Genomic DNA, 57,671 nt, shown 5'->3' with positions numbered 1-57,671 from the left:
CAGTTACCGGATTGAAAAAAGGTATTTACTACAAAGGGGAGCGTATTGCCTGGGAGACTGAATATTCCGATACTTTACTGATAGTTCTGCTAAAAGCTCATGCACCAGAGAGGTATAAAGACCGTACATCTGCGGAGATCTCTGGTCCAAATGGTACTCCAATACAGCAGGAAGTAGTTACTCGAGTAATTTTTGAAGATTATGGTAGTAGAAAAGACTCTACGATTTAATCGGATTTTCCAACCTGTATTTTCTACTAAAGCCCGCTATATACATATTTGGGGAGGCCGCGCCGCTGGACGCTCCCACTTCGCTACCAGATACTTTCTGCTTCTTATAACCCAGCAACAGTATTTCCGTGGCGCATTCCTGCGAAATGTGTTCGGTGATATCCGGGATTCATTATTTCAGGACTTCAAAGACAGAATTGAAGAAAGTGATTACAACGAGGATGATTTTGTAATCAATGAAACGAAGATGACGATCCTCTACAAACCCACTGGCAATACAATCATCTCCAAAGGATTCAAAAAAACCTCGGGTAATCGCTCTGCAAAACTCAAATCCCTTGCAGGTTTGACACATGTTTTGTGTGAGGAGGCCGACGAAAATGAAGAAAAAGAGGTGAACAAACTGGATGACTCCATCCGTACAGACAAGATCGAAAACATTCAGATAATCTTCCTGTATAATCCGCCCAGACGGAAACACTGGTTAATGAAACGGTACTTCACCCTTGTGGATTCTGGAATTACTGATATAGTTACAGAAAAACCTATTCCCTATTTTTGGGCTGTTCCTATAGCAAACCCTGATGTATTGGCTATTCACTGCACATACAAGGATAACATACAAAATCTGAATCACAAAACAATTGCTAGATATGAAGCATATGGAAATCGCAACAGCCAGTTTTATGATCCAGAAGCATGGTATGTTGACATGTTGGGTCTGGTACCGGAAGGTGCCAGAGGTAGAATATACAGGAACTTTGAGCCTATATCTCTGGAGTTCTTCCGGTCATTGCCTTATCCAAGTATTTATGGAACTGATTTTGGCTATTCAGAGGATCCTAACGCAATCGTTGAAATGAAAATTCACAATAACATGGTATTCTGGCATGAGGTAATATATGAAGCTGGACTAACCAACCCTAAATTGGCTGCTGAAATGGATGTGAAGGGGGTTTCCCGCAAAGCAAAGAACTTTGCTGACAATGCTGAAGGAAAGAGTATACAGGAACTCAGGGATTTAGGCTTCAATGTATTGCCAGCAGATAAAGGACCCGATAGCATATTGTTTGGGATCAAGAAGCTGCAGGGAATGAAAAACTATGCTACAATTACATCTTTGAACCTATGGAACGAACTGGAGGAATATAAATGGATGACTGACAAGGATGGTGAGGTTACCGATACCCCTATTGATAAGTTTAACCACCTGCTGGATGCTGGCAGGTATGCCATTGTCACAGAAAAGCAGTTCCTACGCAGAAGGAAAACCACTATAGCCAATGATAAATCTGACCATGATGATAATCGTTCTCTCTTGGATAGAATAAGTTAATTTACTTATTTTAAGTTATTTGACTTAAAATAAGTATTTTTATAGAAAATTAACCATGGAAAAACCAAACTGCCTGGTGTTGGCAATTGCAGCATTGCAACACGCAAAAGAAGAAGCAACTCAATATCTGAGCGATACACCAGAATATTCTTCACACCGATTTATTATCGATGGTAGAATGACCACATTGATAAATATGCTTTCTACCTCTACAGGTACAACTCCAGTTTCTTCCACTAAAAATGTAGCAGATCTTTTTCCTCCTATCACAAATTTCTTTGGTGATGAAATTGCATTACCTACCGTAATCGTTCCAGAGGACCTAACTCCAAAGGAGTTAGAAGGTGAAAGATTTGTTTCTGCTGTAAATAAACTTTACGCCGAATTTACCACGATTACCCCTGAAGGTATCCTAAACAGTTATGTTCTTCCAGAACATCAACTGATCCTCCGTGGTGTAGCCAAAAAGGCTGGTCTATCTGATTACGAAGAGCGAGAAATCAACCTTTCTTTTGTGGAAGAAATTGGCCAATCAATAATAGCGAAAGAAAAGGCGGTTAAGGATCAGGAAGACATTAACCAGCGGTTAGCAGAAGAAACAGCTAAAGCCAGTAAAGGAAAAGCTGGTAAATAACTATTAACCAATGAGGATAACGATTAATGACAGGGAGGTGATTATCCCTTCTTCACTATCTGAGTTCAGTCTTGGCCAGCGTATTGCTTTCCAGATCGAATATGGTAATTCACTGGATGCAAGGTTGAAAGAGATATTTGAGATACAGGATGAAATCCGCCGTGAACTGGAACTGATGGAATTCAACGCAGAAAAAATGTTTAGCACCTTTGCATTCTTTGCCGGCTGTACTGTTGATTCATTAAAGGAAAGTGATTTTGTTGATGACATTTTCGCTATCTACCAGGCATCCCTCGCTGCTCTATTTCACGAGGAGGATTCAATGGAGTTCCATAATTCATTTGTTTGGAATGGAGCCAACTGGTATTTGCATCCGCCAGAGCTGCACTATGGTAGTAAACTATCATTCGGACAGCTGATTGATAGTAAGCAGGTTGTAGCAGATATTGCAGCCTTCGCTGGTGGTAACTGGGAAGCCTTGCAACGTATTTGTACGATTTATCTACGTAAAGAAGGTGAAGAATATGATGAATCATTCCTTTATGAAAATAGTGATCGACTAAATGAAATGCTAGATCTACCGATGAACATTGCCCTTACTGTCGCTTTTTTTTTGAGCAGTTCAATAAACATTTATCTGAACAGTTCACCGTCTTCTCCCCGTCTAAAATTAAATCCACAGGAAAATACACAGATGCCCATTATGAAAACTGGGGTTGGGTAAACTTCCTGAAGGCCATTGCTAAAACAAAGGTTTTTGATATTCCTGGTAATGGCATGAATAGTATCCAATGTACTCGTCAGGCCCATGCCTATGATGTACTTATCTATGCATCTGAAGAAAAAGGACTGAACGATGCCCAGTATCTTGATTACGAAAACCAAAAAAAATAACATGGAAAAGCAACCTAAAGCAAATCCACACGAAATTTTTGCAACAGCTTTAAAGAATACCAAGTTCCCTGCTGATAATCTTTCTGGGTCATGGTGTCACCATGCACAGATTGCGCTTCGATATGCTTCATTACAATCATTGGGTATCTCTACCACTGATTTGGCAATGCTACACAAAGCAAAGCCAGAAGATCTATCCTATATGCAGGTTGCAGTACTTAATAACAACCTGATACAACGTACACCTGTTGAACTAAATATCAGTATGGATAAGTACATTGAACTGCAACGGTATAGTGAAATGATTTCAACGGAATGGAATCGTCTGGCTGAAGAACTCCGCAACAAGATCACGCAGGAACAAGCCCGGGAAACAGTACTGGACAATATTAAATCCGCACCTGCTGAAGCATGACAGGTTATCCATTCATAGAGGACTTCTTTCGGGCTATTCTGGCCAAATCCCATGCGATACAGGGGCGCTTCCATATTTGTCCGCGTTATGGGGTTGAGATTAATACTGAGCAACTGGATGAAGTCCTTAAAGATGATATCAAACCTGCTGCTGGGTCAAAGTTCCCAATGGCTCTACTGGTGCCCCCACGTTCACAAGGGCAATTCATGCAAAGTGATCACTGGGAACACTATAGGGCTGTTATGTTCTTCCTGAAAAACACTTATACGACTGGTACAGGCCAAGTACAAACTCCGAATAAGTCTACCGGCACCAGTATGCATACCATTCCACAGGATTGGCATGATATGAAACGCGCCGCCATTGGCTTCATTCGTATTCTGGATGAGGTATCAAGAACGAATATGTTACAGGGGAGCATATTCAGGTTGGGAGGCGCTGGGAAGAATGAAAAGATCATCGATCCAGTATCTCTTATTGGCACGGATCGGGTTTCTGGCGTACGTCTTGATTTCCAATTCAGTTTGTTCTCTGGGTGTGAGGTGGAAGATTATAACTTCGAAGATATTGCCAATATAATTATTCCGGTAGCAGACAGCCATCCGGAACATAAACTTTAACTCATGACTTTACAGGAAATCGCAGGTAAAATCCCGGCAGAATACAGAAAGGAGTTACTGGAAATGAACATCATAGCCAACGCTGTTGCTAATAGCAGTAATACTTCAATGCTATACTTATTTAATATCTGGTCGATTCACATTGAACCAGGGTTGCAATTAAGTTGTGGCATATGCCTGGAGCGAATACTTAAAAATTTCAAAGAACTGCTGCCCATCCTGGTAACCATGGAAAAGGCTTCTAACCTATTGAAAACCGTATGAATCTAATCGAGATACAACGAGGTGGCCAGCAGATCATTGAAGCAGCAATAAAGGCTGAAAGCCGATCTCAGGGTCATTACCTTACTGGTTCAATGGAAGCATCATTATCTGGCACTATTGAAAACACTGGTAATGAAAAAATTCTTACTGGTACCGCCAACGGCTACACGATATATGTAAACGGAGGAGTGCCAGCAAAGAAAATACCGTATGCACCAGGATCAGGTGCAAAAACCTCCCAATATATCACAGGCCTGATGAACTACTGGCGACTGCGTGGGCTTTCTGAAGAAGAAGCAAAACGAGCCGCATTTGCAACCGCCAATGTTCATAAAAAACAAGGAATGCCTACAGCCGCAAGTACTGATTACTCTTCCACAGGTGAACGTACTAAGATGATTGAACGGGCATTCGAAAAAAAACAGACAGAGCTGGACAATTGGATGACCAACGGATTTGACCAGATAGTAGAAGAGGAATTTCAAAAAACGAAAAGCGAAACGGTTTAACATGCCAGTAACAGCCATCATAGCACAGCCATCCACCGGCGGACTTAGTGCCGCTTATAGACCGGTGATCTACCGAATAAATGCCATGGCTACTAATGAAATGGATCAAGCGCCAATTGTCTGGTGTGATATATACTTTGGTGGTGTTTATTACAAATCACTTTCATCTACAATTTATTCTGCACCCGGTGAATGGCAATTTGATATCCAGAATGCCGCACAGGAATACCTTCGTGCAGCACTGGCCCCAAATGGTAGTGGCAATATATTCCAATCTGCAAAAAGCTTGACAAAAGTATTTTGTAGATTCCGGGCCTCTGGATATAACCAATCGGGTATTACAATTCCTGAGGGAACTATACCTATACAAGCTACAGGTATGAGCCCAGCCCAACCAGGTACTGGACTACAGTCATATACTTCGTATATTGTTAACAGTGCACTTCTCCATGAGGATAACCAGGATATTCTAACACATCTTACCTTTTCAAAAACTGGGATATGGTCTCCACTGGCATTTCCACTTACACACCGGCCCAGAAAATATAACCTTGCCATACAGGATAGTGATTACTTTCCTATAGTGTATACTGGAACAACGCCGATAAAGTGCATTCAACTCAACTTCAGGTTACAAGGACAGTCAAATTATCAGCAACGAACGAAGTGCTGGCCTTTTCCCTGTCCTCAATTATCGCCGGTGTTACAGGGTATTATGCTAAACCCTGATACTACTCAAACCATAACCATAGGCTGGCAATCATTACCAGTTTATGTATCAGGTGTTAAGGTCCAGTATAGAAAAACAGGATCTTCTACCCCATGGACGGCGGTCACACTTGGAGCGGTGTCTTATTGGGCAGTTACACTTCCCTTGGGAAAATATGATTTCATGGTTTCGGCAACTGGAGATTGTACAGAAGTTGATCCAGGAGTATTAATGAACGTAGGAGAGAATAGAAACCCATGTCAACCCATAACTGGTCTGATTGTGACACGGGTAACTGCTGATACATGGAGAATTACCTGGAATCCTGTTGCTGGCAGTTCAGGTTACATAGTGTCCTATCAAATCAATAATGGACCATCTCAAGAATCTACCGTTACCACCAATTCATATACGTTTGTAGGTGTTCTACCTGGTGATACTTACAAAGCTGTTGTGTACAATCTTTGTAATCCTGGCGCAAGTGATCCATCGGCAGAAGTAACCTTTACAGCTCCACAAAATTTCACTTTTCGCATGGATGCCTTTAAAGGTGCGGTAAGCACTTACTGCACTGAATATAAACTGGGCAGTTCCTTGTTTGCTATTTCCAACACAGCAGGCCGCATTTCTGGCGCTGGCAGTTGGTCAGGAGCAAATCCAGCTTTGTATCGATATGAAGCGACACATAGCCAGCGAGATGCTACGGTCATATCACTACATCTATTCTCCAGTAACAGCCATCAAATAGTAGGTAATTATGAGGTATACGCTGATGGAACCTTCATAGGATCTGCAAACGTGAATACTCCAAACAACAGTTGGTTAAACATCCCCGTGAACCTCTTGGATGTAGGATTGATTGAACTCAAACTAAATTTCTAATCATGGAAATTCAATCCGTATATCATTTGCCTAACGGCCCTAAGAATCTTTCTTCTTTATTTCCTGATGTTGATTTCAATTTGGTAGCTGATTACTACTTACAGGTATATGATGCAGATAATTCTGTAATTGCAACTACTACACTGGCTGTGCCAGAAACAGATTGCGAGTATATCCGAATACACTTTATTAACCGCCTTGGTGCTGTGGATGCTATCAATTTTTCCTTATACTCACAAACGCATGAGACGAAAAGCGATACTTGGCAAAAAACCCTTTCTACACCGTTAATCAAAAAGGACGGCGGTATTCAACGAATCAATATCAATTCAAATGAGTCCTATCAAGCAATAGCAATTGGTTATAGGGAAAGTGATATGGTTTGGCTCAAAGAATTACTCGACACACCAGCGGCCTGGCTTGAATGGACGGGTACACAAGGACAACCCGACGACTATCTTCCTGTAATTATTAAGGACGGCAAGCAGGACACCCGAAAAATGGATGAAAGATACTTCAACGAATTTAGTATTGAGTTTACAATGGCCAATGCCACACAAACTATAAGAACATAATGGCATCAAGTGAATATATATCTGTTATCATTGATGGAAAGCCGATAATGCTTAGTGAAGGCAATAAGGCCGGTATAACTATTTCTTATAAGCTTGAGGATCCGCAGGATTTTACTCGTAAAAAATCTAGTGAGGCGCTGAGTATTACTATCCCTGCTACTCTTGATAATGATCAGGCAAGTAATTCATTTTTCAATCCAGGGATAGATGATCTAACCTCGGGGCAGGTCTTCAAAAACGCTCGGAATGCTGCCATCATTGCCGCAGGCGTCGAATTATTAGTAGGTAAGGCTTTCCTAACTGAAAGTTCACATACAGATAGACCTATTTCCTACGAGTATGATCTCTACGGAAACAATGGAGATTGGATAATACAGCTAAAAGAGACTACACTATTTGACTTACTGCAGCACATAGTCTTCACTTTTACAGAACAGGAAATCAGTGATTCCTGGTTGTTTGATGGCCGCAATGAAAAATTGCCTTATGTCTTTGCGCCAGTTCGTTATCGCCAACCTATGGATTTTTTTGACTCTGACATCACAGACGGAAACTTCAAGGATGCTTATATGACACCGTTATATATGAAACCTTGCATATCCGTATACTGGATTATCTATTGGGCATTTCAATCCATAGGCTATCAAATCGACTCGACGTTTTTCAATACAGATTACTTTCGTCGAATGGTAATGCCATGGACCTGGGGGAATTTCCTTAATGGAGAAGGAAATCAGCAGGATAATTTAAAATTCCTCGCAAAGAGCAGCAGCCGGCCAAAATCACCAATTAGGTACAATGACTTTCTGGATGTGAAAGCAGACAACGACTCTACTGATGGCGGGTTTGATGCAAATGGTGTATATGAATATTTTCCAGCAACTGGTGAAATGCGTTGGACATATCTTAACCAATTTGATTACCAAACAATTGATGCGACTTTTAACCTACAAATTGATTGGGATGTATATATCCCTCCAAATTGTTCGATCTGGGTAAGGGTATATTGGTTCCTTAATGGGCAACAATTACCTGGTGGTGTAATTGATGTTCTGCACCAGTCTACAGGCTCACAATTCGACTTCCTGAAAAGAGACATTTATGAGGAGTATCGAAGTGTTAATGTGCGTCCCGCTGATACAGTATCTGCAAAAATACATGTAGTGGCTACTGGTACAGGTTATGCCTACACGCAAATGGAAGTTTTGCAGTTCACGTTGACAGACATTGCTATCCCATTAGGTGGCACCATCAACTTCAATAATTTTAATGGACTAAAGAATTACAAATTTCTTGACTTCTTTGCCGGTGTAGTAGATACGTTCAACTTAGAACCAGGCACAGATAGTATCATGAAGGTAGTTACTATCGAACCTACTCACCCATGCAAGATCAACGACGACGGTAATTCATTGCCTGGCTACTTTATCGGCGACCACCTGCAGTGGTCTGATAAACAGGATCTATCTAAGCAGTCCATATTTACATTGTTTAGGGATTATGAACGGGAAGTGACCATGAAATTTAAGGATGATAGTAATGACGGTATCCTAAAAGTAGTCCAAGACCGAAATAATAGTGTACTCGCTGCTAGTAAATATGTTCTTCCTGATAGATTTCAAGCAGAGAAAAAAGAGATTCCTAATCGTTTTTTCGCTCCAACTATGCACTGTGACGTGCCTCAATGGCAGAACGTGACTACTCCAGGTATCAAGCCGCAGCTGGTATGTATTGTACCAGAAAACATTTCCAACACCTCCAATGATGAAAGCCAGAATACTTTCCAGCCCAAACTTGCGTACTATAAAGGAATAGTATCCGACGCTGGTGGCTGGCGATATAAAACCGCCGGCGGCATCGTTGACTACCAAACAATACCATATCTCTTTGCTGTCAATTACCAACCTGGCGGAGAGAAGGACCCAATACTTTCATATTGTGATGAACGTATCGGTGATAAGATAGGCCGCGGTTTACTACGGCGGTTCTTTCTTCAGCGCTTTGCCATTATGCGTAATGGACAGTATTATTCTACGTGGTTCAATTTGAATATGAAAGATGTCACCAACTGGTATCACCGAGAACACAAGATTTGCCACGGGCAACGCTATGAGCTGGTGGAGATAACTGACTACAATCCGATTTCAAATGAATCTACCAAATGCAGCCTTCGGAGATGGGTACCTGTAATGCAGGAAGATTATAATGCCGTGTATCCCTCCATGAAAACCACATTGGTAGACAAATTTGACATCAAATACTTTCCTTTAAAATGCCTGGTTTCTGATATTCCGGGCCCAATAACTAATTAATATGGCTGTAGGAATAGTTGAAAAGATATACCAGGTTAAAAGCCGCGGCATTGATGAGCTTATACAACGTCTTCGTGACGTTAATGGTGAATTTGAACGTGTCCGGATATCTAAACAGGCAGCGCTGGATCTTCTTAATACCACCAAGGACGTTGCACAGGCAAAAAAGTTAACCGAGGAGCTACGTAACCTGCGGATTGAAGAAGCGGAACTGCGTGTCGAACGCCAGCGGCTTATGAATGAGGCCAAGGCCCAACAGGCCATCCGTCAGGCAGAAATTACCCAGCGGGAGCAACAAAGAACCTTCGTTAATGAGGAATTACAGAAACAGGCCGAACTCCGCACTGCTCGCGATCAGACAATGCTTCAAATAAAGCAGGAACAATTACAGCGCCAGCAAAGCATAACCCAACTCAAAACGCAAAAAGATGCTTATCTGGCTGCGGCTTCAGGTATCACAGCTGTAAAAAAGGAGGCAAGTGAACTTTATAAAGCTATAGAAGGTGTTAATCCAGGCTCCCCGGTATCATTCAGAGGCAATACGCTACAATATGATGAGGCAATAGCAAAACTAAAACAGTTAATGGCTACGGAGCAAGACTTCCGCAGGCAATTCTCCAAGGATGGGTTATTGGTAGCAGAATATACTTCTGGAATAGTTCAGGCTTTTAAAAGCATGGGATTGGATGACCTTATCGGTGGCCAAATAACAAAAGCCAATGGCCGCTTGCAATTGCTAAATTCTGAATTTAATACCTTAAAAACAGAGCTTTCTGAAATTCGCGTCACTGGTCAGGGCAGCCTTGATACGATTGAAAAAAAGTTAGTTGAGAACCGGCAGGAGGCGTTGCAACTGCAACAACAGGTAGGTCAGCTGCAGAAGGAATTCCGGGGGATGGGCGATATCGGTAATCAAATCACTACTGGGATTGCCCAAGGCTTTAAAGAGATGAAAGGTCAACTTGCGCAGTTTGTCATTGGGTATTTCGGCTTTCAAGCTGTTCTTTCTGGAGGACAAAAGCTTATTCAACAAAACTATGAGCTTTCAGATAGTATTGCCAGGATCAAAATATATACTAAGTCTACCACCAGTGATGTTAATGACCTTGTTGATAGCTTAAAAAAGCTTGATACTCGTACCTCCCTATCCGGATTGGTAGATGTAGCAACCATTGTGGCAAAGAAAGGGGTAGCACGGGAAGAAATTGTAGGTGTCACTCAGGCTTTAGACCAGTTGTTTGTTGTACTGGGTAAGGAAGTCGGTGATCCACATGAAGCTGTTTCCAGCCTGGTGAAGCTGGTAAATGTTTATAGTCATGATCAGCATGTCACAGCAAATAACATCTCTGATATTGGTGCTGCAATTGCCAAACTTACATCTTCCGGGGTAGCGACAGGTAGATTCCTGATAGATTTTAGTGAGCGAATGGCAGGTATCCGCGGTATTACTGGCCTTACCATTGATAAGGTCCTTGGCCTGGGTGCTGCTTTGGAAGAACTTGGGCAGCGTAGTGAAGTATCTGCGACAGCATTATCACAACTGGTAGTAAAGCTCTTCACTGATAGCGATAAGTATGCAAAGATCGCTGGTAAGTCTGTTGATGAATTCAATAAACTCTTACGTGATTCACCAATAGATGCCTTTGTGATGGTGGCTGAGAAATTGAAAGGCAATGCCGGTGAAATGGAAAAGTTTTTCGAAGGAGTATCTGACCTTCATGTCAAAGGTGGTAGGATAATAGGAGTTCTTGGTGATATCGCTGGTAATGCGGATTATGCCCGCAAACGACTCGCGGATGCATCCAAGGCCATGGGCGACCAGGCAGCCCTGGCCTCTGCCTTTAAAGAGAAAAACGAAACTTTTGCTGCAACACTTGATAAGATTGCAAAAAAGTTTGAGGTACTTGGATCGAACAGAGCTGTTCAGGCTACGTTACTTGGAATCGCATCCGTCATCACCTTCTTTCTTGGTAATCTACCAACACTTATTACACTATTAGGACTATGGGCCACAGGTTGGGCAATACTTAACAAAGAGGTTGTTATATCTCGTGCACAACTGCTACTGCTTAATGCGCAAATATTTGCAGGTCGCGTCGCATTGGCAGCATTAACTATCCTTCAGAATGCTTATGCAGTGAGTGTTGGCCTATTAACTGGGGCTTACCGTGGAGCTACCATCGCCGCCACCTTATTCAATTCCGTCATTCGTATTACACCGTTGGGAATTATCCTAACGGCTTTGGGATTGCTTGCTGGAGCACTTGCAGTATTTGCCGCTACTACAACAGGTACAACTGAAGCGCTGAAGGCTCATGCAGCACAACTGCGAGTTAATGGAGAAATAACCGCTGCAGCCAAAGCACAAACCGAAGGTATTACCAATAGAATAGCGGTACTCACAAAGGTAGTGCGAGACAATACCGCTAGTCTTGGAAGTCGCCAGCAGGCATTGAAAGATTTGATTGCTATTGCACCTGAATACCTTGGTAAGTTAACCTTGGAAAATATCAAAACATCAGAAGGTAAAGCAATCCTGGACGGTTATATCCAATCTCTCAGGAAAAAAGCAGAGTTACAGGCAGGTGAATCTATAGCTAATAAGGCTATAGAAGAACGTACGCAATTAGAAAAAACGCTGTATGATTTAGAAGTGAAGCGCAGCCAGGGTAAAACCGGCAAAAGAGATTTATCGGATGCTGAGGCGTCATACCTTCCAACCAGCAGGAAAATACCGTTTGGTGCTGCTGTAGGCAGCATATTCGGAAATAGCACTGTCGATGCTGCCATCGCAGGAGTAAAAGACGCTATCGCAGAAAAAAATAAGGAAATCGATGCGGCTAATAAGTTTTTGGAGGATAAGTATTCCAAGCTTACAAATACTGTAAACAAAGGTGAAAAGAAAAGACGTGAGATAAGGACACCACAAACCTTGAAAGATGAAATCGCATCATTAGATAATGAGATTTCAATTACCGAATTAGGTACCGACAAACTTAAACAGCTTGTTCATAAGCGAGAAGCTTTACAGAAGGAATACAATGACGCACTGGACAAAACCAAAGAAAAAGAATATCGTGGTGCAAAGCTGTCTGGTGCCGACAGAGATGTTCTTCGTGAAATAGATGCCTCCCGAGATCAGTTACTGGCAGCGGAAAAGCTCAAATTCACTAAGGGAGAAGAACAGGAAGAGGATTATCTACGTACAATTCTGAAAATCAACCAGGATGCAATTGATAAAAAGCTAAAGGCTATATCAACAGGCAACGCTGCTGAAAAACAGAAAACCGCCGAGCTTCAACTGCAAAGAATTACAGACGAAAGAGAGACAAATGAAAAGATCTTCCAGTTACGAGAAGCTGCATTAAAAAATGAATTTGAACAGACAAAGAAAAAAGCTGAATCCCAATTACGATCAGTAAATGATAATCCTTTATCCACAGAAGGTCAACGCGCTCAGGCTAAACTGGAAGCTGATAAAACAATACTATCAGCACAGGAGACCTTTAATGATTCCATGGATAAACTGGAACAGGAGCTTTCCATCGATTCTAAGAAAACAGCCGAGGATCGCGGCATAGCACTCCAACAGATCCAACTGGATATAAATAAGGACCAACTGGCAAATGAAAAAGCTGCCATTGCTGATCTGCACGCCACCGCAGAAAAAGGTATTGCTGAATATAAGGCCAATTTAGCGAAAATTAGAACTGACATTCTCAGTGATCCGTCTCTTTCCTTCAGCCAAAAAACCAAGCTGGTAAACAAGATTGATAAAACAGAAAATGTTGGTATTCTGGCCAGAGAAGTAGCTGATTTGAAAACACAGCTACCTATCTATCAAAAACTTCTGACCGAGAAAAAAATTACGGAAACAGAGTATTACCAGTTTCTTGAAAAAATACATGAGAAACAGGCTGCGCTATATAATGCCCAGGAAGATGCAGCTGCTATCAACATTAAGAGTACTACCGATTTGTTGAAAGATGGTCTAATGCAAGGTTTGGGAATTTCTTCCGAATATGCTGGCATTGTTGGTAAAGCATTGGCGGAAAGCATGAATCTTGCGCAAGATGCCATGAACGGCTATTTTGATGCAGAACGCGCCAGGATAGAGGAAAGCAAACAATTACTACTGGATCGGCTTGAGATCGAGAAAAATCAGGCGAAAGCCAGAGCCCAAACTGTAGCACAGCAACAGCGTATAGATGACGCATATGCATTAAAAAAGAAACAAGCAGAGCAAAAAGCAGGTGAGGAACTGAAAAAATCAAAGAAGTCTGAAGCCAAAATTGCGCTTGCTACTGAGTTGGCAAACATCTGGGCTACGGCTTATCAGCTGGGGCCAATTGCGGGCCCGATTGCGGGGGCAGCTTTTTCTTTACTTGCATTAGGTAGGTATGCCTTACGCCTCCGCGAAATTGATAGCACCAAATTTGAATTCGGTGGTCGTGCTGGTGATGTACCAACTCGTGGTGGTCGTTTTGGTGGCAATGACCATAGCAGAGGAGGTACACCATTTTGGTTCCGTGGTAGAGCATATGAAAGTGAAGTCAATGAGCTGGCTGTTATTCGTACAAAGAATGCTCCTACCGGCAGATTTACCATATCAGGAAGCCAGGATCAAATTGCATCAGCTTTAAATCAAATTGGGGGTGGCGTTTCATTTGCTCCCGGTGCTGCTGTATCTACATTTGCTTATGGTGGTAATTTAGGAGCATCTTTATCAGCTCCGTCGTTTGCCCCATTAAGTTCAGCGGTTACCGTTCACCACTACTCAGACAACACTGAAATGATTAAAATATTACAAGAACAAGCGAAAGCTATTCAAGCAGTCAATGGTCGTATTGATCGGTTACAGGTTGTCCAGGATCCACGTACTGTAAAGCATGCACAGGATAAAATTGTTAAACAAGAAACACCTGGAACATTATGACTGAACTAGATAAAAAGCTACAAGAGTACGCTTTAATGAACTGGCCATACTTTGTTCAGCTCATTGGTGAAGAAGCAGTACTAAAAGCAAAAACCTGCTTACTGAGACAGAATAATGCCAGCTATACGGCCATTGCAATTAAATTAGGTATTACGGAGAAGCAGGCACGTCTTCGTTGTGACAAATGTGAAGAAAAATAACCCTGCCCTTTTTAGGCAGGGAAACATGTCCTTGGTGACGTTTTCACATCGATTTAAATGCAGCTTTACATCAGAAATAAAGCTGCATGAAGTTCCATATCCTCAATCACTATTCCGCTAAAAACAACGCTAATTCACTTGATATCCACATTGATGGTGAAATTGTTGATGCTCAAACGCAGCAAATATTTGAAAAATGGTTTGGTGATGAGACTTCTGTTTCATTTCGCTCTTTTCGTAATCAGATAGAATCCTCCGGTGCAAGCATTATAAATGTTTACATCAACTCTCCTGGTGGTATGGTAACTGATGCCATGGCCATGCATGACTATCTTAAAGATCTACAATCTAAAGGAAAAACAGTGAACACCTATGGCCGGGGTATAATCGCCTCTGCATCTACTTATGTTCTCATGGCTTCAAATAAACCAGAAATGAGTAAAAACTCCTGGTTCATGATTCATAATGTAAGTGGTTTCGCTTATGGAGATGTCAACCAAATGGAGCAGCAAACAGCCATTATACGCCAGTTCAATGACCAGGTACGAGATTTCTATGCTGACGCAACCGGTATAAGGAAAGAGGACATCACCAAAATGATGAATGCCGAAACCTGGTTAACAGCTGAAGAAGCCAAAGACAAAGGTTTCATTTCATCCATATCAGGAGATGCTGTCTTCAATAAAGCCATTCCCCAAAATCTATGGCCTTATAACAATATGGCTCCGCTAACAGCTTATAACAATGCGGTTAAAGAGCCACCAATACCGCAACCTTCCGTACAAGAATTTATACTTAACCAATTTTCTGATATGAAAAACTTTTTCACCAATCTATTTAATACTGCGCGGAAGGACGTGACGCCAGCTGAGAATGCTACTCCTGGCGAAATCGCGACGCAAATTCTCAATGCTTTGGAAGAGCCATTTAAAGGTATTGAAACTGAGGTGCAGACAATGGTAAATACTGCCATCGCAAATCAACGGCAGGAAATTGAGACCAGCATAACCAACACGTTAACTGAAAAGATCACCAACCTGGAATCTGCCAATACCGCATTGCAGAATGAAATCGCGCAATTGAAGGGTAACAAATCAACCAATAAAAATGCAGATCCTGCGCCCAGGATTGTAGGTTCCTTCTCCAGTAATGATTAAAAAGGTTATGTCCTAAGATTATTCTTTCATCCATTGTTTTAATTCTTTAATCATGAATGCTATCGACAACAGCAATCTTATTAACTACTGTCGTTCCGGCTGTGATATCACTTCCTTTTTGCCAACTGTTGCATACACATATGATGCTGGAGCTAAAACGGTAGCTGTAACCGATAATACCACATTTGGTAACGGTGATACACTGAAAAAAGTACATATCAAAGTACTGGATCAATTTGGTGGAGAAGTTCGTGGCACTATTACGGCCACCGGTACGCCTGGCAAACAAATCATTGATGTCTCTTCGCTAAATGTATCAAAGGGCCTCAGTGTAAATTCAACAGTTATATCCAATGCCGGTTTTGTCGCGGATGGTTCTGCAGTGAATATCGGAGCTGCTGGCAGCCTATCCCGTTGGAACAAAAGATCAAGCTAAAAATTGCCCTACCGGGCTTTTCATCCATTGTTAATAACAACCAACATGCAAACTTTTTCCATTGATAGTTTAGCCCTTCACGAAATGGTTGTGGTTCCTGCATTTGCAGATTTGGTACCACAGCAATTTCCTTTCACTGGCCTTCTGAATGAATGGACAGTGATGGACAATGTAGCATCCTCGAGACAAATCATTGATATCCGTCGTGTTCAGAATATCCTTCAACGTCGGGATGCTTCATGTGATATCAACTACAAGAAAGTTGTAGGTGCAACAACTCGTAAGATCTACACAGAAGAAATTTATGGTGCAACAGCTCATTGTCGCCAGGAGTTTTACCAGGGATGCCTGAAAGACTGGAGAGCCAAAGACCCAGTTTTTGGCGATAAAATTTTACCATTCTTCCAACAAATCATTCATACCGATGTAGCTTCCAACTGCTATTTCGGTGATGTAGACAGGGTTGTACCAGTTGGCGCACAATGGAGTACCAATATTTTTGATGGTATCTTTAAGTGGGCTAAAAAGTACATTAGCGCAGGAGTTATTCCTGCATCTTCCACCTTCCAGATTGCAGACAACACGGACTTCATGGCGAATCCGGAGTTAGCCTATGCTTTAATAGAAAAGCTGTATCAAGGGCAATCTGTAATGATGCGAGCTTTCCCCGCTGCTCAAAAAGCAATGTATGTTACACAACAGTTAGCAGACGGTTATCAAAAATACCTTCAGCTATTTTCAAAGGAAAAAGATGGCTATACAATTCTGGCAGATGGAATCCAACAGCTGTCTTACCAACGTATACCGATCCTGGTCGTTGATATTTGGGAGCCAATCATCCAAGAACTCAAAGGTTCTCATGGACATGCTGCTATACTCACCCTCCGAAGCAATTTTGTATTTGGAACGGACAAGACCTATGGAGAAGGTGAGGATGGAAAAACCGCTCTGATGGTATGGTATGAAAGAAAGGATATGCAGTGGTATTACCAAATGTTCCTAAAGGCCGGCACACAGATTGGCCTTCCAGAGTTCTTTGTTATCGCCGTTAGCAGCTGGTCCTAATTTTTCATTGATTGTTCACTTCTGAAAAAATGTAAAATGCTCTGTGTTAAATTAAAAGATAACAAACGCACCTGTACCGGAGTTTCCGGAGGAATTAGCAATGCTGTTCTTTTTGATCCTGCTGATTTCAACTTTACACAAACCACACCGGACGATGGGTACTCAGCGATAGCTTTACGCGAAGGCGCGACGGCAGCCGGCGGCGCTAAAATGTTCGACTTCCAATTCCAGATAAATGAAGCTGAAAGAAAGGTGAAGGTTTCCAGGAAAGGGCCTTCAGTAAAATATGAACATGAGTTGTCTCTTCAGGTGCCTCAGTTATCACAAGACCGTACTACCTTCTTTCAAATGTTAGATGCTGGTAGTACTTGCTGCGGCGTCGGCATGATACTCCGCCATAACGATGGTAAAATTTTCGTTATAGGTGAACGTTTCGTCAACGATGAAGAAATTACAAAGTTCCTGCTGCAGCATGACGGAAGTGATGGCGGTAGCGGCAAACAGTTTGATGATTTCAACGGGATGAATGTCGTGCTAAAGGCTAATTATACCCGCGAACTAGTTGAATTTACCGGAGCCTGGTCCGCTATTACTGCACTTATGTAATTCTACCTTGCATGGTTAAGATCAATAAACAATTCAAGGCCACTGTTATCGCTTATGGCAACAGTGGCCTTCCTTTAGGACAGCGAGAAGACCTTGATGACCTTGCCATCATTGCATTACGGTCACAGGATCCAACGCTTCTGCGACTGTTCGACAATCTTCCTTCCTTGGAAGTTCTCCTGAAACAGAAGACTGAAAAAGCCTTATCACAGCTCAGACCCATACTTTTGAACGATGGCTCAAAAAATGAAAACGAAAGCACAGACATCCGAGACGATGACTTCGCAGCCGTCAAAAACAAAAGCGAAGAAGAGCCCTCTGGTGAGTAACGATATCCGTATTGATGCTCGCGATCCGATACCGTTTAAAAATACAGGGTTTGCCTATAGCATCGTTGCGGGAGCGAAATATCTGCCCTTTTTATCCTCCGGAAATTATTCAGACTCTTTAATGAATGATTTATTGGAGGCTCGTTTACTGTCTCCAACTCATAACCGCTGCATTACTTCTAAAGCGAAGTATTCATCTGGATCTGGATTTCAGCACACTGCCGGTACTGATCTGGATGAGAAGTTTATGGACTGGTTAAAAGTTATGAACCAACGACGCGAAGGCCTGACACGTATAAACAGGCAACTTTTTGAAAGCCATTATACATGGGGTAACACCCCTATAGAGGTAGTGCGTTACAAGGTTGCAGGAACTCCATATTTCTGCGTGTATATACACAACGCCAGAGAGTGGCGATTAGGTACTCCGGATGATACTGACATTGTTAGGTATGGTGTACAATCCAAGCTATTCCTACATTCCAAAGGATATTTAAGCGCGGCTCAACTGAAGAATTCAAAGACCCTTCCTATTTATAATCCTCTTTGCTCAGAAAAAGACAATTGGTATATAGATGAAAATGGGACCCAAAGAACACTTATCTGGTATAAGAATGATTTTACAGGGATCGACTATTATGGTCTGCCCTCTGCTATTTCATCTATGATTAACCAGGTATTGGAGTATAAAGGTGCCAGGTATAACCTCGATAACTTTGAGAATAACATGGTAGTATCTGCCATCCTTGCTCTAAAAGGCAATCTTTCGCAGGAGGAGGCCGACAGAATTGGAAAAAAAGTCATCCAAACCCACACTGGAGATGGAAAAAGAGGTCGCGTTCAGGTGGTTGCATCAGAAGAAGGAATTACCGGTTCTGAGCTTCACACAATGGATACTACTAAGGATGGTAGCTTTATAGAAGCGGATCATACATGGCAGCAAAAGATCTTTATGGCCAATGAATGGGATCCAATTCTCTGCGGTATGCTTTCCGACAGCACAATGGGAAAGGGTGCTGGGTTTCTTACTAAAGTCCTGGAGCAAGCAAACAACACTGTTATACGACCGGATCAACAGTCATGCTATGAGGACGTATGGTTTCACATACTCACAATTGGAAAGGCCTGGATGGGCTGGAACATTGATCCTGCCAATATCAGCATCAAATCAAATATTGATATCAGTGGTCTGACTGATGTAGATATCACACCAGCGGTAAAAAGAAATGAAGTTCGGCGTGCTAAGAATTTGCCTGAAGATCCTTCTCCAGCTGGCGATATGTACTTATCTGATCTTAAATCACAGAAAGGAGGTAAGGATGTACAGAATTAATGAGCTATTTCGCAATGTTTTAATTATGCCTGATGAAGTAATCAAGCATGCGGAAACCCCACATGATATTGATCATAGAAAAATTCTTCAAAGCATTATTGTAGCTGAGGAACGTTTAGTACGGCCATGTTTGGGAGATGCATTTTATTATGCATTACTCGATGCAAAGAATGTTCAGGTTACACTTGCAAACAGGGATAGTCTACAGGGGCAGATTGAAGCCGCTGGTTATACAGAAATAACTCTTCAGATTGGCAATATTCTTAACTCATCAGATTTTTTACCCACATCTTTCCTTACCCTTTGGCAACAGCACCTTTGGAAGCTTACAGCCGAATGTGTAATGTTATCTGCCATACCTGGAAACTTTGTTCAATTTACATCAGCCGCAGTTGTTCATGGTGTGCCTGCATCCGGACCAATGACTACCGCCGGTGTAGTGTCGCCATCCTTGTCTGCAGTAAAATGGTCAATGGACAAACAGATGATGGACAGAATAGATCCATTGATGGAGGCAATGCACGCGTGGTTATGCCATCACAAATCAGAGTATCCTCTTTACAAAAAAGATTGCGGTTGTGATGCAAAAGGTATTGCATATAAACGTAAGTCCGATATCATATTGGGCTTATATGATGATACTGATAATCAAAAATCATATTGCTGCTATGAAGATTAAAAATATAATTATTGGTTGGGGAAAACGCTTTGGTATTTTTCCAACTTCTGAAGCTGAGAAAAAATTATCAGACTTACGGCTTAATCTATGTAGCCTGTGTCCAGATTCTCGCCATAGTAGTGTTTTGGAAATCCTCAATGGTGAAGGCAGGTATATTGATACCCTCAAATGCAGCCGGTGTACTTGTCCGTGTCTGGAAAAAACCCTGGTCTTAAAAGAGTCCTGTCCAATTGGAAAATGGTAATGAATATAAACGATTTTATAAAGCATTATTGCCAGTGTACAGGCGAAGAATTGTCTCCCAAGGCAGCTGGTGGACCATATGCTTATTATAAACGGTATTGTGTCTGTAGCGGCTGTATTCACAGTCTACCAATGTTATCAACTACAGGCGTCGAACCTACAAATTTCCCTGTTACTGTTATCAGTGTTACCGGTGAGGTGGTCGGTATAGCGCAAGATAAAGCCGAATATATTACAAAATGGAATACGGATATCAATAACCAGGCACTGGGCCTATTATCAGGAACTACTGGGCTTTTCCAGTTCATACTTCTTGCCAAGGACTGCAAAAATTTGATAACGCATGTTTCAGGAAATTCTATTAGTACATACTCCCGGTTATTTGAAGAAAAATTTGAAAAAGTATTTGAATGAGACAGGAAATTCAAGATTTCAAAGACCTGGTAAAGACAAGTATATCAGATAAGACCCTTCCAGGTAGCATTCTTAAATCAGATGTGGCTGGTAGATTTAACGGATTGGCTGATCTTCTTGATTGGTTTTTGGATAGCATCGGGCCTGTTAAAATTCTGTTTCAGGCTGATGGATCCTATGTACCACAAACCGGAAAGGTTATCGAATTTATTACGATTCTGCCTACATCTGATATCACTTTGCAAATAGGACTTGAGCCAGGTGGTGATGAGATACAGCCAGCCGAAAAATTGGAATCAGGCAAATTAGCATTTGCTACTGTTTATACTAACGCTACAATATACTTTACTGGTATCACCAGTGATACAACAATCAAATTCTATACACGCTAAATCCATTGTTAAATGCAAAATGTTATTCTCTTTACCCACTCAAAAACCATTGTAAACAACTTCGTCGGCTGGACACTGGGTAACTATGCTCCTGGTGCGAATTTGCCATTAAGCACAGACCATTTCTTCACATTACCAGCCGGCCAGTTATTACATGCTATTGCCATTACACCATCGAGCGATATTGTTTTATCGATCGGATCAACTCCAGGGGCAGCTGATATTCAACCTGATATTGAGTTAAAAGCCAATGAGTCCTTTCTTACCATGATCGGTAAGTTCTCGGCTTTTTCCGATCTACAGATTTTCTTTAATGGAATTAGCCAAGACGCACTTGTTAAATTCTTTATCATTTAATCTGAGTTACATCTTCTCCGTCACTTAATCTCAACTACATCATGAAACAAATTTCGTTCATTGTTTTAACCTTCTTTATTTCTTTGACAACCTTTGCCCAAACCTCTGGTAACTTTTCCAAGGTAACTGTCAAAGACAGTATTTATTTAGCCGGCAAATGGATAAAATCCTGGCCTACTACTGGTATCAATTTGTACAACAGCGATGGCGCTCTAACTTCCGACAGAACTATTTCTGCTAATGACAAATCGCTGGTTTTTGATTTGCAAAGTGAGACAGGTGCATATAGTTACGCTGGTTTGTTCCCTTCATCTAACGTAATTCAGTTAGGTACAGGAAACAGCAGTCAAAGTACAGGATGGTTTACCCTGCAAGCTGATCATACAACACAATCAGTTATAAATCCATTGAACGGTACATCAATCACAATGATACCCAATGGATTGGCCTTTGACCAGTTTACACCAGCAACGTCTTGGAGGACTAAATTTTTGATGCTTACAGATTTTCAAAATATCACATTTCCAGAATATTCAAATTCTGGAGACTCAGTTTTAACTACGGATGGTACAGGTAGGTTAAAACTAATTTTCCCGAAAAAGTTTGCCGCTGGAAATACCGGCGAGTTACAATTTAATGATGATGGGCAGTTAGGGGCAATCGCAGGGTCGAAATATAACAAATCCACTGGGTATACTGGATTTGGCACTCAACAGCCTAAGTACAAAATCGATGTCGCTGGTACAATCGCCACAACAGGTGATTCAGCCTGTATTGTGCTGAACGACCGATATTTTACACAATATGAATCGTTGGGTTATTTTAATCGCTGGAAACTTATTGCTGATACAGAGAAGTTAATCTTCTTTAACAACAATAGTACACGGGGCGCTGGTGATAAATATGCATGGGTACTAAAACCCAGTAACACTGAGACGGGTTTGTATAATTTGGGTATCAACGTTACTGACCCAATAAATGCACTGGATGTTCGTGGGGCTAAAGCGCGTTTCAGAGCTACAAATGGAAATTCAAGCCTCCTTTTTGATTTGGATACATACGCCGGTGCTGCCAGTATTCAGGCACTGGATACCAGTGGTATTTTGCTTAGACCTCTTTATTTAAACCCTGGTGGTGGGGATGTAGTAGCAGGTAATCAAATTGTTGCAAAAGGATTATCCTTAAAAACAGGCAATTCAGACGACCGCACAGGTACAGCTTCATTTCCATCTGGAACAACTTCTGTCACCATCAATACAACAGCGGTAACAGCCAATTCTAAAATATTTTTGACCATTAACATTCCTACATCATCACCGGTAGCAGGTCTTAGTCCTGCATTCGTCGGCACACGCTCGCCAGGTAACAACTTTACAATTGTATGGAACACTGCCGCAAGCGGTACATCTGGTACGGTATCCTGGATGATTGTTGAACCGAATTAATTCCCAGCCATGAAAGAAAATCTATTAGTTTTTTGTGCAGGTACAGCTGGCAGTCTCTTATCTGGCTGTACCCATCTCCTGACAGGGGTTGTTGTACCGGGAATGATATCTGGAGTTGTCGCTATCGCAGCAAAAGATATTTACCTCCTAATCAAGAATAATCGCCAACACATTTTTTCATTCATAAAACGTTTGTTATGCCGGAAACAAAAATAGGATTATCCCAGGTGGAGCGTCCAGCGCCTCAGTGGTATCGGCGCTTACAAAATGGCTTTATTATATTTCTCATACCTGGTGCATCAGCATTGGCGCAAAGCTGGGGATTTACTGATCATCAATTAACGCGGATACTGGCAGTTCTTACTTTCATTCCCGCAATATTGAAAGGTATAGGTGTCTTTTTAGGTAATGGCCAAAACTATACTGAAAGTGCAAAAAGCGTGTTGATAATCATCGGAACAGTAGCAATATTATCCGGGTGTAACTCGGTGCCAAAAGCACGGAGCACATTTGAACGAAATCCTGACGCCTTTGCTGATCTGTCTGCAAAATATTATCCGTGTATTCCTGACAGCGTTGGAAAAATACCTGTATTCAGGCCCGCAGATAACAAAGATCATTCACCAGAAATCGAAAAGGTACATTCTGATGTGGATAGTCTAAAATTACAATTGGAACATGCGCGAAAGTATGCAGCCGACAGCATTTCCAAGAAATGTGCAGATCTGGTTTCCACCTTTCAAAATAGAACCAATAAACTCCTTTATTCTATTGATAGCCTTAAAAGGACATACAAACCATGCCTGCCCGATTCTGTTCCTGTACCATACCCTGTACGCAGCACTGCAGAAATGGCGCTGATAACACAATTGAAGGAGGAGCTTAATAAAAAGCAAGCAACAATTGCAGACCAAAATCATACACTGATTGTCTATAAAGTTATTGGCTGGATCTGCATTATAGTAGCTATTGTCTACATATTCTTAACTATCAAAAAACTTTTTCAATGGCGTTAAAAAATTTCTACCCAGAAAAACCAGTACTGCCATATCAGAGGACAAAGGTAGAAATGCCAGCCGTTGTTGTTGAGATGAAAACACGGAATGTACCTGCGCCAGTGCTCCATTCCGCGTACATTATGTTCAGAAATGAATCAGCAAACGGCAGTAAAGGTATAAACAATAACCCTATCGGTATTCAGGCGGATGCCAAACGCTGGCCAAAACAATTTGATGATCTCATTGCAGGTACTGTTTATATGAATGAAAATGGTACTGGCAAGCCTCGCATTTTTCTGGCGCTCAACCGGTGGGAAGACAGTATCACCATACTATTAAACCGTGTTCAAGATCGCGGATTGTTTGTTGGTGGATTTGAATCTTTGGTAACAAAAAAGAATGTACTGGACCAGATCAGTTTAAAGGATGCATACCAGCGCAATTACATTGTCTGGCCCAAAAGCGGACAGCGGTGGAAGGGGCGGCTGTTAACTGCTAATTATAAACCTACACCAGTAGATGAAAAAGAAGCTCTACAGGGCGTAAACTTAGCTGTGGCTTATTATCGCAGCTGGGCGAAAGGAGATGCTGCTGCCTGGCCTACACCACAAGAAGCACAGAACTTACTTTCTATGTACCGACAAGCATTAACCATCTTCCAGTAAAAAAGCCCGGATTATTCCGGGCTTTTCGTTGAAGCCAACAGTTGTTTCTTGATCTCACGTTTAAGCTCTAGTTCTCTGTGATTTGATTTTACGTCGTAAACATTCTCGACCATTTTAGTGCTGCTATGACTATTTTTCTCAGCTGCCATCTGCTGCGCCTTTTTTATTGCCTCCTTGGCGATTCTTTCTGCCTCCCTGTCTATGAGATCCGTATTTTCTTTGTGCTTTGCACTGTAGATATCCTCGGTTACCTTTAATTTTCTAATATCAGGGTCTTTACTATCCTTAATATGCTTTTTCCATCTGCGCGATATTTGAGCCGCATCTATTGATACAGGGCCAGGCTTTAACCCTCTGGCAAATACAAAATCATCTTCTCTTTGGGCATCAGTCCTGGTATCAGATTCTGGGTAATCCTCCATTACCTCAATCCAATAATGCAGGACATCATCAGGTATCTCTTTTACTTTTTCCTCATACCCCACTCCTTTCTCATCAATGATCACATAAGTCTGATTTGAAAGATTTACATTTTTGCGTTTAAGTCTCATGAATTCAGTTTCACGTGTATGTGAGCTGGAAAATATAGCGTAGAATCTTCCAAACCGGTAGTATTTCTCTAGCAGATAGTTTAAAATTACACTATGGGCTTTTTCTCCTAAGATTTTACGTTTTGCTTTTTTTACAACTTTCCTTTTTGCTAAGCCCTCCACTGGGTTAAATGGAACAACGCCATGATCTTCTAATTCAATAAACAGAATACTTAAATCTTTCTTGTAGGAATTATAATTATTATTGGTCCAGCATCCATTTTTGTTGCTTTCTTTATTAAGACCCACCTGGTCCAGAATAGCACGTATATGCAATTTGGTAAAACTGGAAATAGGATCAGTTGCTAAGGTTCCCAGGAATGCCATATTCTTCTTTACAGGATAAACTGCCTGGTCGCTGTTATCATAATAAAGTTGCTCTGCTGCATTAACTATGTGCGGTATTTTATTACGTATATCCTTACGGGTATTTTCAGACATGCTTTTTGATTCAACCGCATAGGTAAGTGCTTGTTTTAAGTTCGATTTTCTACCTACACCGGTGCTTTCCTGATCTGGCTCTTTTTTCGAACAAGTTTTTAATATTGGATTGTACCCAGCATCCAATAATTTTCCCTCCAGCTCTATCAAATGGGTAACGGCAGCCTGTCTTTCCTTTAGCGTGTTGGCGCTATTAAGACCAGCTTTTAAAACTTTCTTGTAGCCCTTGGGCCATCGCGCTTTTAAACGGTCATCGTAAAACCGATATTCGATTCGCCAAATTTTTTTAAGTGAAGCTTTACTGGTATGCCAGTTAGAAGGAAAAACATTGAACTCTGATCGGCGGCAATTGTTGGGAAGGTTTTGCATGTCAATGAAATTTTAATTTGTCAACTTTTTTGTCAACTTTTAAAACTTCACTTTTAGTAGCCGGTATCTGTAGATACAGTAAAAACCGCCATGGTAGCGGTTTTTACTTCTGTGTCCCGGATTGGATTCGAACCAATGACCTACTGCTTAGAAGGCAGTTGCTCTATCCAGCTGAGCTACCGAGACATTTTTTCCCTTTCTGACAAAGATTCTTGTGTGTATCTCTATCGTTTTGGGAGTGCAAATGTATAATTTTTCTGATTAAAAAAACAAATTAATTTTATTTTTTTTCAATAATGTTGTGATTACTATGGACGTAAAAATTGAATCAAGCTGGAAATCAGTGCTCAAAGATGAGTTTAAAAAGTCTTATTTCGAGCATATTGTCATGTATCTGAAAAGCGAGAAAGCATTAGGTAAAACCATCTTCCCTAAAGGAGAAGAGATCTTTAACGCCTTCGATAAAACTCCTTTCGACAAAGTAAAAGTAGTAATTCTTGGCCAAGACCCATACCATAACGAAGGCCAGGCCCACGGACTCTGTTTTTCTGTACAGGATGGTATTAAACCTCCACCGTCCCTTGTAAATATCTATAAAGAAATGAAATCGGACCTCGGCCTCGAACCGCCACAGGGCGGTAACCTCACCAAATGGGCCGAACATGGGGTACTGATGCTCAACGCCTTCCTGACCGTACGCGCGCATGAACCTGCATCCCATTCCAAAATCGGCTGGGAAAATTTTACAGATGCTGTTATCAGGAAAATATCAGAAGAAAAAAGAGATGTGGTATTTTTGCTGTGGGGAAGATTTGCCCAGGATAAACAAATCCTCGTAGACGCTACCAAACACCATATTCTCAAAGCAGCACACCCATCGCCTTTTAGCGCCGATAAAGGATTCTTCGGATGTAAACACTTCTCCAAAACAAATGAAATTCTCTCCAAAGCAGGTATTGAACCCGTTGACTGGAGATTATAATTTCAAATGGAATAAAATTAATATATTAGCTAACGCACGCTAGTAGCGAAAGTGAACGGCTATATGAAACTGATAAAAAACATCTTCGGAAAAATATTTGCACTATACGCACTCCTGCTCTTCGCAGGAACAATGCTCATTGTGTTTATTCCAATATGGATCTACTCCTTCTTTCCTGACCCTAAAAAAACCAAAGGTTTCATCACCATCGGAAGAATATGGATGAAAGTCTATATGCCCCTGATCGGCTGCCCGGTAAGGATCAAAGGGACAGAATATTTTGAAGAAGGAAAAACATACGTGGTTGTATGCAACCACAACGCGCTCATCGATGTACCGGTGACCACTCCCGGCGTGCCTGGCGTAAATAAAACACTCGCCAAAGCCTCTATGGGCAAAATACCGCTCTTCGGTGTACTCTATCGCATCGGCGGTATCCTGGTAGACCGCAAAGATGAACAAAGTCGTAAAAACAGCGTCGTTCAGATGCGGGAAGCGCTCGCAAAAGGCATGCATATGCTCCTCTACCCAGAAGGCACCAGAAACCGCACTAATGAGCCCCTAAAGCCCTTTTATGACGGTGCATTCGCACTTGCCATTGAAGCACAAGTGCCCATCATACCTTCTCTCCTGTTTCATACCAAAATAGTCAACCCCGCTGATAAAGGATTCTACGCCTGGCCACATCACATCGATTACCACTTCCTCCCGCCCGTGTCTACCGCCGGACTCACCAAAGACGATGTAGCCATGCTGAGAGAAAAAGTCTTTAAAATCATGTGGGACTACTACATTAACAATAACGTATAAACGAAATTATATTTCCTTATAAACAAAAAAATGGATGGCTCACCACGCCATCCATTTTTTTGTTTGTTTTAAATTAACTTATTCATATTTCACTGATTCCCAAATACTCCGGAATTATTACTGCAACCCTGCTGCAGTAGCCATTTTCTTTAACATTTCTTTGTACCTGGAGCTCCAAAAAAATAATAAATTGCAGTAAAGCTGCACCCATCTTCCCAACACCTTGCTGTTCCGGATATTGGGAGCTTTTACTCAAAATAACATTCACTAAACTATCTGTCATGAAAACAACCGGTCCTCCGTTGCTTCATTTGCTTCTACTAGCGCCCATTAATTATTGTAGCCCCCAGAAACCTGAACCTGCACTGCAACCGTTCAGTCTTCCATTTTCAATTCCGGCCTGATCATCCATTTGTGTGCAAAAAAATATCCCACACCAGTGACGGTGTGGGATATCGCATTTTTATAAGTTTCCGCTGCAATAGCGTCGCTACATATCATAAAACTGCCGCGATCGGTTAATCCTCAGATCTCGCAGAATACCTGCCTTCGGATTAATCGTTATACTAAACTGGCGCAAGGTCCCGAACGGCACCAGATTGATCGACATCTGCCAACAGTGCAAATCTCTCGAAATATACATGTTTGTATAAGCAATCTTCATATTGGTAAAATCAAAACCACTGTTCATACCAATCTTCCATTTCGGGGTCAGACTAAAATCTCCATTGAAGTTCACATACTGCGTGATTCTCTTCACAAAACCTCCTGAATCCGGCAACACCTGGTTGGTATAAGCCAAACTATAAGAAAGGTCCAATCTCCACGGAATATCAAAATCCACATACTCTCCCGGATGGTTTCTGATCTGCTGCAGCTGTCGCTGTTGCGCGGCCGCCATAATATTAGGGTCCTGGGCATTCTGCAAAGAATCCAGCTCCTTCATCTTACTCTGCGCCTTCTTGTCCTTCGATGTAAACGAGGTCGACATCGTGACAGAAGCATTCGTCAGCCTGCCCGGGCTAATCTTACCTGTATTCCAGATGTATTTATCGTGGCGTATACCAGCCGCATCTATCACATACGGGTCCAAAGTACCTGAAGCACTGATATTCAGTTTATCAAACAGGTTTGTACGCGCATACAATGAGATTGGCGATAATTTAAATGAGTCCTGAACAAAGTTATAGTTGAAGTTAAACCCGAAACCATCCAAAAGTTTCACCTTTTTTTCATGGTTAGCAGAAGTATCTTTCTTAGAATAGATCTTCATTTCGAGGTTGTTATCCAATCCGAAATTCACACCGCCAAATGTACCTTCTCCCGGTACGCCAATCACAGATCCCTGGAAATAAGATACTCTCGAAGTATGGCCCTGCGCATCATATTGCATGTTGTAATATGCACCGCTGCTCAAGTCCGGACGATAGCTCATACCAATAGAAGGACGCATTACGTGCCTGATCTTACGGATCTTATGGTTAGGTCCAAAGTCATACATACCATACAAGGCTGTTGCGAGTGTCAGGCTGGTGTTCAGCTCATGCAGGGCGTAGAAACCTGGTGTATAGGTAGTATCCAATGCACCTCTGGTACCTGTTGAGTAGTTAAACTTATTTGGATTAAAATTTTTGGTGATCTTTTTCGTATACCAATACTCGTTAAGAGTAATACCCGGAGATAAGGTAAATGCCTTCATCACTGGTATCGAGAAGGAAATCGGAACGGTTTGCTGCATACCTGTCTGTAATGCATCAAACATTGCCTGCTTTCCAAAAGCTGAATCTTTGAAATATGCCTGGTTACGGAATTGGTTGGTATAGCTGATACCTACTTTCTGGTACCATTTGGGCGTACCTATCACTTCTTTAGGTTGGAATGGATAAATCGTCTGTACAGAGAAATTCGCATCCGGGAAGGTCAATGATACATCGCGTGTTTGCAGGTTCTGGTTGTCTGATAAGCTGACGGTCAGGTTATAAGGCTTGTTCTGCCAGGTTTTCGAGAAACTGATACTGGAACCGATGTTATTATTTACGCGGGTACTATAGTCGTAAACGTTATACTGGTTGTAAGAAGAGGTTCCGAAGTTCACGCTGGCGCCAAAGTTAATTCCTGGTCTGGCTTTACTATCCATGCTATGGTTCCACATGATGTGGAAGTCGCGGCTGTTCACAAACTCCTGCGGTACCGACGGATCGCCGAGGCGGGTGTTTGCAAAGCTGATCGTCAACCCACCACTATATTTATAGCGCTTTCGATACGTAGGACTCGCAGTGAGGCTCCAGCTACCATAGGAGTATACATCTCCCCTAACGGTAAGGTCCATATGCTCCCCCATACCAAAATAGTATCCTCCGTTTTCAAGTCCCATCCCTTTCTGCTGGTTAACCACAAACTGTGGTGGCAGCAACCCTGAGCGTTGGCCCTGGGTGATCGGAAAAATTGCAAATGGTATGAATAAAGGTGTAGGAATACCCTGAATTTCCAGGTTTGCTGGCCCGGAAACAATCAGTTTATCAGGAATTACCTTAATTTTTTTAGCTCTGAAGCTGAAGTGAGGTGTATCCAGATCACAGGTAGTATAACCATTTTTAAAACCAAAGATGGTGTTGTCTGCCATTCGTTTGGTCTTTTCACTATGTACATACCCTTCTCCGTAAACGGATTTAGTATGGAAGATCATGGCCTTCTGAGAAGTGAAATTATATTCTACAGTATCGGATTCGAAGCTTTGACCACCATCATTCATCACCGGACGGCCAATAAATTTGCCGGCAGTATCTTTTGTCTGGGTAGCACTCATTACGCCGCTGCCCTGGTCAAAAGCTACTTTACTTGCAGTGAGATCAACAGTTTTGTACTTCACATTGGCGTTTCCGTACAGGTAAAACTGTTTTTCCTTTATCATGAGTACCATGGAGTCTTCCGCTTTTGCGGTGACAGTGGCGTCCAGAGAGTCTTTGGAGGCTACAGGGATCTTAAAAGTATCCACTGTAACACGGGTGCTATCCAGGAAAGTGGAATCACCAGCCAATTTTATAGCTCCTGAATCCCCGGATTTTGGCACAATAGCCGTATCTTTAAGGTTAATCGGAGCCGATACAGGCTTCACCGGACCAGCGTTTTTAGGCTTTGTCGGTACCGTGTCTGCAAAAATTTTGTTAAATCCGAAGAATGCATGTGGCTTTATGCCTGCAGTTGCATCTATAATAAAGGGAACGGCAATAATCACACCTGCAATTACCAGGTATGTCTGTCGTAAAAACTTTTTATAATTATTTTTGTAGCTAGAGCTCATGTGTTAAGGCGGGCACAAACCTACAAGTTTTTAAACAATTTATTACAAATGATAACTTGTAAAGTTTGAAATGAGAGACAGGGAAAGGCACTTAAAACTCGCATGGAACAAGTAAATTATTATTTTAACAGATAAACTTATTTTTTATTTTTTGTGATTACAGCACCCATTAAAAAGAGAAACATGCGCTGGAACCGATTTTGGACTTTAGGACTGGGAACACTTTTCACCTGCACATTTTTTATTCAGGCAAAAAACACACCAGATTCAGAAAAGCAGGGAAAGCCAATCAGAACTATCGTTATTGACGCTGGCCACGGTGGCGAAGATCCAGGCGCAAGGGGCAGTTATTCCACAGAGAAACAGGTCACTTTAGAAGTTGCCCTGAAACTGGGAAAACTCCTCGAAGAGAACATGCCGGATGTAAAGGTAGTGTATACACGAAAATCCGATCGTTTCGATAATCCAAGAGTAAAAGCTCAAATTGCCAACGATGCCAAAGGTGAACTGTTCGTGTCTATCCACTGTAATTCTGCCGCAAAATTGCAACGGCAGGTAGGTACCAAAACCGTTATGGTAAGAAAAGGTAAGAAAAAGGTCGCTAAACACGTACCCGTATACGCCTCTTACCCTAATCCAGCAAAAGGTACCGAAACCTACATCTGGGCAACCAGCAAAAACAACGCTAAAATGGAGTCCCTGAAACAGAACTCCGTTATCGTGCTTGATGCTAATTCCGAAGAATCACGCGCCCTCATGGACGATACCGATCCGGAAACCTACATCCTGCTCAATACCCTGCGAAACGCTTATTTCGACCAAAGCCTCCGACTCTCTACTTTAATAGAAGACGAGTTCACCAGAGTAGGTCGTATCAGCCGTGGCGCAAGACAACGTAACGAAAAAGGCATCTGGGTACTCTCTGCTACCGCCATGCCTAGCGTACTGGTAGAATTAGGATTCATCAGCAACCCGGAAGAGGAAGACTACCTCAACTCAAACTCCGGCCAGATGGAACTTGCCAACGGTATCTTTAAAGCGATTAAGCGTTACCGTGATGAACTGGACAGGTTTACCAATAATAACCACGTACAGCCTTCTGAACAAACCAATACCGGCAATGCCGCACCACAGGCTTACCGCAAATCCACCAAACCTGGTGGTCAGCGCAAGCCAGCCTCCAAACAGGACTATGCCGTGCAATTGCTGATTACTGACAAATTATATAACCCAGGAGCTTCCATATTTAGGAAGCTCCCGGGCCATGTCACTGTAGAACGCACCGCAGTAGTCATGAACCGGAAAAAAATGAATAAATATACCTGGGGACCATTCCAATCCGAACAAGTAGCTTCCACCGCCCTCAAAAAAGCCAAAAAATCAGGATTTAAAGACGCTTTCGTTACCAATAACTAACTACCCCTTACCCCTCCCCCAACAACCTACCTCCCCAAAAATTCTCTTTATAATTATCAACATTTTAATTCAAACACTCCCCGGACTGCCTTTTTGATTATTTTTGCGTTGAACGTATACGAATCTCATGCTCAAATTATCAAATGAAACCAAAGTGGGTGTGCTTACAGCATTAGGTATTACCCTCCTTGTGCTGGGCTTTAATTTATTGAAAGGAAAGAGCCTGTTTTCACATTCCAAAACCATATATGCTGTATATAAACAGGTAAATGGTCTCCAGCCATCCAATGCCGTTCAGGTAAATGGCCTCGTTGTTGGTAACGTTTCCAACCTCGATGTAATGGACCACGACCCTAGTAAAATACTCGTTACCATCACCATCTCTAAAAAAATAGAAATCCCACGCAACTCTGTAGCCCGCATCTCCAGCGACCTGCTCGGAACAAAAACCGTTCAGCTCGACCTGGGTAACGCTTCCGACTATCTGAAAAGCGGCGATACCATCTACGCTGCCGTAGACGGTAGCATGACAGATGCCCTAAAGGAACAACTCAATCCCCTGGTTAGAAAACTTCAGGGTACTCTCATGAATATCGACTCCCTGTTGCTCAACGTAAACAGCTTATTGGACACCACTTCCAAAGTTCAACTGCAACAGGCAATCAGAAACCTTAACACCATCACGCATAACTTTACCGTTACCAGCGCATCACTAAATACCATGCTGGACCCAAACAACGGTACCGTAACTGGCACCATGCGTAATCTCGAAGCCGTAACCGGTAATCTCAAAAATAATAATGAGAAAATCGGCCATATCCTCGATAATGCAGAAAAAACCACCAGCGCACTCGCTAACGGTAATATTGATAAAACATTACAACAACTGCAGTCTGCCGCAAACAGTCTTAATACTACCATCGCAAAACTCAACACCACCGACGGTACCGCGGGTTTATTGCTGAACGATAAAAAAGTTTACAATAACCTCCAAAGCTCCCTGAACAGTCTTAATAAACTACTGGAAGATCTGCGCGTCAACCCTAAACGTTATGTGCACTTCTCCCTGTTCGGCAAAAAAGATAAAGTGAAGCCCATACCTTCAGACTCAGTTCAGGTTCAATAATCAGGATACATGCGTGTAATCATAAAATACGGGCTTTTACTGGCTATGTGCTGCATAGCCGGCATCTTTACTGCCAATGCCCAGCAGGCCGCAGCTCCGCCTGCCACCGACACTACAGGCCCGAAAGGTACCAGAGTGGATATCAAAAATGCAGACGTACTGTATGATATCACCACCGATACCCTCGCTATCCGCAAACTGATAGGAAACGTAAAACTCGTACAGGGTAATACGATTTTCTATAGCGATAGCGCCATCCAAAACCTGAGGTCCAACCACATCGATGCCTACGGTAAAATTCATATCAACCAGGCAGATAGTATTAATATCTATGGAGATGTACTCAACTATGATGCGTCTACTCGCATTGCTACACTTACAGGCAATGCGCGTATGACCGACGGCAAAGTGACCATCACCGGCCCTGAGCTCATCTATGATATGAACGCTAAAATCGGTAGCTACCTTAAAACTGGTAAACTGGTAAACGGTAAAAGCACCCTCACCAGCGATGAAGGCTTCTATTATGTAGACATGAAAGAAATGCACTTTCAACGTAATGTAGTATTGATAGATCCTGAATACACGCTGACCACAGATGCACTGCTTTATAATACAGAAACCAAAATAGCCAACATCATCGCGCCTACTACTATTAATGAAGGTAAACGCATCATGTACGCTACCAGCGGGTATTACGACACAGATAAAGGATACGCCAACTTTACCAATCGCCCGCTCATAGAAGACAGTACAGGTACGCTCACCGCCGATCAGCTGGAAATGGATAAAGTCAACGGAAAAGCATATGCTACCGGAAACATGGTTTACCGCGATACCATCAGACATATGTCCCTCCTTGCCAACTACGGCATTGTAGACCAGGTCTACAAAACACTGCTGGCCACCCAGAAACCACTGCTGATCATGGAAAGCGAAAAAGATACTTTCTATATGGCCAGCGACACGCTATTCACTGGCATCATCAAACCAGGCGATAGTCTCACCATCCCTTCTGTACAAGGATTAAAAAAGGTACCTGCACCACTGCGACTCACACCCGTGAAATCCAGGGAAGTATCTACATATATAGATAACGTGCCAGAATATCTTAAAAGAGATGAACTGCTGGCAAAACAAAGAAAAGATAGTATCACCGGTGCTAAAATGATGATGATGGCAGATACCGCCCTCGCTAAAACAAAAGCCAGGGAAAACGTAAACGCTGTCACCAACATGAAAATAGCTCCAATGAAACCTGTCGCACCACAGGATTCACTCCCCGGAATTAAACACTTTGCCGACAGCATCAATATTACCAAACCAAAAAATAAAGCCGATGATACCACAGAAATAAGGTACATCCTGGCCTATCATCATGTACGCATGTTCTCCGATTCCCTACAGGGAGTAGCCGACAGCGTATATTATTCTTCCAGCGACTCCATCTTCCGCTTCTTCCGTGATCCAATCATCTGGACCAGCAGAAGCACAGAAATGTATGGAGATACCGTATACGCATACACGAAAAACCAGACCGTCGATAAGCTCGTAATGAGACAACATGCCTTCATCATCAACGAAACCGGTAAAGACCTGTTTAATCAGATCAAAGGAAATACCATCACCGGCTATGTTGTAAATAAGCAGCTCGACTGGATGTTTGTAGAAGGAAATGCTGAAACCATCATGTATGCCGCCGATAATGCAGGAGCCTTCATGAACGTGAGCCATACACTTTCCGCCACCATTTCATTGTACTTTAAAGACAACGAAATTTATAAAGCGAAGTTTATCACGCAACCCGAAACAACGGTATATCCATTTACACAAAGACCGATAGAAGAACTTAAACTCGAACATTTTAAGTGGGAAATCAACCGGCGACCCAAATCCAAATTTGAACTCATGCAATAAACCAATACCCTCCGCTTCATCTCGGAGGGTATTTTTTTACAGTATATTTGCCCCAATACATTTAACTAACCCGTTAAACTCCGGATACTGTGCTGAAATCTTCTATCAAAACCATCAGGCAATCACTGCTATCTCCTATCTTTAAATTTTTGAAAGATAGCAGGGCGGTGGGCATTGTGCTGATCATCTGTACCATTATTTCTATGACCCTCGCCAATTCGGGCGCAGGAGCAGCATATATCAATTTCTGGAATGCCCCCCTGGACCCTGCTGGTGGTCATCATTTCCATCTGCGTGGCCTTATCTTACCCAACTCCTTCCTGCTATGGATAAATGATGGCCTGATGGCCTTGTTCTTTTTCATGGTAGGAATGGAAATAAAAAGAGAACTCACCGTTGGAGAACTATCATCAGTGAAGCAGTCCATACTACCAGTGCTCGCAGCTATTGGCGGGATGGTAGCTCCTGCTTTAATTTTCAGCTGCTTTAACCATGGTACAGAATATAGTAATGGGTGGGGAATCCCCATGGCTACGGATATTGCCTTTTCATTAGGTATACTTTCCCTTCTAGGCAACAGGGTGCCTATCAGCCTGAAAATATTTCTGATGGCATTGGCCATTATAGATGATTTGGGTGCAATCCTTACTATTGCTATTTTCTACACACCACATCTTGATCTGCAATACCTCCTGATAGGAGGAGGTGTTTTACTGTTGCCTATCTTACTGAATATATTAAAGGTACAACGTACCGTTTTTTATTTCCTGCCAGGAATAGTGCTCTGGTATTGCCTTTTCAACTCCGGTGTACATGCAACTATTGCGGGTGTATTGCTGGCGTTATGCATTCCTCAGTCCCGCATTGAAGAACTGGTACATAACCTACACGACCCTGTGAATTTTGTCATCATGCCGCTGTTTGCCTTGGCAAATACGGCGATTGCCTTGCCTGGAGACGTTTTTCACGCACTAGCACATGGTATCAGCTACGGTATTATTGCAGGATTAGTGTTAGGAAAGCCAATCGGTATTTTCCTGATGTCATTCCTTGCAGTGAAACTTCGTTTAGCCGTGCTCCCAGAAAACAGCCGCTGGGGCCAGCTCTGGGGTGTAGGTATGATTGCCGGTATCGGTTTTACTATGTCAATTTTTATTGCGGGTTTGGCTTATACCGATAGATCGTTGCAGATCATTGCTATTATTTCTGTCATCGCAGCCTCTCTGGTAGCGGGTTTGGCAGGATTCATCTATCTAAGGCTGATAAAAAACTAATTTTGCTCTCCCCTGTTGGCATTGTTATTGTTAAAGAAGTGTGATTTTTTTTAGAGAGAAAATACTTTAGAGAAATTTCTAACGTTAGAAGACGCAAATATCTTTTATTTTTAATAAGTATTAATTTATGAAGAAAGTCGTGTTACTTTTCGGTCTGATTGCCATGCTGGCAGTACAGGCTAACGCGCAAAAGAAAAGCAGCTACCGCGGCGGAAGCTATGGTATTGATAACTACAATACCGCATTAGGCGTACGTCTTAACCCATGGGTAGTAGGCTTCACCATTAAACACTTTATTGCAGGACCACATGCCATCGAAGGATTAGTTACCACTAATCACGACAAAAACACTAACGTAACCTTCACAGGACTATACGAATATCATTGGAATGTAGGTATGCAAGGCCTTAACATGTACGCTGGTGGTGGTGTACACGTAGGTATTTATGATCGCCGCGACTACGATTGGGATCGTTACGTGGACAAAGGCAAGGGTACTTATGTATCTCCGGGCTTAGACGGTATTATCGGTATCGAATATACGTTTAAGAAAATTCCGTTGAACATCAGCGCTGACCTGAAACCTTATGTTCAGTTTGTTGGACCAACCAACTATCTCGGCGAAGAAATCGGAGGTATTTCTGCAAGATTTGCCTTCTAGGATAAACAAAGAAATTATGTACTTTAGCGGACAACAGGGTTTCCTGTTGTCCGTTTTTTTTGGGATCCACTGTACCTAATGCCAACATTCTTAGATGCGAACGATATTGTACCTGACTTATGCCTTCCTGTTTCTGGTGGCCTGTAAAAAGCCATCAAAAGATCCTGCTGTAATACAACAGCCTGGCCAGCCGCTGGAAGGTTATGGCAGTTCCTCCTATCAATCCTCCACCGTTATCAAAAAGAATTATGACGATGGCAACACCGGATTCTGGCTATATCTGCCCAGCGAACCTTCTCCAAAAGAAGCACCCGTAGTAGTGCTAAACCATGGCTATGGTGCTTGGAACCCAGCCTGTTATGGAGCATGGATCAAGCATCTGGTAAAAAAAGGCAATATTGTCATCTTCCCAAGGTATCAGGCTACCATCGTTACCAACCCTTCCACTTATTCTAGCAATGCTGCAGCGGCCATCAACAGGGCATTGAAAGTTCTGGCCGCCAATCCAGGTATGCCACAACCCATAAAAGGTAAAATAGCGTATATAGGACACAGTTATGGTGGCGTTATAGCAGCCAACCTGGCCATGTCGTACAGTACCTATGGCATACCAGCACCTAAAGCGGTTATGCTCGCCTGTCCAAGCACCGGCAATGCACCACAGGGCGCCCTGCCAAGCTATAAAAGCATGTCTTCAAAAATAAAAATGTTGCTCGTTGTAGAGGAAAAAGATAATGGCGGCGCCTCTTTTGCTGACATGCTCTATAATGCTACCACCTATATTTCTGCCGCCAATAAAACCATGATCACGCACCTTGCTGACCCTTACGGATACCCGGCTATCACCGCCGATCATGGGGAAGCCGCTGCCACTGACATGACCTTCGATTCCGGCCAGAAAAATAGTATCATCTCCCTTGCTTTTTCTACCACCCGTGTAGATGCTACCGATTATTACTGTTATTGGAAACTGACAGACGCACTCCTCGACTGTGTTTTTCATCAGCAAGGCTGTCCCTGTGTGTATGGCGACAGCACAGCCGTTACCAATATGGGAAAATGGTCCGATGGACAAGCCGTTAAACCGCTCGTTGTTAGATAATTCCCTAATTTTAGGTAATAACAACTTGCTATGAAAATCTTCAGCGCAGCACAGATCCGTGCAGCAGATGCCTATACAATACAACATGAGCCTATCAGCAGTGTGGATCTGATGGAACGCGCAGCCAATGCCTGCACCGTTTGGATTGAAGACAATTTCACACCAACACATCCAGTATATATTATTTGTGGAAAAGGAAACAATGGTGGCGATGGCCTGGTTATCACACGGCTGTTATTAGACCAGGGCTGGAATGCAAGCGCATGGGTGATACAGGGAGGCAGAACCAGCAATGATCATGAAGTAAACCTGCAACGCCTACACGAAGCATACCCCAATCATATCCATCCACTTAATGATGTCAAGGAATTCCCCGAAATCCCAGATCGCGCTATTATTGTAGATGCTATCTTCGGTACAGGGCTCAACAAGGCTATTGAAGGATGGCTGGCAGGCATTATTCATAAAATCAACGATCAGCGGTACAGACACATTATAGTGTCCGTTGATACCCCTTCCGGGTTGCAAGCCGACAGCAGCTCGCTGCACACACCGGTTGTACAAGCACATCATACACTTACATTTGAAACCTGGAAACTGGCCTTTCTTTTACCAGAAAATGCCGGCATTACAGGGAAAGTACATGTACTCCCTATTGGACTACATCCGGAGTACCTAACGCATACGCCTGCACGATTTCACCTAACAGATACAGCCACCATACAAACGATCTACCAGCCCCGTGATCCATTTGGACATAAGGGTACTTATGGACATGCGTTGCTGATCGCAGGCAGTTATGGCAAAATGGGTGCTGCACTTTTATCAGCAGGGGCTTGCCTGAGAGCAGGTGTAGGACTATTGACCTGCCATGTTCCTGGCTGTGGCTATGATATTATGCAGATAGGCGAACCTGCGGCGATGTGTATTACCGACCGCGACGAGGCCATGAACGTGCATTTCCACCAGGATGTGACAGATACCAAATATGCAGCAGTAGGTATTGGCCCGGGACTCGGCACACACACTTCCACAGCCGCTTCCCTCGAAAAGTTGCTGGAAGCCTATCGCCAGCCAATGGTGATCGATGCTGATGCACTCAATATCATCTCCGTATATCCATACCTGTTATCCAGCATACCTGTTGGTTCCATATTAACACCTCACCCCAAAGAGTTTGAACGCCTGTTTGGCGCTACTGCCAATGATTTCGAACGAATAGAACTATTGAGTAAGAAGTCCGCAGAATTAGGGCTTTACATCTTATTAAAAGGCCGTTATACTGCTATTGCCTGCCCTGACGGTGCCATATATTTTAATCCTACAGGAAATCCCGGCATGGCCACTGGTGGCAGCGGGGATGTACTTACGGGTATACTGACTGGCTTACTGGCGCAACATTATAGTCCTAAAGCGGCTATTATTATGGGTGTTTGGCTACATGGCTTTGCCGGCGACCTTGCAGCTGCTTCATTATCGCAGGAAGCAATGACCGCAGGAGATATTATCAACCATCTCGGACAAGCCTTCTTACAGGGCATTTGAGGAAAGTACTCCAAAACCTGCTGCCATAGCGGATGTTCCATTTTTTTCCTTCATAGATGTGAGTATTAATTTTTTATGTTTTATATTTATTTGAAACACTATTGAGAATCCTTTGATCTTTTAACTCTTAAACCAATTTCTGATCCTTGCATTATTAAATTCGTCAATATGAGTATAGTTTACCTCGTTCCATGTTTTGGATTACTAGCCTTGTTATATACTGCGTTCCGATCTGCCTGGGTAACACGCCAGGATGCTGGTAATGACAGGATGAAAGAAATTGCACAACACATCGCAGAAGGTGCCATGGCGTTTCTGAAAGCTGAGTATAAAATCCTTACCTATTTTGTAATTATTGCCGCCCTTCTCCTTGGTTACATGGGTGCCAGCCATGCCAACTCACACTGGTCAATTGCATTGGCTTTTATCGTAGGTGCTATATTCTCCGCTACTGCGGGTTTCATAGGAATGAAAATAGCTACCAAGGCAAATGTGCGTACTGCGCAGGCAGCACGTACTAGTCTGGCAAAGGCTTTACAAGTTTCATTTACCGGCGGTTCTGTAATGGGTATGGGTGTTGCCGGTTTGGCCGTATTAGGTCTCGGTTCATTATTTATCATTCTCAAATCATACTTTGGCGCGGAAGCAAATACAGCAGAGATGATCAAAACCATTGAGGTATTGACAGGCTTCTCACTGGGTGCGGAAAGTATCGCATTGTTTGCGCGCGTAGGCGGCGGTATCTACACCAAAGCTGCCGATGTTGGCGCTGACCTGGTAGGTAAAGTAGAAGCAGGTATTCCGGAAGATGATCCCCGCAATCCTGCCACCATCGCTGATAACGTTGGAGACAACGTAGGAGATGTTGCCGGTATGGGTGCTGATCTCTTTGGCTCTTATGTTGCTACCGTTCTTGCTACCATGGTACTCGGCTCTGAAACCACCTCTCATGATGCTTTCGGCGGCCTGGCTCCTATCCTGCTCCCTATGTTGATCGCAGGATTTGGTATCATCTTCAGTATCATCGGTACCTTCTTTGTAAGGATTAGCGATAGCGCAGGTCTCAACACCGGTGTAGTGCAAAAAGCGCTGAACATGGGTAACTGGGGCTCTATTGTGCTCACCCTGATAGTATCTTACTTCCTCGTTAACTGGATACTTCCTGATACCGAAATGACCCTTCGCGGCCATGTGTTCACAAAAGGACAAGTATTTGGTTCTATCGTAGTAGGCCTGGTCGTAGGTACTTTAATGAGTATCATTACAGAATATTATACGGCAATGGGTAAACGCCCGGTGAAATCTATTATCCGCCAATCTGCTACTGGCCATGCTACTAATATTATTGGCGGTCTAAGCGTGGGTATGGAATCTACCATGCTTCCTATCCTGGTGCTGGCAGGCGGTATCTGGGGTTCTTACTCCTTTGCAGGATTATATGGCGTGGCTATCGCCGCTGCCGGCATGATGGCTACTACGGCCATGCAGCTGGCTATCGATGCCTTCGGCCCTATCGCTGATAATGCAGGTGGTATCGCTGAAATGAGCGAGCTGCCTAAAGACGTTCGTGAAAAAACCGATATCCTGGATGCAGTGGGTAACACCACAGCTGCTACTGGTAAAGGTTTCGCGATCGCATCTGCTGCACTTACCGCCTTGGCACTCTTTGCCGCTTTCGTTGGCGTTGCCGGTATCACCGGTATTGATATATATAAGGCAGATGTACTGGCCGGTCTCTTTATCGGCGGTATGATCCCATTCATCTTCTCTTCGCTGGCTATTGCTGCCGTAGGACGCGCTGCCATGGCCATGGTGGAAGAAGTTCGCCGCCAGTTCCGCGAAATCCCTGGTATCATGGAAGGTACCGGCAAACCGGAATATGATAAATGCGTAGCTATTTCTACACAGGCTTCTATCCGTGAAATGCTGCTGCCTGGTGCAATTGCACTGATTTCTCCATTGCTGATCGGCTTCATCGCAGGCCCTGAAGTACTCGGCGGTTTCCTCGCTGGTGCTACTGTAAGCGGTGTATTAATGGGTATCTTCCAAAATAACGCCGGTGGTGCCTGGGATAATGCCAAAAAATCTTTCGAGAAAGGTGTAGAAATTAACGGCGAAACCTATTACAAAAAGTCTGAACCACATAAAGCCTCTGTAACAGGTGATACCGTAGGTGATCCTTTTAAAGATACCTCTGGTCCTTCTATGAACATCCTCATCAAACTGATGTCCATCGTATCACTGGTAATCGCACCTACCCTTGGTGAACGCTTCCATACCCGCGAAGCTGCACCTACCGCTAAAGTTACCACAGTTGCTCCCGCTCCTGCTCCTGCTAAAAAAGCAGCGCCGCAAGTTAGCATGGTGTTGGAAAAGAAATAATTCAACTCCTTATAAACCAAGCCTCCCCGCGAAATGTTAAATCGCGGGGAGGCTTTTTTTATTGTTTTTTTAGAAAAATCTTGCTCAATTGATTTTCTTGCCTACATTTGTACTGTAATTATTTTTATTACAGTTTAAAAACGAAGAAAATGAAAGTTGCAATAATTGGTGCATCTGGCTTTATAGGTCAGGAAATATTGAAAGAAGCATTACAGAGAGGTCTGGAAGTAACGGCAGTAGTGCGTAATCCAGAAAAAATCACTGTACAAAATGATAAACTGACTGTAAAAAAGGCTGACGCCACTAACGCAGCTGATCTGGCTAATGCCATCGCCGGCAATGACGCCGTTATCAGTGCTTACAAGGCAGCAGATTCAGACACCTATATTCAGGCTACTAAAGCAACTATTGATGCGGCTAAAAAGGTTGGAATCAAACGTTTCCTTCTGGTAAGTGGTGCTGCTAGTCTGGAAGTAGCTCCTGGTGTAAAACTCTTTGATTCTCCACATTTCCCGGCAGAATGGAAACCAATAGCCGCAGCTACCATGGCGGGATTGGATGTATTGAAACAAGAAAATGACCTGGAATGGACAGCTTTCAGTCCTGCTGCGATGATCGAACCTGGTGAACGTACAGGTAAATTCCGCCTGGGTGGCACGCAGCTGGTAACAGATGCTAACGGTAACAGTAAAATTTCTTCTGCTGATTACGCAGTGGCGATGTTAGATGAACTGCAACAGCCTAAACATATCAAACAACAGTTTACCATCGCATACTAGTATATTATACTAACTGCCAGTGCCCGGCAGTGTAGCGGCTGACTAAAAAGTGATAATTATACGCTTTTTAGTCAGCCATTTTTTATTGCTTATCGGGCTATCCTCAAGCTACTAGGGCTATTGCCGAATTTTTTACGGAATGCATTACTGAAATGGGGTAAGGAAGAATATCCTGCTTCTTCAGCAATCATCGTAAGTGAAAGTTTTCCTTCCAGGATCAATTCCCGGGCGATGGCCAGTCTGTGATCACTGAGATAACCAAAAACGGTATTATTATATACCTCCCTAAAGCCGGCTTTCAACTTAAATTCGTTTAGTCCTGTCATACGTGCCAGCTGACCGAGGGTGGGTGGTTGCTGCACATTATTCAGCAATATCGTTCTGGCATGGTCCAGCTTATCGCGGTCGCTGGCGTTGAAACTGCGTGTAGTCACGCCCGTTGGCAGGCTACCAGCTTGTTCTGCCTGCAAAGCCAGCAGCTCCAATACCTTAGATTGTAAATACAGCTTTTTAATACCTCCCTTGAAATTACAGTTAACAATTTCTTCAATAACTGCATTCATTCGAGGTGTCATATGCGGGTTTTGCTTAGTCCTCAACAATGTAGGACGGTTGCCGGCTACATTATTTGCCAGCTGGTCCAACACATCTCCATTATGCTCTGCCAGTTCCAGAAATCGGTCGCGGGTAAAGCTGATGACAAAAATGGACAATCCATCCTGCTTCTTTACAGCCGCCTCCTCATTTCCTTGTGGGGCAAACATCAGATTATGTTCCAGGGAAGAAAACCGTAATGATTTGGTCACACCTTCAAAACTGGTGTTTATATCGCCATGTTTCATAAAAAACATGTCCACCAGGGCTACATCAGATACATCATGTGTTACATGGATATTCTGAAACACCTCTGCTTTTCCATGCGCAACATGATAACCATCAAAACATAGACTGTTAAAGCTGGCATTGCCAAAATCGTAGGAAAATTCAGCCTTTTCCTGTACGATAGTTGGAGATGCGATCTTTTCTGGACTAAACGGCACCTGTTTCTCCCAAAGGATATCGCTGGCATCATTCTTAATAACTACAGCCATAAAAAATCCGTTTCGTATAAATTTAAATACGTTTCGTGTAACAGTTAGTCGGGATAACAGTAGCAAATTTGCATAAAAATATTCCGAATAACCAAATTTTTAGTAACGTATGATTGGAATATTCCGAACGAATATTAGTTCTGTAGATGATAAAAACAGCGTAGTAAGGGCCATTTTTTCACAATTTGGGGTAGATGCCTGTTCTGTAGATATTGAAGACTGCGACCGGGTATTAAGGGTTGTTTCGCCCGCCCAGCTTGAAGAAGCTGTTATAATAGACTTCGTGAAGAAACTGGGTTTTGCCTGCCAGATTTTAGAATAGTCACCGTCATCCACATTTATATCCAACGGGTTTGCTGATAGCACTGCAATGTTATTTTTTGCAGGATCTGTCAGCAAACCCGTTTTTCATTATAATTTCGGCCCACACAAAATTAATTTTCCGCATAGGGGTAAGATATACCTCCTACGTCATATATGCGAGTTACAAAAACTAGAAAACATCTTTTTAAAATTGCATTTACCTTTTATGAAAACTAAGGCAATATTGTTGCTATCTGCATTCTGTATGCTACTAGGAGTACAATTCTCCAGCGCTCAACAGGGCAAGTATACGGTCAGCGGATATGTAAAAGATAAACAGAATGGAGAAACATTAATAGGCATTTCTGTTGGTAAACCAGGCACCAGCCTGGGTACTGTTACCAATCAGTATGGCTTCTATTCTTTAACACTACCTGCAGGCGACCATGAGTTGCAGTTTAGTTATATAGGATATACTTCTATTAAACAAACTATTCATCTCCAGAAAAACACTAAACTGGATATCACCCTCGAACCTTCCAGCAGCCAGCTGAATGAGGTAACCATCGTTGGTAATAAACAGGAAAAAGCCATCAATACCCTGAACACCAGTATCAACAGACTGGATATTCAGCAGATGAAAAAAATGCCTACTTTCCTTGGTGAAGTAGATGTATTGCGTGCTATCCAAACATTACCAGGTGTTCAAACCGTTGGTGAAGGCGCTTCCGGCTTCAATGTACGTGGTGGTAACAGCGATGAAAACCTCATCCTCCTGGACGAAGCACCTGTATACAACTCCACACACATGCTCGGCTTCTTCTCTGTATTCAACCCCGATGCAGTAAAAAGTCTCAACCTCATCAAAGGCGGTTTCCCGGCAGAATATGGCGGCAGAACCTCCTCTGTACTGGATATCCGCATGAAAGATGGTAATAGCCAGAAGCTCAATATCAATGGTGGTATCGGTAATATCTTCAGCAGACTGGCGGTAGAAGCGCCGATTGTACAGGATAAATCTTCATTCATCGTTGCGGCAAGAAGATCTTATATAGATGTACTGATGAAACCTTTTATGAAAGGAGACATGAAAGACACCAAACTGAACTTCTATGACCTCACTGCTAAAGCAAACTATAAGTTCAACGACAACAACCAGCTCTTCCTGAGTGGTTACTTTGGTCGTGATGTTTTTGGTTTTGGATCAGATGTTAATATGAACTGGGGTAACGCAACAGCAACACTCCGCTGGAACCACGTTTTCAACAGCCGGTTATTCCTCAATCTATCTACCTACTATAGTAAATACGACTATAGCCTCTCTTTCAGCAACAGCAGCAAGAAATCTGAAAGTGAAGCCTTAGAGAAATATGACTGGACATCCAACATTATCAACTACGGTTTCAAACCTTCCTTTACCTGGTATCTGAATACTAAAAGTACTGTACATTTTGGTGCACAGGCAGTATATTATACCTTCAAACCTGGTACTGGTATAGGTCAGGAGGGAAATGATCAGAAAACGAAACAAACCCCTGATAAGCACGCACTGGAATCTGCACTTTATATCGATCATGAATATAAACCAAGCAAAAAATTCGGTATTCAGTATGGTCTTCGCCTATCTTCTTATCAACTGCTGGGAACAGGTACAGAATACTATTATGCTGACACCACGCCTGGTATTCGCAAACGCCTGATTGGTACCAAAAACTATGGTGCTGGTGAAGTAATGAAAACTTATCCATACCTCGAACCACGCATCAGCGTTCGATATGCTTTCAACGATCAGAATGCAGTGAAAGTGGCTTACAGCAGAACCACACAGTTCATGCACCAGCTTTCTAACACCGCTTCTCCTACTCCACTGGATATCTGGACACCTAGTTCAAATAACATTGAACCAATGGTTTCTAACCAATATACTGCCGGTTATTTCTACAATGCGCCTAATGATAATTATGAATTATCTGCAGAAGTATTCTACAAAACAACCGACCATCAGTTAGATTATATCGATAATGCCAACCTGCAGCTCAACCCACAGATCGAAGCAGACCTACTGCCATCTCAAGGTCGTGCATATGGTTTGGAATTATATGCTAAAAAAGATATCGGTAAAACAACTGGCTGGATTAGCTATACACTTTCCCGCTCCGAACGTAAAACACCTGGTATCAGTATGAACGAATGGTTCCTGAACCGCTATGATCGTACACATAACGTGAATGTAGTAATAAGTCATACCGTTAGTAAGCGTGTATCCGTATCCGGTAACTTTGTGTTTGCATCTGGTACGCCTGCTACCTTTGCAGATAACCGACTCGAATTCCAGGGCTGGGATATTCCTTACAACAGCACAGAAAAACGTAATAACTACCGCCTGGACCCTTACCACAGACTGGATCTCTCCCTTACGCTGAAAGGCAAACAGGAACACAGATGGAAAGGTGAATGGGTATTCTCTCTCTATAACGTATACGCAAGAAGAAATGCCTATACTGTTTACTTCAGACAGAACCCTGATGATCCGGATAAGAAAGAAGCCATTCGTCTTTCTATCATCGGCTCTATCATTCCTGGTATTACTTATAACTTCAAATTCTAACAGCAGAAAATCATACCTGATGAAAAAAATATTGTGCTACATATCCTTGGCGTTGCTCGGAGGATTGACAGCCTGCGAAGATAAAATTAACCTGAACGTCCCTAACGGGAAATCATTTCCGGTACTTGATGCCTGGATTACAACGGAACCTGGGATACAAACTATTCGTATGACCATGTCCGTACCATACACCAGTCAGGACCCTGCACCAATTGTCAACGATGCGAAAATCATCCTGTATGATATCACCAGCGGCGAAAGTTATCCGTTTACGTTCAACAAAAGCGCTTATACTTTTGATGCCAGCGTGAAACCTATTGGGGTTATCGGACACGTTTACAAACTGCACGTAGAGTACCAGGGCGAAATCCTGGAAGGACTGGATTCTCTCAATCGCGTACCACCAATAGATTCTATTACATACGAGTTTAAAAAGAAAGAAGAATCTTATTCCAACAAAGAAGGCTACTATGCACGTTTTCATGGGAAAGACCTTCCTAATGGTGTAGATTATTACTGGATCAGATCTTATAGAAACGATACTACCCGTCGTTTGGAGGATGCATTTTCAGTAGATGGTGGTTATGATTCGGGACTTTATGATGGTAATGCATTCATCCTGCCGCTCTCACAAAGTATTACCGATTATGATAAGCCGTTCCAATTAAATGAAAAAATAATTGTGCGTCTTTCCTCTATTTCCAAACGAAGCTATGATTTCCTGACACAGGTAGATCAGCAGGTAAATGCCGGCGGACTCTTTGCTAAAGTGCTGGAAAATGTGCCAACAAATATGCAGAATACTATCTCAAATGGTAAAGTAAGAATCCTCGGATGGTTTGGTACATCAGCAGTAAGCAGAGCAGAGGTTACTGTTAAATAATTTATTCGATATTACAACCTACAATTCAACAACTACGGCGGCCAGAAGCAATTCTGGCCGCTTTTTTTATGGGAGATCAGCAGAAAATCAGTAAATTGATAGAAAGAATTCCACCCATGCCTCCTAATCTGATTTTATATGCTATACCTGCATTTGTGTTGTTGATATTAGTGGAGATTGTCATCACCACCGTTGATCACCGCAATCTTTATAAACCCAAAGACGCCGCCAGTAGCATAGCTATGGGGCTAGGCAACGTTTTTATTGGCGCTTTCACCAAAGCCTTTATTTTCGGGGCCTATACGTTGGTATATCAATTCAGATTTATCACACTGGAATATGTTTGGTGGGTATGGATACTCTGTTTTTTTGCAGATGATTTCAGTTATTACTGGTTCCATAGAATCAGTCACACCGTCAGATTCTTCTGGGCTTCTCACGTAATCCATCATTCTTCTGAAAGTTATACCCTGGCAACGGCGCTTCGTCAAACCTGGACAGGCAACCTTACCGGAAGCTTCATTTTCTGGCTCTGGATGCCCTTGGTGGGCTTCACTCCCATCATGATCATGACCATGCAGGCGGTGAGTTTAATTTACCAGTTCTGGATACATACAGAAATGATTCATAAACTATGGACGCCAATTGAATTTGTATTTAATACCCCGTCTCATCATCGTGTTCATCATGGCTCCGATCTGGACTACCTGGATAAGAACCATGGAGGCGTATTAATCATCTGGGACCGCATATTTGGAACTTTTACACCTGAAATTGAGCGACCGCATTACGGGCTTACCTCCAATATACATACCTTCAATCCCTTACGAATTGCTACCCATGAATGGACGGATATCTTCCGCGATCTTGGCAAAGCCCGTTCTACCAGAGATGTATGGTACTACATTTTTGGCGCGCCAGGCTGGAGCGCCGATGGTAGTAAGAAAACCACGAGGCAGTTGAGAGAAGAAATAAAAATTACAAAAGATATCTAACCTGTTTCTCCGCCACAGGTGCGGCAATTCCCACTTCCGACTTGTCCTGACCAAAAAACATTTTGGAATTACGAAAACTATCGTACATTTGTTTACGAAGATATTCGTACATCGATTTAAACAGATGTACACGGGCAGTTGGAATTCGCGCTTCTGGCTCCCAAAACAGCAAGTCACATTTCAAACATCATAAATTAATCATAGTGAAACAGCACAAGCCGACAGAGAGCGAACTGGAGATCCTGGGTATACTTTGGGATCGTGGAGCCAGCACCGTGCGGGAAGTACATGAAAAACTTTCTGAAACAAAGGATGCAGGTTACACTACGACCCTAAAGCTGATGCAGATCATGTATGAGAAAGGGCTTTTATCCAGGGATGCGAGTAGCAAAACGCATATCTATACTGCTGCTATTTCACAGGAAGAAACCCAGCAACAGCTGCTGAATAAAATGATAGATACCGTTTTTGGTGGTTCTGCCACACAGTTGGTGATGCAGGCACTTGGCCATCATAAATCATCTTCTGCAGAACTGGACCAGATCCGTGACTATCTATCTAAAATTGAACAGCAAAAAAAATAACAGTTTAAAACCTGTCGTATGACCTTATTACCTTTTCCTGGAGATCTGGTACACGCTTTAGGATGGACGATCTTACATTCAGCCTGGCAGGCGTTATTCGTATATGCTTGCCTGCGTGTGGTACTGGCCATCTGGCCTATGGCTTCTGCTAGAATAAAATACAACCTGGCGACGGTTTCGCTGATGAGTATTTTCACCTGGTTCATTATAACGCTGTTTCAGCAATTACATGCTATTGAATCAGCCAGGGAAGCCATCACAGCTGCTACCATTCATTTGCAGCTATTGCCAAATATCGCAGATCAGCCCATGGAAACGATATATAAGAGTCAGGACGAATTGAAATGGTTATTCCCTCACCTGGAAAACTGGTTTCCCGTACTGGTAGCCATGTATGCCATAGGTTTTTGTGTGATGACCATCAAACTATTCTCTGATCTGGCACAATTGCAACAGATCCGCAGCCATAAAACTGAACCAATTGATGCTGCCTGGGATGCACGCCTGCAACAATTAGCAGCTACCCTGCGCATACCGCGCAAAGTGCAATTGCTGGTATCTGGTTATATCCAGGTGCCTGTAATGCTGGGCTTCTTCAAGCCTTTGATTCTGTTGCCAGTAGCAATGGTCAACAACCTGACGCCCGAACAGCTCGAAGCCATTCTGCTTCACGAACTGGCACACATAAAACGTAATGATTATCTGTTGAATATCTTCCAATCTATTGTTGAAACCATCCTGTTTTTTAATCCCTTTGTATGGCTTATTTCCAGAATTATCCGGCAGGAGCGCGAACACTGCTGCGATGATCTGGTGATAGGAAAAGTACAGCCCCTGCATTATGCACACGCACTGGTAGCACTGGAAGAATACCGGTTATCTTCTAACTCACTGGCCATGGCTGCTGCAGACAACAAACAGCATCTGTTTAATCGCATTAAACGTATCATGGAAATGAAAACTAAAAATCTCAACTATAGTCAAAGGTTACTGGCCGTTCTGATCATTGCAACAGGTATCATTTCAATTGCATGGCTCAACCCTGCAAAAGTGAAAGCTTCCGAGAAGAAACCAGCATCAAAAATAAATACTGCCGCAGCACAACCTGTTATCATCAGTGATAATGGCCCGATCATTAAGCCTGTAAGCAACATCATTGCGGCAGATACTACCATGGATATGGATATGGATACGCTCTATCCAACACCACCGGAGCCTCCGTTACCGCCAGCACCACCAGAGCCACAGGATTTACCTCCTGCACCACCAGCACCTCCTGCTGCACCAGCAATGCCGCCAACACCACCAACTCCGCCAACACATGGCCGTATTGTAAAAAATGGCAAAGTTGTTACGCTGAAAGATTTGTCGCCAGAAGACCAAGCTACCATCAAAAAACAAATAGATGCCGCACAAGCCTCTGTTAACCGCGCCATAAAGCAGATGAAAGACGCTGATATGAAAGACGCATTAACACAAGCTCAGAAAGCGGTTGCTAACATCGATTGGAAAAAAATGGAAGACGACCTGGTACAATCCCGCAGAGATCTTCGTGTAGCCATGGAAAACATTAATAAAGACGACATCAGCAAAAATATTAACATCAATATGGATTCGCTTAACCGCGTAATACAAACGCAACTCCGCGAAACCAGGAATTATATGAGGCAGCATGTATATGCCACAGATACCGCTGCAAGTGCGGCGGAATCAGGCAGACGTGCTGCTGATAGAGCAAGAGAACAAGCTGATAGAGCCAGACAACATGCAGAAAGAACTGCACGTACAGCTGGAGCCAATAGCACCTCGTCCAGTACTACTACCACTAGTATCAATGGTAAAACATATGTACACACGAAGTCTTACACCAACTCCTCCGAGCCTTTAGGTTATAGTGCTAAAGATGGCAACTTCTCTGACAAGCCAAAAGGAGAAAATAGATATCACCAGCTGATTGCCAAACTGGAAGCAGATAAACTAATAGATACCAAAAAAGGTTATTCTATCAACAAAAAAGGTGATGTATTGAATATTAACGGTGTGAAACAGCCTGCTGAAGTACTGCAGAAATACCAGTCTCTCATGAAGGAAAAAAACCTGATGATCACTGGTACACCTACATCTCTTGATATCGACGCTAACGACTGATCCCTAAAATTTTGATTCATACTTAAAGGCACTGCTGGGAATCCAGTGGTGCTTTTTTTGATGTAGTCGCCTATCCGACAGCACTTTCACCGCAGCGAGTTCTGTTATCTTTAAAATTTAGACAACAGCTCTCGTAGTTATGAAGACACTATGCCTCATCATTTCACTCTGCTTTGCAGTGCAGACCTCCATTGCACAAGACAGTAGCCTGGTCCGCGAAAGAATAAACCGAGCAACTTCCGTAAAAGACCAACAAGCCACAGGAACCTGCTGGTGTTTCGGCACCACTTCAATGGTTGAATCTGAAAATCTCCGTAAAGGCTATTCTACCCCTGATATTTCGGAGATGTTTACCGTGAGAAATATTTATATCGAGAAAGCCAGAAATTATGTTTTAAGGCAGGGAGATGCCAAATTTGATGAAGGCGCCCTGGGACATGATGCGATCAGGGCAATGGCCCAATATGGAATGGTGCCTGAGAGCTTATACACAGGCCTTACACCTGAAAGAAAATACCTTAGCCACGGCCGCATGCTGGGTTATATGAAAGTTTATCTCGACAGTATCATTAAATTACCACCACCTATACCGGCTAACTGGATGGATGGCTTTACTGTTCTACTGAATAAATATATGGGAGAACCGCCTGCATCCTTTGAATATAAAGGTAAAACCTATACCCCGCTTGCCTTCTCCAAAGAGGTGATGAAGTTCAATCCCGATGAATATGTAAACCTGACATCTTTTACACATCATCCTTTCAACAAGTCTTTCATTTTAGAAGTACCTGATAATTTCTCCAATGGAAGCTATTACAATATTCCACTGCAAGACCTGATTAACATTTGTAAGACCGCCTTACAAAATGGTTACACGGTTTCATGGGATGCGGATGTCAGCAATGCAGGCTGGAACCCAGGCAGAGGCTTCGCGATGGTACCAGTAGTAGATACGGCGCTCAATGCACCAGAGATCAACCAGGACCTGCCAGAAAAAGTGATTACACAGGAATCACGTCAACGTCTATATGAAGGCCTGGTAACACAGGATGATCATTTGATGCATATTACGGGCATGGGCTATAGCCCTAAAGGGAGAGCATTTTTCATTGTAAAAAACTCCTGGGGAAACAATGGTCCTTTCCACGGATACGTTAATGTTTCAGAGGCTTATTTCGCCAACAATACAATTTCTATAGTGATACCTAAAGCTGCGCTGGACAAAAAATGGAAAGCGCTGATAAAATAAATTAATTGAAAAATGCGAACAGGTAATTGTAGCTGAGTATATCCAGTACAGTTACCTGTTCTGTATTAGGCCACTGCATAATATTTATGACTGTATGAGCTGTTTGTATGGCACTGATCCGGTGTTAGTAGACGATCCGGAATTCCTTTAAATCCTGCACATCTCCAGGTGTGATCACTACTTCTTTAACTTCTGAATGACTGGGGCCTTTACGACACCAATCCAGGAAGGTGTTCAAGGTATCTTCGCTGGCCTCTGCCACGATCCATACACTGCCATCCTGCAGGTTCTTAACAGATCCCTGGACACCGAGTAAGTCGGCAACATGTTTAGCATTTGCACGGTAGCCAACACCATGAACAAGTCCTTTTACATTAATTTCCTTGTGTACAATTAGATCTCTAGTCATGTTGAAAAAAGATAGGTAAAGTGAAACTTTCCAGCAGTCATCTTCCAGGGGTAAGTAATTCTCCGACATGCTAACAATCTACATTCATACTATAAACAACCTTCATTAACGGGGAAAACTGTTCATCCTTTCTGATGAATCTAAAAAATGGTTATTCAATAATCTTTGCGTACTGATATTTCGGTTGTACGATATGGTTCTCAAGGGAAATCAATTGTCGACAATCGCTGTTTATCCGTGTCTGATACTGATGCCAGATGATAGACAGGAATCCATACAACCATGGCAATCATTTCAACAGGTACATCTATCGGTGATCTTGTCTGTGTTATCTTATGAATCATTGTGTAATAAGCAGACTGCCCTATCGAATTATATCGTACTAATATAATGCTAAAAATGAATGCGCTAAAATAATTCTTGCAAAACGCAGGAATTATTCAGGCAATGAAGATTTAATGGGGTAGTAAGTGTTTTACTTCTTTAAGTATCTATCTAAAGAATGCTAAAGAATGCCAACATCGATAATATCTGTTACATCCGGCATTCGCTACCTGTAGTAAATGCACGACATGATCAATGTAAGTGAATTTAGAAGAACCCGCTTGCGAAATCCCCGCAAATGAACTATTAATTACCTGATAATAATCTACTAATGATGGATCATCTATCGATCATTTATCATTCACTAGTAGATACATGATTGACCATTTATTAATCATTTATTGACCATATATTGATCAAGTATCGATCATTTATCGGTCATTTATTGATCATGTATTGATCAATAATCGATACATGATTGATAAATGATCGAACAAGCATTGATCATGTTTTGATCATGTATTGATCAATAATCGAACAATTATCTGGTAATTATTTACTAATCAGCTGCTAATTACCTGGCAAAGAGACATCTGAAATAGGTGTTCAGTCATCTCTTTGCCAGACATTGATTAGCGGCATAGATCACCTGGTACAATTACCAGGCAAGAGGTACCTGGTACTAACTACCATAATGGTTACTTAGGGAAATCTAATAGTTCCTGATTATAATTGGGGCAAACAAACCAGGATGAATGACAATGGACGCTAAAGTTGGCTTTGTCAGCTCTTAACCCACTTCCGAATCCCTTGTTCTTTCTACTCGTCCTCTCTTCGAAACGTAGGCCGTTGTCTTTTATATTATGCAGCGTAGTTAAATAAACTACCTACCATATGTTCTATATCTCCAAATACAAAGTCTCTTACCTTCACATATTTACCGCCTACCGCTCCACGCTTCAGCAAACTAAAACAGTGACAGTTGAAACTACGTACAAACATTTGCTGAGAAATTTGTGGCAATACCCTCGCAAATGCAGTATTCTGAATACGCCCCGCCACCATTATATGCGGACGATAATCCTGCATAGGTAATTCAAAGGCTTGCAACAACTGTTGATGCAATGCTACCAATGGTTTGACATTTGCTACATTAATAAAAAGGCTGTCCCTGCCATCCGCATTCCGGTGACTATCAACCCTGGAGGTATAAATAGCAAAACCTGCCTGCTTCCGGGAAACACCTTCCAACAATTCTATAAAATCCTGCTCAAAACGCTCAGGAAATACAGAACGAAACAATGGAATATGCACTGCCGAGCCTACCATGCTCTCATCCCCGATTTCCCTGGCAATAAACTGCCTGATACGGATAATATCTTTCGTTACAATTACATCAGGATTTACTACTACCAGGTAATCACTCATGGACTCCTCTAATAATGTTGCAGTGTTGTCAATATTCGTATTCATAACCAGTATTTTTAATTCTGCCTATTAGAATGACAATACGAATATACAAACAATAATTTGATTTACTAATTTTTTTAGCATTTTTTACTAAAAAAATACGCAGATATATATAATCTGCGTATTTCCAATATGTTAGAATTAGCCCAATTTGCTAACAATAGCTGTGAAGTCTGCCGCAACAAGGGAAGCACCTCCAATCAAACCACCATCTACATCCGGACAAGCAAATAACTCTTCCGCATTACCTGGTTTTGCACTACCACCATATAAAATAGAGATACGCAATGCCGCTTCACGACCATATTTCGCTGCAATCTGAGAGCGGATAAATGCATGCATATCCTGCGCCTGTGCTGCACTGGCGGTTAAACCGGTACCAATAGCCCAAATTGGCTCATATGCAATAACAACATCCTTCAGCTGCTCTTCTGTCAAATGATACAGGCTCTCTTCCAACTGTTTTGCCACATATGCATTCTGTGTTTCTGCCTGTCTGATTTCCAGCGGCTCACCACAACAGAAAATTGGTTTCAGTCCGGATGCCAGCGCCTGATCTACTTTCTTAGCCAGCATCGCATTGCTCTCCTGGAAATATTCTCTTCTTTCAGAGTGACCAAGAATCACATAATCCACATCAATAGATTTCAGCATTTCTGCAGCTACTTCGCCGGTATATGCACCTGCTTTTTCACTGTGGCAGTTTTGCGCACCAACGTAAAAACCCTGGTAGTTTTTCAACAGCGCCTTCGCCTTAGTCAGATATGGAAACGGCGTGCAGATCACGACTTCCTGTCCCTCTGTCAGTTTCAGGCCAGTAGCCAGGATATCGTTGATCAGCTGTTCACCCTGCGCCAGCGTAAGGTTCATTTTCCAGTTTCCAGCAACAATTTTTTTTCTCATAATATAATCGTGCAATTAATTTCTAAAGGATCTGCTTATCGGTTTGGTCATAAACAGCGTGCAATATCGCCTCATCAGCCGGATGTGGCGCCTGGTTCTTCATCTTCATCCAACTGACAATATCTCTCCAGGCCTCTTCTCTTCTATATCTCCCATTCCCTTCTGCCTGTCCCCAGGTAAAAGAAGTAAGGAATTTCGGTGGCATCAGCCCACCAAAAATATTACAAGATACACCAATGACAGTACCTGTATTGAAATTGGTACCAATTCCGCTACGGCTATAGTCACCCATCAATAAGCCACACTTGTTCCCTGCCGCTACTTCATTCGCCTGCGATTCCATCCAAATTCTTACCGGCGATGCATTGTTTTTCAGATTAGAACAATTAGTACCTGCTCCCAGGTTACACCATTCTCCGATCACAGCATCTCCGATATATCCTTCATGCCCTTTGTTGGAATAGCCGAACATGACTGTATTTTTGATTTCACCTCCACCAGTACAATAAGGCCCTAAAGTAGTAGCCCCATATACCTTACTACCCATTTTCAATACAGCCTTTTCACCCATGGCAAAAGGCCCGCGGATAAGGTTTCCCTCCATGACGATGGCATCTTTTCCTATATAAATAGGGCCAGTAGAGGCATTTAGTACACTACAAAGCACAGTAGCTCCTGGCTCTAAAAATATCGACTCCGGTTGTATCACCTGATTACCTTCAGGTATAGGCGCCGAAGTACGCCCTTTTGTTAATAAATCAAAGTCCTGTCTGATGGCCTTATCATTAAGCGCAAAAATATCCCAGGGGTGATGAATTCCCAATACCTGACCAGAATAATTTTTTCTGGCACTTGCTGGCAACAAATGAACATCTTTGCCAAGAACGACCTTAGCAATCAAACGGTTGTCGGCATATAACTCTTCTTCAGGAGAAAGGGCATTAATAGCAGCCACAAGGTGCTCATCTGGTAATATATTTCCGCTGATCAGTACATTAACGGAATCTTCCTGCCCAAGGTACAAGGGATATTTTGCTTGTAGATGCGGTACGGTGAAATAACTGACTCCTGAACCCAGCCAATGTTCCCATTTTTCCTGGATAGTAAGAATTCCTACTCTGCAGGCGGCAATGGGTCTCGTATGTGTAAAGGGGTATAACAAATCACGTACGGGCGTGTCAAATAGTATAAAATTACGCTCCATAGGGCCTAAAAATAGAAAATCCCATCGATTAACCGATGGGATTTTCTAAAAAAATATTTTGCTAGATTACTAAGCTTTCTTAGCGTAACGTTTGTTGAATTTATCAATACGTCCTGCGGTATCCACTAATACATTCTTACCAGTGTAGAAAGGGTGAGAAGTATTGGAAA

52 protein-coding genes and 1 tRNA gene (2 of these 53 cut by a window edge) are annotated in these 57,671 nt (G+C 42.6%); 44 read left to right on the top strand and 9 right to left on the bottom strand.

What is annotated here, in order from left to right; genetic code table 11:
* The 26 genes from ACE38W_RS00540 to ACE38W_RS00415 all read left to right on the top strand — a co-directional run.
* A protein-coding gene (locus ACE38W_RS00540) for a hypothetical protein (protein WP_375828246.1) crosses the window boundary here: on the top strand, positions 1-230 show its final stretch. The gene continues 235 nt to the left of window position 1, outside the view; 230 of the gene's 465 nt are visible here — the last part of the coding sequence; its start codon lies off the left edge, out of view; the stop codon is at positions 228-230.
* Positions 202-1,566, top strand: coding sequence for a PBSX family phage terminase large subunit (locus ACE38W_RS00535; protein ID WP_375828245.1), 1,365 nt, complete (start codon positions 202-204; stop codon positions 1,564-1,566). The genes ACE38W_RS00540 and ACE38W_RS00535 overlap by 29 nt, the downstream gene beginning before the upstream one ends.
* Before the next feature lie 55 nt (positions 1,567-1,621).
* On the top strand, positions 1,622-2,200 hold the full coding sequence (locus tag ACE38W_RS00530) for a hypothetical protein (protein WP_375828243.1): 579 nt from the start codon (positions 1,622-1,624) through the stop codon (positions 2,198-2,200).
* Positions 2,201-2,210: 10 nt separating this feature from the next.
* Positions 2,211-2,924, top strand: a complete 714-nt coding sequence (locus ACE38W_RS00525; protein WP_375828242.1) for a hypothetical protein — start codon at positions 2,211-2,213, stop codon at positions 2,922-2,924.
* A 171-nt stretch (positions 2,925-3,095) separates the two neighbouring features.
* Positions 3,096-3,509, top strand: a complete 414-nt coding sequence (locus tag ACE38W_RS00520) for a hypothetical protein (RefSeq protein ID WP_375828241.1) — start codon at positions 3,096-3,098, stop codon at positions 3,507-3,509.
* Positions 3,510-3,715: 206 nt separating this feature from the next.
* On the top strand, positions 3,716-4,129 hold the full coding sequence (locus ACE38W_RS00515) for a hypothetical protein (RefSeq protein WP_375828239.1): 414 nt from the start codon (positions 3,716-3,718) through the stop codon (positions 4,127-4,129).
* Positions 4,130-4,132: 3 nt separating this feature from the next.
* A complete protein-coding gene (locus ACE38W_RS00510; protein ID WP_375828238.1) occupies positions 4,133-4,393 on the top strand; it encodes a hypothetical protein in 261 nt (86 codons plus the stop codon).
* The gene (locus ACE38W_RS00505) at positions 4,390-4,902 is read left to right on the top strand and encodes a hypothetical protein (protein WP_375828236.1); all 513 of its coding nucleotides are present in this window, start codon (positions 4,390-4,392) and stop codon (positions 4,900-4,902) included. Before ACE38W_RS00510 ends, ACE38W_RS00505 begins: the two co-directional genes overlap by 4 nt.
* Position 4,903: 1 nt before the next feature.
* Positions 4,904-6,493, top strand: a complete 1,590-nt coding sequence (locus ACE38W_RS00500; protein ID WP_375828235.1) for a fibronectin type III domain-containing protein — start codon at positions 4,904-4,906, stop codon at positions 6,491-6,493.
* Positions 6,494-6,495: 2 nt separating this feature from the next.
* Positions 6,496-7,068, top strand: a complete 573-nt coding sequence (locus tag ACE38W_RS00495) for a hypothetical protein (protein WP_375828234.1) — start codon at positions 6,496-6,498, stop codon at positions 7,066-7,068.
* Positions 7,068-9,380, top strand: coding sequence for a hypothetical protein (locus ACE38W_RS00490; protein WP_375828232.1), 2,313 nt, complete (start codon positions 7,068-7,070; stop codon positions 9,378-9,380). Before ACE38W_RS00495 ends, ACE38W_RS00490 begins: the two co-directional genes overlap by 1 nt.
* Position 9,381: 1 nt before the next feature.
* A complete protein-coding gene (locus tag ACE38W_RS00485; RefSeq protein ID WP_375828230.1) occupies positions 9,382-14,316 on the top strand; it encodes a phage tail tape measure protein in 4,935 nt (1,644 codons plus the stop codon).
* A complete protein-coding gene (locus ACE38W_RS00480) occupies positions 14,313-14,516 on the top strand; it encodes a hypothetical protein (protein ID WP_375828228.1) in 204 nt (67 codons plus the stop codon). Before ACE38W_RS00485 ends, ACE38W_RS00480 begins: the two co-directional genes overlap by 4 nt.
* 86 nt (positions 14,517-14,602) lie before the next feature.
* Entirely contained in the window at positions 14,603-15,673 is a 1,071-nt protein-coding gene (locus ACE38W_RS00475) for a head maturation protease, ClpP-related (RefSeq protein WP_375828227.1), read from the top strand.
* A 52-nt stretch (positions 15,674-15,725) separates the two neighbouring features.
* The gene (locus ACE38W_RS00470) at positions 15,726-16,109 is read left to right on the top strand and encodes a hypothetical protein (RefSeq protein ID WP_375828226.1); all 384 of its coding nucleotides are present in this window, start codon (positions 15,726-15,728) and stop codon (positions 16,107-16,109) included.
* 45 nt (positions 16,110-16,154) lie between these two features.
* Positions 16,155-17,174, top strand: coding sequence for a hypothetical protein (locus ACE38W_RS00465; RefSeq protein WP_375828225.1), 1,020 nt, complete (start codon positions 16,155-16,157; stop codon positions 17,172-17,174).
* 36 nt (positions 17,175-17,210) lie between these two features.
* Complete coding sequence (locus ACE38W_RS00460) at positions 17,211-17,780, top strand: hypothetical protein (protein ID WP_375828224.1); 570 nt, start codon at positions 17,211-17,213, stop codon at positions 17,778-17,780.
* An 11-nt stretch (positions 17,781-17,791) separates the two neighbouring features.
* A complete protein-coding gene (locus tag ACE38W_RS00455; protein WP_375828223.1) occupies positions 17,792-18,109 on the top strand; it encodes a hypothetical protein in 318 nt (105 codons plus the stop codon).
* Entirely contained in the window at positions 18,027-19,442 is a 1,416-nt protein-coding gene (locus tag ACE38W_RS00450; RefSeq protein ID WP_375828222.1) for a hypothetical protein, read from the top strand. Before ACE38W_RS00455 ends, ACE38W_RS00450 begins: the two co-directional genes overlap by 83 nt.
* 25 nt (positions 19,443-19,467) lie before the next feature.
* Entirely contained in the window at positions 19,468-20,121 is a 654-nt protein-coding gene (locus tag ACE38W_RS00445; protein ID WP_375828221.1) for a hypothetical protein, read from the top strand.
* Positions 20,122-20,364: 243 nt separating this feature from the next.
* Entirely contained in the window at positions 20,365-20,778 is a 414-nt protein-coding gene (locus tag ACE38W_RS00440; RefSeq protein WP_375828219.1) for a hypothetical protein, read from the top strand.
* Positions 20,775-21,170, top strand: coding sequence for a hypothetical protein (locus ACE38W_RS00435; RefSeq protein ID WP_375828218.1), 396 nt, complete (start codon positions 20,775-20,777; stop codon positions 21,168-21,170). Before ACE38W_RS00440 ends, ACE38W_RS00435 begins: the two co-directional genes overlap by 4 nt.
* 12 nt (positions 21,171-21,182) lie before the next feature.
* Positions 21,183-21,527, top strand: coding sequence for a hypothetical protein (locus ACE38W_RS00430; RefSeq protein ID WP_375828216.1), 345 nt, complete (start codon positions 21,183-21,185; stop codon positions 21,525-21,527).
* 41 nt (positions 21,528-21,568) lie between these two features.
* On the top strand, positions 21,569-22,972 hold the full coding sequence (locus tag ACE38W_RS00425) for a hypothetical protein (protein ID WP_375828215.1): 1,404 nt from the start codon (positions 21,569-21,571) through the stop codon (positions 22,970-22,972).
* Between the two features lie 197 nt (positions 22,973-23,169).
* Entirely contained in the window at positions 23,170-23,988 is an 819-nt protein-coding gene (locus ACE38W_RS00420; RefSeq protein ID WP_375828214.1) for a hypothetical protein, read from the top strand.
* Entirely contained in the window at positions 23,979-24,635 is a 657-nt protein-coding gene (locus tag ACE38W_RS00415) for a hypothetical protein (RefSeq protein WP_375828213.1), read from the top strand. Before ACE38W_RS00420 ends, ACE38W_RS00415 begins: the two co-directional genes overlap by 10 nt.
* An 11-nt stretch (positions 24,636-24,646) precedes the next feature.
* Here ACE38W_RS00415 and ACE38W_RS00410 read toward each other — a convergent pair whose 3' ends face one another.
* Together ACE38W_RS00410 and ACE38W_RS00405 are read right to left on the bottom strand one after the other, a co-directional pair.
* A complete protein-coding gene (locus ACE38W_RS00410; protein ID WP_375828212.1) occupies positions 24,647-26,035 on the bottom strand; it encodes a hypothetical protein in 1,389 nt (462 codons plus the stop codon).
* A 112-nt stretch (positions 26,036-26,147) separates the two neighbouring features.
* Positions 26,148-26,221, bottom strand: a tRNA-Arg gene (locus ACE38W_RS00405).
* Positions 26,222-26,345: 124 nt separating this feature from the next.
* Here ACE38W_RS00405 and ung point away from each other — a divergent pair.
* On the top strand, positions 26,346-27,017 hold the full coding sequence (gene ung / locus ACE38W_RS00400) for a uracil-DNA glycosylase (protein ID WP_375828211.1): 672 nt from the start codon (positions 26,346-26,348) through the stop codon (positions 27,015-27,017).
* A gap of 63 nt (positions 27,018-27,080) precedes the next feature.
* Complete coding sequence (locus ACE38W_RS00395) at positions 27,081-27,827, top strand: lysophospholipid acyltransferase family protein (RefSeq protein WP_375828210.1); 747 nt, start codon at positions 27,081-27,083, stop codon at positions 27,825-27,827.
* Positions 27,828-28,317: 490 nt separating this feature from the next.
* On the opposite strand, the gene ACE38W_RS00390 is transcribed toward ACE38W_RS00395, so the two are convergent.
* Entirely contained in the window at positions 28,318-31,128 is a 2,811-nt protein-coding gene (locus tag ACE38W_RS00390) for a putative LPS assembly protein LptD (RefSeq protein ID WP_375828209.1), read from the bottom strand.
* Positions 31,129-31,311: 183 nt separating this feature from the next.
* Here ACE38W_RS00390 and ACE38W_RS00385 point away from each other — a divergent pair, with 183 nt between their 5' ends.
* The 9 genes from ACE38W_RS00385 to ACE38W_RS00345 all read left to right on the top strand — a co-directional run bounded on the left by ACE38W_RS00385 (position 31,312) and on the right by ACE38W_RS00345 (position 43,330).
* The gene (locus tag ACE38W_RS00385) at positions 31,312-32,544 is read left to right on the top strand and encodes an N-acetylmuramoyl-L-alanine amidase (protein WP_375828207.1); all 1,233 of its coding nucleotides are present in this window, start codon (positions 31,312-31,314) and stop codon (positions 32,542-32,544) included.
* A gap of 127 nt (positions 32,545-32,671) precedes the next feature.
* Positions 32,672-33,670, top strand: a complete 999-nt coding sequence (locus ACE38W_RS00380; protein WP_375828206.1) for an MlaD family protein — start codon at positions 32,672-32,674, stop codon at positions 33,668-33,670.
* A gap of 9 nt (positions 33,671-33,679) precedes the next feature.
* Positions 33,680-35,587 (top strand): OstA-like protein, encoded by a 1,908-nt coding sequence (locus ACE38W_RS00375; protein ID WP_375828205.1) that lies wholly within the window; start codon positions 33,680-33,682, stop codon positions 35,585-35,587.
* An 89-nt stretch (positions 35,588-35,676) separates the two neighbouring features.
* A complete protein-coding gene (nhaA, locus tag ACE38W_RS00370) occupies positions 35,677-36,861 on the top strand; it encodes a Na+/H+ antiporter NhaA (RefSeq protein ID WP_375828204.1) in 1,185 nt (394 codons plus the stop codon).
* A 127-nt stretch (positions 36,862-36,988) separates the two neighbouring features.
* Positions 36,989-37,522: a hypothetical protein gene (locus ACE38W_RS00365; RefSeq protein WP_375828202.1), complete on the top strand. Its 534-nt coding sequence runs from the start codon at positions 36,989-36,991 to the stop codon at positions 37,520-37,522.
* A gap of 94 nt (positions 37,523-37,616) precedes the next feature.
* Positions 37,617-38,624, top strand: a complete 1,008-nt coding sequence (locus ACE38W_RS00360; RefSeq protein WP_375828201.1) for a hypothetical protein — start codon at positions 37,617-37,619, stop codon at positions 38,622-38,624.
* 30 nt (positions 38,625-38,654) lie between these two features.
* Positions 38,655-40,169: an NAD(P)H-hydrate dehydratase gene (locus ACE38W_RS00355; protein ID WP_375828199.1), complete on the top strand. Its 1,515-nt coding sequence runs from the start codon at positions 38,655-38,657 to the stop codon at positions 40,167-40,169.
* A 168-nt stretch (positions 40,170-40,337) separates the two neighbouring features.
* Complete coding sequence (locus ACE38W_RS00350; protein ID WP_375828198.1) at positions 40,338-42,551, top strand: sodium-translocating pyrophosphatase; 2,214 nt, start codon at positions 40,338-40,340, stop codon at positions 42,549-42,551.
* Positions 42,552-42,700: 149 nt separating this feature from the next.
* The gene (locus ACE38W_RS00345; protein WP_375828196.1) at positions 42,701-43,330 is read left to right on the top strand and encodes an NAD(P)-dependent oxidoreductase; all 630 of its coding nucleotides are present in this window, start codon (positions 42,701-42,703) and stop codon (positions 43,328-43,330) included.
* An 89-nt stretch (positions 43,331-43,419) separates the two neighbouring features.
* On the opposite strand, the gene ACE38W_RS00340 is transcribed toward ACE38W_RS00345, so the two are convergent.
* Complete coding sequence (locus ACE38W_RS00340) at positions 43,420-44,421, bottom strand: helix-turn-helix transcriptional regulator (protein ID WP_375828194.1); 1,002 nt, start codon at positions 44,419-44,421, stop codon at positions 43,420-43,422.
* 109 nt (positions 44,422-44,530) lie between these two features.
* Between ACE38W_RS00340 and ACE38W_RS00335 the strand changes: the two genes are divergently transcribed.
* The 7 genes from ACE38W_RS00335 to ACE38W_RS00305 all read left to right on the top strand — a co-directional run bounded on the left by ACE38W_RS00335 (position 44,531) and on the right by ACE38W_RS00305 (position 53,191).
* A complete protein-coding gene (locus ACE38W_RS00335) occupies positions 44,531-44,743 on the top strand; it encodes a hypothetical protein (RefSeq protein WP_375828193.1) in 213 nt (70 codons plus the stop codon).
* Between the two features lie 207 nt (positions 44,744-44,950).
* On the top strand, positions 44,951-47,332 hold the full coding sequence (locus tag ACE38W_RS00330; protein WP_375828191.1) for a carboxypeptidase-like regulatory domain-containing protein: 2,382 nt from the start codon (positions 44,951-44,953) through the stop codon (positions 47,330-47,332).
* Between the two features lie 19 nt (positions 47,333-47,351).
* Positions 47,352-48,215, top strand: coding sequence for a DUF4249 domain-containing protein (locus ACE38W_RS00325; protein ID WP_375828190.1), 864 nt, complete (start codon positions 47,352-47,354; stop codon positions 48,213-48,215).
* A 68-nt stretch (positions 48,216-48,283) separates the two neighbouring features.
* Positions 48,284-49,210 (top strand): sterol desaturase family protein, encoded by a 927-nt coding sequence (locus ACE38W_RS00320; RefSeq protein ID WP_375828189.1) that lies wholly within the window; start codon positions 48,284-48,286, stop codon positions 49,208-49,210.
* Positions 49,211-49,413: 203 nt separating this feature from the next.
* Positions 49,414-49,794: a BlaI/MecI/CopY family transcriptional regulator gene (locus tag ACE38W_RS00315; RefSeq protein ID WP_375828187.1), complete on the top strand. Its 381-nt coding sequence runs from the start codon at positions 49,414-49,416 to the stop codon at positions 49,792-49,794.
* 18 nt (positions 49,795-49,812) lie between these two features.
* Complete coding sequence (locus ACE38W_RS00310; protein WP_375828185.1) at positions 49,813-51,942, top strand: M56 family metallopeptidase; 2,130 nt, start codon at positions 49,813-49,815, stop codon at positions 51,940-51,942.
* 139 nt (positions 51,943-52,081) lie between these two features.
* On the top strand, positions 52,082-53,191 hold the full coding sequence (locus ACE38W_RS00305) for a C1 family peptidase (protein WP_375828184.1): 1,110 nt from the start codon (positions 52,082-52,084) through the stop codon (positions 53,189-53,191).
* Between the two features lie 124 nt (positions 53,192-53,315).
* On the opposite strand, the gene ACE38W_RS00300 is transcribed toward ACE38W_RS00305, so the two are convergent.
* The 5 genes from ACE38W_RS00300 to ACE38W_RS00280 all read right to left on the bottom strand — a co-directional run.
* Positions 53,316-53,600: an acylphosphatase gene (locus ACE38W_RS00300; RefSeq protein ID WP_375828182.1), complete on the bottom strand. Its 285-nt coding sequence runs from the start codon at positions 53,598-53,600 to the stop codon at positions 53,316-53,318.
* A gap of 1,185 nt (positions 53,601-54,785) precedes the next feature.
* Positions 54,786-55,397, bottom strand: a complete 612-nt coding sequence (locus tag ACE38W_RS00295) for a 2'-5' RNA ligase family protein (RefSeq protein WP_375828180.1) — start codon at positions 55,395-55,397, stop codon at positions 54,786-54,788.
* 138 nt (positions 55,398-55,535) lie between these two features.
* Positions 55,536-56,297, bottom strand: a complete 762-nt coding sequence (gene tpiA / locus ACE38W_RS00290) for a triose-phosphate isomerase (protein ID WP_375828178.1) — start codon at positions 56,295-56,297, stop codon at positions 55,536-55,538.
* A 22-nt stretch (positions 56,298-56,319) separates the two neighbouring features.
* The gene (locus ACE38W_RS00285) at positions 56,320-57,501 is read right to left on the bottom strand and encodes a putative sugar nucleotidyl transferase (protein ID WP_375828177.1); all 1,182 of its coding nucleotides are present in this window, start codon (positions 57,499-57,501) and stop codon (positions 56,320-56,322) included.
* A gap of 69 nt (positions 57,502-57,570) precedes the next feature.
* A protein-coding gene (locus tag ACE38W_RS00280) for a type B 50S ribosomal protein L31 (protein WP_326994038.1) crosses the window boundary here: on the bottom strand, positions 57,571-57,671 show its 3' portion. 151 nt of this gene lie beyond the right edge of the window; only the last 101 of its 252 coding nucleotides appear in the window; the start codon falls outside the window, past its right edge; it ends in the stop codon at positions 57,571-57,573.

This window comes from Chitinophaga sp. Hz27 (assembly GCF_042263525.1).
In the GTDB taxonomy this organism is placed as follows: Bacteria; Bacteroidota; Bacteroidia; order Chitinophagales; family Chitinophagaceae; genus Chitinophaga.
Note: the sequence above shows the minus strand (reverse complement) of the source record. Positions and strands in the feature narration are given on the sequence as shown.

What these genes read in the sequence shown, in the direction of transcription:
- ACE38W_RS00515 (WP_375828239.1), top strand. Translation starts at nt 3,716, where the DNA reads ATGCAAAGTGATCACTGGGAACACTATAGGGCTGTTATGTTCTTCCTG.
- ACE38W_RS00330 (WP_375828191.1), top strand. Translation starts at nt 44,951, where the DNA reads ATGAAAACTAAGGCAATATTGTTGCTATCTGCATTCTGTATGCTACTA.
- ACE38W_RS00340 (WP_375828194.1), bottom strand. Translation starts at nt 44,421, where the DNA reads ATGGCTGTAGTTATTAAGAATGATGCCAGCGATATCCTTTGGGAGAAA.
- ACE38W_RS00355 (WP_375828199.1), top strand. Translation starts at nt 38,655, where the DNA reads ATGAAAATCTTCAGCGCAGCACAGATCCGTGCAGCAGATGCCTATACA.
- ACE38W_RS00385 (WP_375828207.1), top strand. Translation starts at nt 31,312, where the DNA reads ATGCGCTGGAACCGATTTTGGACTTTAGGACTGGGAACACTTTTCACC.
- ACE38W_RS00360 (WP_375828201.1), top strand. Translation starts at nt 37,617, where the DNA reads ATGCGAACGATATTGTACCTGACTTATGCCTTCCTGTTTCTGGTGGCC.
- ACE38W_RS00480 (WP_375828228.1), top strand. Translation starts at nt 14,313, where the DNA reads ATGACTGAACTAGATAAAAAGCTACAAGAGTACGCTTTAATGAACTGG.
- ACE38W_RS00505 (WP_375828236.1), top strand. Translation starts at nt 4,390, where the DNA reads ATGAATCTAATCGAGATACAACGAGGTGGCCAGCAGATCATTGAAGCA.
- ACE38W_RS00440 (WP_375828219.1), top strand. Translation starts at nt 20,365, where the DNA reads ATGAATATAAACGATTTTATAAAGCATTATTGCCAGTGTACAGGCGAA.
- tpiA (WP_375828178.1), bottom strand. Translation starts at nt 56,297, where the DNA reads ATGAGAAAAAAAATTGTTGCTGGAAACTGGAAAATGAACCTTACGCTG.
- ACE38W_RS00365 (WP_375828202.1), top strand. Translation starts at nt 36,989, where the DNA reads ATGAAGAAAGTCGTGTTACTTTTCGGTCTGATTGCCATGCTGGCAGTA.
- ACE38W_RS00520 (WP_375828241.1), top strand. Translation starts at nt 3,096, where the DNA reads ATGGAAAAGCAACCTAAAGCAAATCCACACGAAATTTTTGCAACAGCT.
- ACE38W_RS00335 (WP_375828193.1), top strand. Translation starts at nt 44,531, where the DNA reads ATGATTGGAATATTCCGAACGAATATTAGTTCTGTAGATGATAAAAAC.
- ACE38W_RS00325 (WP_375828190.1), top strand. Translation starts at nt 47,352, where the DNA reads ATGAAAAAAATATTGTGCTACATATCCTTGGCGTTGCTCGGAGGATTG.
- ACE38W_RS00380 (WP_375828206.1), top strand. Translation starts at nt 32,672, where the DNA reads ATGCTCAAATTATCAAATGAAACCAAAGTGGGTGTGCTTACAGCATTA.
- ACE38W_RS00375 (WP_375828205.1), top strand. Translation starts at nt 33,680, where the DNA reads ATGCGTGTAATCATAAAATACGGGCTTTTACTGGCTATGTGCTGCATA.
- ACE38W_RS00485 (WP_375828230.1), top strand. Translation starts at nt 9,382, where the DNA reads ATGGCTGTAGGAATAGTTGAAAAGATATACCAGGTTAAAAGCCGCGGC.
- ACE38W_RS00445 (WP_375828221.1), top strand. Translation starts at nt 19,468, where the DNA reads ATGCCTGATGAAGTAATCAAGCATGCGGAAACCCCACATGATATTGAT.
- ACE38W_RS00500 (WP_375828235.1), top strand. Translation starts at nt 4,904, where the DNA reads ATGCCAGTAACAGCCATCATAGCACAGCCATCCACCGGCGGACTTAGT.
- ACE38W_RS00390 (WP_375828209.1), bottom strand. Translation starts at nt 31,128, where the DNA reads ATGAGCTCTAGCTACAAAAATAATTATAAAAAGTTTTTACGACAGACA.
- ACE38W_RS00465 (WP_375828225.1), top strand. Translation starts at nt 16,155, where the DNA reads ATGCAAACTTTTTCCATTGATAGTTTAGCCCTTCACGAAATGGTTGTG.
- ACE38W_RS00450 (WP_375828222.1), top strand. Translation starts at nt 18,027, where the DNA reads ATGAAAACGAAAGCACAGACATCCGAGACGATGACTTCGCAGCCGTCA.
- ACE38W_RS00530 (WP_375828243.1), top strand. Translation starts at nt 1,622, where the DNA reads ATGGAAAAACCAAACTGCCTGGTGTTGGCAATTGCAGCATTGCAACAC.
- ACE38W_RS00420 (WP_375828214.1), top strand. Translation starts at nt 23,170, where the DNA reads ATGCCGGAAACAAAAATAGGATTATCCCAGGTGGAGCGTCCAGCGCCT.
- ACE38W_RS00430 (WP_375828216.1), top strand. Translation starts at nt 21,183, where the DNA reads ATGCAAAATGTTATTCTCTTTACCCACTCAAAAACCATTGTAAACAAC.
- ACE38W_RS00310 (WP_375828185.1), top strand. Translation starts at nt 49,813, where the DNA reads ATGACCTTATTACCTTTTCCTGGAGATCTGGTACACGCTTTAGGATGG.
- ACE38W_RS00285 (WP_375828177.1), bottom strand. Translation starts at nt 57,501, where the DNA reads ATGGAGCGTAATTTTATACTATTTGACACGCCCGTACGTGATTTGTTA.
- ACE38W_RS00525 (WP_375828242.1), top strand. Translation starts at nt 2,211, where the DNA reads ATGAGGATAACGATTAATGACAGGGAGGTGATTATCCCTTCTTCACTA.
- ACE38W_RS00300 (WP_375828182.1), bottom strand. Translation starts at nt 53,600, where the DNA reads ATGACTAGAGATCTAATTGTACACAAGGAAATTAATGTAAAAGGACTT.
- ACE38W_RS00510 (WP_375828238.1), top strand. Translation starts at nt 4,133, where the DNA reads ATGACTTTACAGGAAATCGCAGGTAAAATCCCGGCAGAATACAGAAAG.
- ACE38W_RS00460 (WP_375828224.1), top strand. Translation starts at nt 17,211, where the DNA reads ATGCTCTGTGTTAAATTAAAAGATAACAAACGCACCTGTACCGGAGTT.
- ACE38W_RS00410 (WP_375828212.1), bottom strand. Translation starts at nt 26,035, where the DNA reads ATGCAAAACCTTCCCAACAATTGCCGCCGATCAGAGTTCAATGTTTTT.
- ACE38W_RS00535 (WP_375828245.1), top strand. Translation starts at nt 202, where the DNA reads ATGGTAGTAGAAAAGACTCTACGATTTAATCGGATTTTCCAACCTGTA.
- ACE38W_RS00455 (WP_375828223.1), top strand. Translation starts at nt 17,792, where the DNA reads ATGGTTAAGATCAATAAACAATTCAAGGCCACTGTTATCGCTTATGGC.
- ung (WP_375828211.1), top strand. Translation starts at nt 26,346, where the DNA reads ATGGACGTAAAAATTGAATCAAGCTGGAAATCAGTGCTCAAAGATGAG.
- ACE38W_RS00345 (WP_375828196.1), top strand. Translation starts at nt 42,701, where the DNA reads ATGAAAGTTGCAATAATTGGTGCATCTGGCTTTATAGGTCAGGAAATA.
- ACE38W_RS00475 (WP_375828227.1), top strand. Translation starts at nt 14,603, where the DNA reads ATGAAGTTCCATATCCTCAATCACTATTCCGCTAAAAACAACGCTAAT.
- ACE38W_RS00320 (WP_375828189.1), top strand. Translation starts at nt 48,284, where the DNA reads ATGGGAGATCAGCAGAAAATCAGTAAATTGATAGAAAGAATTCCACCC.
- ACE38W_RS00425 (WP_375828215.1), top strand. Translation starts at nt 21,569, where the DNA reads ATGAAACAAATTTCGTTCATTGTTTTAACCTTCTTTATTTCTTTGACA.
- ACE38W_RS00435 (WP_375828218.1), top strand. Translation starts at nt 20,775, where the DNA reads ATGAGACAGGAAATTCAAGATTTCAAAGACCTGGTAAAGACAAGTATA.
- ACE38W_RS00490 (WP_375828232.1), top strand. Translation starts at nt 7,068, where the DNA reads ATGGCATCAAGTGAATATATATCTGTTATCATTGATGGAAAGCCGATA.
- ACE38W_RS00395 (WP_375828210.1), top strand. Translation starts at nt 27,081, where the DNA reads ATGAAACTGATAAAAAACATCTTCGGAAAAATATTTGCACTATACGCA.
- ACE38W_RS00350 (WP_375828198.1), top strand. Translation starts at nt 40,338, where the DNA reads ATGAGTATAGTTTACCTCGTTCCATGTTTTGGATTACTAGCCTTGTTA.
- ACE38W_RS00470 (WP_375828226.1), top strand. Translation starts at nt 15,726, where the DNA reads ATGAATGCTATCGACAACAGCAATCTTATTAACTACTGTCGTTCCGGC.
- ACE38W_RS00305 (WP_375828184.1), top strand. Translation starts at nt 52,082, where the DNA reads ATGAAGACACTATGCCTCATCATTTCACTCTGCTTTGCAGTGCAGACC.
- ACE38W_RS00495 (WP_375828234.1), top strand. Translation starts at nt 6,496, where the DNA reads ATGGAAATTCAATCCGTATATCATTTGCCTAACGGCCCTAAGAATCTT.
- ACE38W_RS00295 (WP_375828180.1), bottom strand. Translation starts at nt 55,397, where the DNA reads ATGAATACGAATATTGACAACACTGCAACATTATTAGAGGAGTCCATG.
- ACE38W_RS00415 (WP_375828213.1), top strand. Translation starts at nt 23,979, where the DNA reads ATGGCGTTAAAAAATTTCTACCCAGAAAAACCAGTACTGCCATATCAG.